Annotated in this window: 37 protein-coding genes and 1 tRNA gene (2 of these 38 only partly in view); 22 read left to right on the plus strand and 16 right to left on the minus strand. The window is 64.6% G+C overall.

The genetic code is table 11. The annotated features are described in order from the left end of the window. On the minus strand, positions 1–1,056 hold the 5' portion of the coding sequence (locus AB8841_RS26475; RefSeq protein ID WP_370438723.1) for a bifunctional UDP-sugar hydrolase/5'-nucleotidase. Its footprint begins 459 nt before the window's first position; 1,056 of the gene's 1,515 nt are visible here — the first part of the coding sequence; it begins with the start codon at positions 1,054–1,056; the stop codon falls past the left edge of the window. Positions 1,057–1,249: 193 nt separating this feature from the next. On the opposite strand from AB8841_RS26475, the gene ung reads away from it, so the two are divergent. Continuing rightward, positions 1,250–1,957: a uracil-DNA glycosylase gene (gene ung, locus AB8841_RS26480; RefSeq protein ID WP_370438724.1), complete on the plus strand. Its 708-nt coding sequence runs from the start codon at positions 1,250–1,252 to the stop codon at positions 1,955–1,957. Positions 1,958–2,049: 92 nt separating this feature from the next. Next, the gene (locus tag AB8841_RS26485) at positions 2,050–3,249 is read left to right on the plus strand and encodes an aromatic amino acid transaminase (protein ID WP_370438725.1); all 1,200 of its coding nucleotides are present in this window, start codon (positions 2,050–2,052) and stop codon (positions 3,247–3,249) included. A gap of 151 nt (positions 3,250–3,400) precedes the next feature. Here AB8841_RS26485 and AB8841_RS26490 read toward each other — a convergent pair whose 3' ends face one another. Next, positions 3,401–6,904, minus strand: a complete 3,504-nt coding sequence (locus tag AB8841_RS26490) for an indolepyruvate ferredoxin oxidoreductase family protein (protein ID WP_370438726.1) — start codon at positions 6,902–6,904, stop codon at positions 3,401–3,403. A gap of 227 nt (positions 6,905–7,131) precedes the next feature. Between AB8841_RS26490 and AB8841_RS26495 the strand changes: the two genes are divergently transcribed. Then, positions 7,132–7,782, plus strand: a complete 651-nt coding sequence (locus AB8841_RS26495; protein WP_370438727.1) for a DUF1007 family protein — start codon at positions 7,132–7,134, stop codon at positions 7,780–7,782. Further along, positions 7,773–8,786: a nickel/cobalt transporter gene (locus AB8841_RS26500; RefSeq protein WP_370438728.1), complete on the plus strand. Its 1,014-nt coding sequence runs from the start codon at positions 7,773–7,775 to the stop codon at positions 8,784–8,786. The genes AB8841_RS26495 and AB8841_RS26500 overlap by 10 nt, the downstream gene beginning before the upstream one ends. A 119-nt stretch (positions 8,787–8,905) precedes the next feature. On the opposite strand, the gene AB8841_RS26505 is transcribed toward AB8841_RS26500, so the two are convergent. Further along, the gene (locus AB8841_RS26505; RefSeq protein WP_370438729.1) at positions 8,906–10,501 is read right to left on the minus strand and encodes a gamma-glutamyltransferase family protein; all 1,596 of its coding nucleotides are present in this window, start codon (positions 10,499–10,501) and stop codon (positions 8,906–8,908) included. A 95-nt stretch (positions 10,502–10,596) separates the two neighbouring features. Between AB8841_RS26505 and AB8841_RS26510 the strand changes: the two genes are divergently transcribed. Then, entirely contained in the window at positions 10,597–10,833 is a 237-nt protein-coding gene (locus AB8841_RS26510) for a hypothetical protein (protein ID WP_370438730.1), read from the plus strand. On the opposite strand, the gene AB8841_RS26515 is transcribed toward AB8841_RS26510, so the two are convergent. The 3 genes from AB8841_RS26515 to AB8841_RS26525 all read right to left on the minus strand — a co-directional run bounded on the left by AB8841_RS26515 (position 10,834) and on the right by AB8841_RS26525 (position 14,557). Further along, on the minus strand, positions 10,834–11,205 hold the full coding sequence (locus AB8841_RS26515) for a DUF1850 domain-containing protein (RefSeq protein ID WP_370438731.1): 372 nt from the start codon (positions 11,203–11,205) through the stop codon (positions 10,834–10,836). Continuing rightward, a complete protein-coding gene (locus tag AB8841_RS26520) occupies positions 11,202–13,487 on the minus strand; it encodes a TRAP transporter permease (protein WP_370438732.1) in 2,286 nt (761 codons plus the stop codon). The genes AB8841_RS26515 and AB8841_RS26520 overlap by 4 nt, the downstream gene beginning before the upstream one ends. Positions 13,488–13,591: 104 nt before the next feature. After that, on the minus strand, positions 13,592–14,557 hold the full coding sequence (locus AB8841_RS26525; protein WP_370438733.1) for a TAXI family TRAP transporter solute-binding subunit: 966 nt from the start codon (positions 14,555–14,557) through the stop codon (positions 13,592–13,594). A 154-nt stretch (positions 14,558–14,711) separates the two neighbouring features. On the opposite strand from AB8841_RS26525, the gene AB8841_RS26530 reads away from it, so the two are divergent. From AB8841_RS26530 to AB8841_RS26555, 6 genes are all read left to right on the plus strand, one after another. Beyond that, entirely contained in the window at positions 14,712–16,289 is a 1,578-nt protein-coding gene (locus AB8841_RS26530; RefSeq protein ID WP_370438734.1) for a glucan biosynthesis protein, read from the plus strand. A gap of 144 nt (positions 16,290–16,433) precedes the next feature. Further along, positions 16,434–16,598, plus strand: a complete 165-nt coding sequence (locus AB8841_RS26535; RefSeq protein WP_370438735.1) for a hypothetical protein — start codon at positions 16,434–16,436, stop codon at positions 16,596–16,598. 5 nt (positions 16,599–16,603) lie between these two features. Further along, on the plus strand, positions 16,604–17,353 hold the full coding sequence (aztA, locus tag AB8841_RS26540) for a zinc ABC transporter ATP-binding protein AztA (protein WP_370438736.1): 750 nt from the start codon (positions 16,604–16,606) through the stop codon (positions 17,351–17,353). Continuing rightward, positions 17,332–18,231, plus strand: coding sequence for a metal ABC transporter permease (locus AB8841_RS26545; RefSeq protein ID WP_370438737.1), 900 nt, complete (start codon positions 17,332–17,334; stop codon positions 18,229–18,231). Before aztA ends, AB8841_RS26545 begins: the two co-directional genes overlap by 22 nt. Positions 18,232–18,262: 31 nt before the next feature. Next, on the plus strand, positions 18,263–19,207 hold the full coding sequence (locus tag AB8841_RS26550; RefSeq protein ID WP_370438738.1) for a metal ABC transporter substrate-binding protein: 945 nt from the start codon (positions 18,263–18,265) through the stop codon (positions 19,205–19,207). 59 nt (positions 19,208–19,266) lie between these two features. Next, a complete protein-coding gene (locus tag AB8841_RS26555; protein WP_370438739.1) occupies positions 19,267–20,229 on the plus strand; it encodes a GTP-binding protein in 963 nt (320 codons plus the stop codon). A gap of 154 nt (positions 20,230–20,383) precedes the next feature. Here the strand turns inward: AB8841_RS26555 and AB8841_RS26560 are convergent, their stop codons facing one another. Further along, complete coding sequence (locus tag AB8841_RS26560; RefSeq protein WP_370438740.1) at positions 20,384–20,644, minus strand: hypothetical protein; 261 nt, start codon at positions 20,642–20,644, stop codon at positions 20,384–20,386. Between the two features lie 192 nt (positions 20,645–20,836). Between AB8841_RS26560 and AB8841_RS26565 the strand changes: the two genes are divergently transcribed. The 3 genes from AB8841_RS26565 to AB8841_RS26575 are packed head-to-tail and all read left to right on the plus strand — an operon-like array spanning position 20,837 to position 22,662. Beyond that, a complete protein-coding gene (locus AB8841_RS26565) occupies positions 20,837–21,841 on the plus strand; it encodes a WD40 repeat domain-containing protein (protein WP_370438741.1) in 1,005 nt (334 codons plus the stop codon). After that, entirely contained in the window at positions 21,838–22,122 is a 285-nt protein-coding gene (locus AB8841_RS26570) for a hypothetical protein (protein ID WP_370438742.1), read from the plus strand. Before AB8841_RS26565 ends, AB8841_RS26570 begins: the two co-directional genes overlap by 4 nt. An 18-nt stretch (positions 22,123–22,140) precedes the next feature. Next, on the plus strand, positions 22,141–22,662 hold the full coding sequence (locus AB8841_RS26575) for a DUF2937 family protein (RefSeq protein WP_370438743.1): 522 nt from the start codon (positions 22,141–22,143) through the stop codon (positions 22,660–22,662). Positions 22,663–23,033: 371 nt separating this feature from the next. On the opposite strand, the gene AB8841_RS26580 is transcribed toward AB8841_RS26575, so the two are convergent. After that, a complete protein-coding gene (locus tag AB8841_RS26580) occupies positions 23,034–23,372 on the minus strand; it encodes a hypothetical protein (protein ID WP_370439380.1) in 339 nt (112 codons plus the stop codon). Between the two features lie 230 nt (positions 23,373–23,602). After that, positions 23,603–25,033 (minus strand): homospermidine synthase, encoded by a 1,431-nt coding sequence (locus AB8841_RS26585; RefSeq protein WP_370438744.1) that lies wholly within the window; start codon positions 25,031–25,033, stop codon positions 23,603–23,605. Positions 25,034–25,287: 254 nt separating this feature from the next. Between AB8841_RS26585 and AB8841_RS26590 the strand changes: the two genes are divergently transcribed. Next, the gene (locus AB8841_RS26590; protein ID WP_370438745.1) at positions 25,288–26,496 is read left to right on the plus strand and encodes a nitrate/nitrite transporter; all 1,209 of its coding nucleotides are present in this window, start codon (positions 25,288–25,290) and stop codon (positions 26,494–26,496) included. 129 nt (positions 26,497–26,625) lie between these two features. On the opposite strand, the gene AB8841_RS26595 is transcribed toward AB8841_RS26590, so the two are convergent. Together AB8841_RS26595 and AB8841_RS26600 are read right to left on the minus strand one after the other, a co-directional pair. Continuing rightward, the gene (locus tag AB8841_RS26595; protein ID WP_370438746.1) at positions 26,626–27,198 is read right to left on the minus strand and encodes a GNAT family N-acetyltransferase; all 573 of its coding nucleotides are present in this window, start codon (positions 27,196–27,198) and stop codon (positions 26,626–26,628) included. Positions 27,199–27,325: 127 nt separating this feature from the next. Then, positions 27,326–28,480: a type III PLP-dependent enzyme gene (locus AB8841_RS26600; protein ID WP_370438747.1), complete on the minus strand. Its 1,155-nt coding sequence runs from the start codon at positions 28,478–28,480 to the stop codon at positions 27,326–27,328. A gap of 633 nt (positions 28,481–29,113) precedes the next feature. Between AB8841_RS26600 and AB8841_RS26605 the strand changes: the two genes are divergently transcribed. The 7 genes from AB8841_RS26605 (at position 29,114) to AB8841_RS26635 (ending at position 35,534) form a co-directional block, all read left to right on the plus strand. Beyond that, positions 29,114–30,688, plus strand: a complete 1,575-nt coding sequence (locus tag AB8841_RS26605; RefSeq protein ID WP_370438748.1) for a glucan biosynthesis protein — start codon at positions 29,114–29,116, stop codon at positions 30,686–30,688. A gap of 98 nt (positions 30,689–30,786) precedes the next feature. Next, entirely contained in the window at positions 30,787–31,800 is a 1,014-nt protein-coding gene (locus tag AB8841_RS26610; RefSeq protein ID WP_370438749.1) for an ABC transporter substrate-binding protein, read from the plus strand. A 34-nt stretch (positions 31,801–31,834) separates the two neighbouring features. Beyond that, a complete protein-coding gene (locus tag AB8841_RS26615; RefSeq protein WP_370438750.1) occupies positions 31,835–32,611 on the plus strand; it encodes an ABC transporter ATP-binding protein in 777 nt (258 codons plus the stop codon). After that, positions 32,608–33,423, plus strand: coding sequence for an ABC transporter permease (locus AB8841_RS26620; protein ID WP_370438751.1), 816 nt, complete (start codon positions 32,608–32,610; stop codon positions 33,421–33,423). Before AB8841_RS26615 ends, AB8841_RS26620 begins: the two co-directional genes overlap by 4 nt. A 184-nt stretch (positions 33,424–33,607) precedes the next feature. Beyond that, on the plus strand, positions 33,608–34,135 hold the full coding sequence (locus AB8841_RS26625) for a MarR family winged helix-turn-helix transcriptional regulator (RefSeq protein WP_370438752.1): 528 nt from the start codon (positions 33,608–33,610) through the stop codon (positions 34,133–34,135). 104 nt (positions 34,136–34,239) lie between these two features. Further along, positions 34,240–34,545, plus strand: coding sequence for a TfoX/Sxy family protein (locus AB8841_RS26630; RefSeq protein ID WP_370438753.1), 306 nt, complete (start codon positions 34,240–34,242; stop codon positions 34,543–34,545). 17 nt (positions 34,546–34,562) lie between these two features. After that, positions 34,563–35,534 carry a 2-hydroxyacid dehydrogenase gene (locus AB8841_RS26635; RefSeq protein WP_370438754.1) on the plus strand — a complete coding sequence of 324 codons (972 nt, stop codon included), beginning with the start codon at positions 34,563–34,565 and terminating at the stop codon, positions 35,532–35,534. Positions 35,535–35,645: 111 nt separating this feature from the next. Here the strand turns inward: AB8841_RS26635 and AB8841_RS26640 are convergent, their stop codons facing one another. The 5 genes from AB8841_RS26640 to AB8841_RS26660 all read right to left on the minus strand — a co-directional run. Then, complete coding sequence (locus AB8841_RS26640) at positions 35,646–36,395, minus strand: SDR family oxidoreductase (protein ID WP_370438755.1); 750 nt, start codon at positions 36,393–36,395, stop codon at positions 35,646–35,648. 27 nt (positions 36,396–36,422) lie between these two features. Continuing rightward, a complete protein-coding gene (locus tag AB8841_RS26645) occupies positions 36,423–38,231 on the minus strand; it encodes an IlvD/Edd family dehydratase (RefSeq protein WP_370438756.1) in 1,809 nt (602 codons plus the stop codon). Between the two features lie 303 nt (positions 38,232–38,534). Next, a complete protein-coding gene (locus AB8841_RS26650; RefSeq protein ID WP_370438757.1) occupies positions 38,535–39,374 on the minus strand; it encodes a tellurite resistance TerB family protein in 840 nt (279 codons plus the stop codon). 61 nt (positions 39,375–39,435) lie between these two features. Then, positions 39,436–40,080, minus strand: a complete 645-nt coding sequence (gene eda / locus AB8841_RS26655; protein WP_370438758.1) for a bifunctional 4-hydroxy-2-oxoglutarate aldolase/2-dehydro-3-deoxy-phosphogluconate aldolase — start codon at positions 40,078–40,080, stop codon at positions 39,436–39,438. A 353-nt stretch (positions 40,081–40,433) separates the two neighbouring features. Further along, positions 40,434–40,478, minus strand: a tRNA-Met gene (locus AB8841_RS26660); it runs 32 nt beyond the window's last position.

Here is a 40,478-nt window from a genome sequence, read left to right on the forward strand (position 1 = left end):
GCCATTGGTGATGGCCACGTCTGCGCCGACGGAGGCCCTGAGCGCATCGGCGATCAGGTTGCCCATGGCCGCCTCGCCGCCGCGGACGGTCGCGCGGCGGCTGTCGAGAGGCGTCTCGGTCATGCCGACCTCCACGTCCAGCTCCTTGGAGAGCTTGTCCTCATAGCCCTTCACCACCGCCTCGATCTCCGGATCGGGCTTCACGTCGGCGCTATCGACGATGCGGAATTTGGGCGTCCAGGCGACGCTGGTCTTGCCGTCCTTCGTCGCCTTGGTGACGGCGAGCTCGATCACGTTGATGTAATTGCCCTGCGATTCGGATTCCGAGAGAACCACCTTGCCGTCATAGAAGGCCAGAAGGTGCTCGTCGTGGCCGCTGATGATCACGTCGACGCCAGCGGAGCGGGCGACGATCATGTCCACTTCCAGAGGCGTGTGGGCGACGGCGACGATGATGTCGGCACCCTTCTCGCGCAGCTCCTTGGCCTTGGCGCGCGCCGTGTCGATGGTGGACGCGAACTTGATGTCGCCGGGGCTCGAGGCGATGGGCGTCTCCTCGGTGGTAAGGCCGAAGAAGCCGACCTTGATCCCCTGGACATCGACCATCTTGTCGGGCTTGGTGTTGGCCGGCAGGCCATTGCCGTCGATGATGTTCGTCGCCAGGACGTCGAACTTGGCCTCTGCCATGCGGGCCCGGAAAGCCTCCGGGCCGAGGTCGAATTCATGGTTGCCCGGCACCATCGCGTCCACGCCCATGTGGTTGAGGATATCGATGATGTGCGCGCCCTTGTCGAAGCCCGACAGAAGCGACGGCGAAAGGGTATCGCCCGCGTGGACGAAGAAGGCATTGCCCTTCGCCTTCTCCTCCTTGATCACCGTTGCCAGCTTGGCGAAGCCGCCACGTCCCTTTTCTGCGCTCATGCGGTCGATGTCGTTGGTCTGGACAAAACGGAGTGTCACGGCTTCCTGCGCCAGGGCGGTGCCGGAGAGCAGCAGGGACAATCCCAGGAAACCGGCGCGCAGCGCAGCGGAGGGGTGGCTCGTCAACATCATCATGGGTCCTCATGTCGGGCGGCGCCCGGGGCAAGCGGCCGGGAGCCTAGACAGGAAACGTGTCACAGAAGTAACACTCTGTCGATGTCCCCACGCCCAGGAGGCCGGCACGGGGTGCTGCCATTTTCGGCAGGGTCGGCTAGAGATCCCTCCAGATAAAGCGAGATCGCTCTCCCCCCTCCAGGCAAGGTTTTCCATGACCGGTCCCATCAGCAATGCCCTTGCGGAATTCTGTCGCAACAAGCAGGTCGCATCCTGGCTTACACTCCCCTTCTTCCGAGACGGCGCCGCCGACCGGGTGGCTGCGAAGGTGGATACGGTGATCGCCGATGGAGGCCATGTGCTTCCGCCGCCCGAGGCTGTCTTCACGAGCCTGACGCTGACTCCGCTCGACTCGGTCAAGGTCGTGATCCTCGGCCAGGACCCCTATCCTACCCCGGGCGACTCCCATGGCCTCGCCTTCTCCTATCGCGGGGCACGGCGCCTGCCTGCATCCCTGCGCACGATCCTTGCCGAAATGGCCGCGGATCTCGACGTGCCTGCCCCAAAATCGGGCGACCTGACGAAATGGGCGAAGCAGGGTGTGCTGCTCATCAACACGGCGCTCACGGTGGAGGCCGGGAAATCCGGGGCTCATATGAAATTCGGCTGGTCGGACCTGGTCGATCAGGCCATCGTGGCCATCTCGGCGCGGCAGCCTGCGGTCGTCTTCCTGCTCTGGGGCGGGCCGGCCCGCAAGCGGGCGGCCCTCGTCGACCGCGCCCGGCATCTCGTGGTCGAGGCTGGGCACCCCTCACCCCTCAACCGCCTCAACGACTTCAAAGGCACGCGCCCCTTCAGCCGCGCCAATGCCTGGCTGGCCGAGAAGGGCCTCACCCCCATCGACTGGCGGCTCGACCCCTGAGCCTCGATGAAGAATCTCGGAAGAAACTTGTCGAGGGCCGTGCCGGGGAGTACGTCTCTCGCGCAAAGCGACCGCGATATCTGGAGATCAGCATGACGCAATCCCTGTTTGGACATGTCGAGCCCTTTGCGGGCGATCCGATCCTGTCCCTCAACGACAGCTTCAAGGCTGATCCCCGCAACGAGAAGGTCAATCTCAGCATCGGTGTCTATACGGACGAGAAGGGCCGCATTCCCGTCCTCGGCTCCGTCAGATCGGCCTATGAGCGCATTGGCTTCGCCGAGCGTCCCTACCTTCCCATGGACGGTCATCCCGGGTACCGCGACGGCGTGCAGAAGCTGGTCTTCGGCGCCGCCCATCCGGCGCTCAAGGACAAGCGCGTCGCGACGATCCAGACCATCGGCGGCACCGGTGCGGTCGGCATCGCGGCCGACTTCCTCGCGAAGCATACGCCGGACCGCACCGTTCTCGTCAGCGATCCGACCTGGGAGAACCATCATGGCCTGTTCCAGCGGGCCGGCTTCAAGACCACGACCTATCCCTATTGGGATCGCGCCCGCCGGTCCGTCGATTTCGACGGCATGATCAAGGCGCTGGAAGGCGCCGATTCCGGCTCCATCGTGGTGCTCCAGCCCGTCTGCCACAACCCGACCGGCGTCGACCTGAGCGAAGAGCAGCAGGCCGCCGTGACCGACGTGCTCGTCGCCAAGGGGCATATTGCGGTGTTCGACATGGCCTATCAGGGCTTCGGCACCAGCGTCGAGGCGGATGCCGGTTTCGTGCGCCGCTATGCCGAGCGCGCGAGCTGCCTCGTGGCGAATTCCTTCTCGAAGAACTTCTCGCTCTATGGGGAGCGCTGCGGCGGCCTGAGCATCGTGTGCCGCGATGCGGACGAGGCCGAGCGCGTCCTGGGACAGCTCAAACTCGCGGTGCGCCGCAGCTATTCGAGCCCGCCGATGACGGGCGGCCTGCTCGTAGCCACCGTGCTCGGCAGCGATGAGCTGCGCACGCAATGGATCGGCGAAGTCGACGAGATGCGCACTCGCATGGATTCCATGCGAAAGCTCCTCGCCGGGCAGATCCGCGCGCTGTCGAACGAGGTGGACGTGAGTTTCCTGCTGAACCAGCGGGGCATGTTCAGCTTCACCGGCCTGAGCGAGCAGCAGGTTCGCGCCATGCGCGAGAAGGACGGCGTCTATCTCGTCGGATCGGGTCGCATGTGCGTGGCGGGCCTCAACGAGGAAAACGTGCCGAAGGTCGCGCAAAGCTTCGTGGACGTCAGCCAGGGCTGATCAGGACGCCGTCATCGCGGCGAAGGCGCGGATCCGTAAACGCCGACAAGGCTGGGAGAGACGCACCCGCCTCTCCCAGCCTTGGTCTGAGCTGTTAGCGGTTATGATTAAAGGCTCCGCTGCGCGACCCCGGGGTGACGCGTGCAGGGTCTCATTCCGCCGCCACCGGCATGGGCTGTCGCGGCTCGGCTCGGAACTTCGCCAGGAGGTCGGCTTCTTCCGCCTTGGCGGTTTTGAGGTTCCGCTCCTTGACGTGCCCGAAGCCGCGGATCTTCTGCGGAACGGCGGCAAGCCCGACCGCGATGGCGTGGTTCTGTGGGTTGAGCCTTGATGCGATCTCGTCGATCCGCCCGATGAATTCCCGGATCAGCTCACGCTCGGTGCGCCGCTCGTGCGTGTAGCCGAACAGGTCGAGCGGCGTGCCGCGAAAGTGCTTGAACTTCGCCAGAACACGCATGGCCTTCATCATCCAGGGACCGAAGCTCATCTTCTTCGGAACGCCGGTCGCGGGATCCCTCCGGGCGACGAACGGTGGGGCCATGTGGAACTCGTAAACCATGTCCTCGCCCTCGAAGGTGGAGGCCACCTGCCGCTCGAAATGACCGTCCGTGTAGAGGCGCGCTACTTCGTATTCGTCCTTGTAGGCCATGAGCTTGAAGAGTGAGCGCGCCACCGTGTCGGTCAGCGCGGTCGAACCCGGCACGGCCCTGGCTTCGGCCTCGCGCACGCGCTCGACCTGCATGCGATAACGTCTGGCGTAACGTTTGCTCTGATACGCGGTCAGGAATGCGGCGCGCCGGTCGATCACCTCGTCGAGCGTGTCGGACATCGTCAGCTCGTCGCCAGGGGCCTTCAGCTCGCTCATCATGGTCGCGATGAGCTCCGGCTCCGCGGCCGCGCGGCGACCCCAGGTGAAGGCGGAGAGATTCATCGTCACCGCTTCGCCGTTGAGTTCGATTGCCTTCTCGATCGCTTCGGCATGGAGCGGCACCCGCCCGGCCTGATAGGCGTAGCCCAGCATGAACATGTTGGCCGCGATCGAATTCCCCAGAAGAGCGGTGGCGATCGCCGTCGCATCCACCAGGGCGACGCCGTCGTCTCCCGCTGCACCCTTGATGGCGCGCTTCAGGCGCTCGGTCGGGAGGGAAAAGTCGGCATTGCGCGTGAACTCGCCCGGCATCACCTCGGCGGTATTCACCACGAGCGCGGTCCGTCCCTGCTTCACGGAAGCGAGCACCTTCTTCGTTCCCGTCACCACGAGATCGCAGCCGAGAACGAGATCGGCCGATTCCGCGCTCACGCGGATCGCATGGATGTCGTCCTGGCGGTTGGCGAGGCGCACGTGGCTGTAGACCGCGCCGCCCTTCTGCGCGAGGCCCGCCATGTCGATCATGCCGAGTCCCTTGCCTTCGAGATGCGCCGCCATGCCGAGGATCGCCCCGATGGTGACGACGCCAGTCCCGCCCACGCCCGTCACGATGACGTTGAAGGTGCGGTCGATGGCAGGAAGCACCGGATCCGGCAGCGGACGGAAAGTCCTTCCCTCCGTGGCGACGGTCTCCGGCACGGCCTTCTTCACCTTGGCGCCGTGCACCGTCACGAAGGACGGGCAGAAGCCCTTCACGCAGGAAAAATCCTTGTTGCAGTTCGACTGATCGATCTGGCGCTTGCGGCCGAACTCGGTTTCCACCGGCTGCACGGCGACGCAGTTCGACTGCACGGAGCAATCGCCGCAAGCCTCGCAGACAAGGTCGTTGATGATCACGCGCTTGTCCGGATCCGGGAACTCGCCGCGCTTGCGGCGCCGCCGCTTCTCGGAAGCGCAGGTCTGATCGTAGATCATCACGCTGACGCCGGAAACCTGCGCCAGCTCGCGCTGCACGGCATCGAGCTCGTCGCGATGATGGATCGTCATCCGGTCAGGCCAGCGGATCGATTTCGGATATTTGTGCGGCTCGTCGGTGACGAGGGCGATGCGCTCCACGCCCTCTTCCCGTACTTGGCGGGCGATCATGTCGACGGTGAGCCCGCCCTCGTGCTTCTGGCCGCCCGTCATCGCGACGGCATCGTTGAAGAGGATCTTGTAGGTAACGGTGGTCCCGGTATGGATCGACCAGCGCAGGGCGAGGATGCCGGAATGGTTGTAGGTGCCGTCGCCGAGGTTCTGGAACACGTGTCCGCGGTTGGAGAACGGCGCCTCGCCGATCCAGTTCGCGCCCTCGCCGCCCATCTGGGTGAAGCCGTCGGTCGAACGGTCCATCCACTGCACCATGTAGTGGCAGCCGATGCCCGCATAGGCCCGCATGCCCTCGGGCACCTTGGTCGAGGTGTTGTGCGGGCAGCCTGAGCAGAAATGCGGCACGCGGGTCGCCACGTCGCTCGTGACCTTCAGCACTTCCTGCGCATGGCGAAGCCGCGCCACGCGGCCGCGCAGATCGTCGTTGTTGTGATAGGCGAGCAGCCGCTCGCCGATGACGATGGCGATGTCGTGCGGATCGAGCGCGCCCTTGACCGGGAAGAGCCAGTTGCCCGCCTCGTCCTTCTTGCCGATGCAGAGCGGCTGGTTGGCGGTGCCGTAGAGTTCCTCGCGCAGCTGCACCTCGATGAGCGAGCGCTTCTCCTCGACCACGATGACCTTGTCGAGGCCCCGTGCGAATTCCAGGAGCTCGGCTTGAGAGAGCGGCCAGGGGCAGGCCACCTTGTAGAGGCGAAGCCCCATGTCGTTCGCCTTCACCTCGTCGAGGCCGAGTTCGTCCAGCGCCTGGCGCACGTCCAGATAGGACTTGCCGACGGTGATCACGCCGATCTTCGGCTGACGGCCGCCGGAGAGAACGATGCGGTTGAGGTTGTTGGCGCGCACGAAGGCCAGCATGGCATCGCGCTTGAAATCCTGGAGGCGCGCCTCCTGGTCGAGCACGCCGTCCCGGGCGCGGATGTTGAGCCCGCCGGGCGGCATGGTGAAATCGTCGGGCAGGACGATCTTCACGCGGTCGAGCGAGCCGTCCACGGAGGCGGTCGACTCGATGTTGTCCTTCACGCATTTGAAGGCCACCCAGGTGCCGCAAAAGCGGCTCATGGCGTAGCCGTAGAGGCCGTAATCGAGAATCTCCTGAACGCCTGCCGGGTTCAGGATCGGGACCATCACGTCGACGAAATGGAACTCGGATTGGTGCGCGACGGTGGAGGATTCCGCCGTGTGGTCGTCGCCCATCAGGGCAAGGACGCCGCCGTGCCTTGACGAGCCTGCCATGTTGGCGTGGCGGAACACGTCGCCGGAGCGGTCGACGCCGGGGCCTTTGCCGTACCAGAGGCCGAAGACGCCATCGTATTTGCCGTCGCCTCGAATCTCGGCCTGTTGGGAGCCCCAGATAGCGGTGGCCGCGAGCTCCTCGTTGAGGCCGGGCTGAAAGACGATATTGGAGGCTTCGAGCCATTTCCTGGCCCGCCAGAGGTTCTGGTCCAGGCCGCCGATGGGCGAGCCGCGATAACCGGAGACGAAGCCGGCCGTGTCGAGACCCGCGAGCCTGTCCCGCTCGCGCTGCATCAGCAGCATGCGGATGACGGCCTGCGTGCCCGTGATGAACACGTGATCCTTGGTGAGATCGTACTTGTCGTCCAGCGCAACGCTACGAAGCGCCACATGACCTTCGGCCATGCCGTACCTCCTTGGAGCCCTCTGCCCCGCACGCCGGTTCGCCCGGTTCTTCTTGGTTTTATGATTTACGTCAGCAATGCTGACATAACTGCCGAAGTCCGTCAATCGAGCAGCTCCCGCGAGCAGGTCCCGCCCGAAGCCTTCGTTTCGCCTCCATTAACCTTAAAGCGTCTAGATCCCGGTTTCGCCTCCAGAAGTCCTGGAAGCGTCGCACTGGAAGGCAACGCATGAGAATCCGCCTTGGTCCCGTCCTCTGCCTCGCTCTCCTGTCGACGGGGCTCAGCATGCCGGCCTTCGCACACCCTCATGTGTGGATCACCGCAAGGGCCCAGGTGGTGTTCGCCCCCGACGGCAAGGTGACGGGCATCCGCCATCGATGGACCTTCGACGAGGCCTATACCGCCTATGTCACCCAAGGGCTCGACAGGGACGGCGACGGCAAGCTGACATCGGAGGAACTGCAGGACCTGGCGGACGAAAACGCAGGCGGCCTCTCGGAATTCGATTACTTCACCACCCTCAAGGTGCATGGAAAACCGCAGGCCTTCGGCGATCCGCAGGAGGCCCGGATGACCATGGACGGCCAGCAGGTCACCATGGACTTCCTGCTGCCCCTGAAGGCTCCGACCGCCGTGACCGGCGCCCTGGCCATGGAGATCGACGACCCGACCTTCTTCGTCTATTTCAGCCTCGCCGATCAAACTTCCGTGACCCTGGCCAATGCGCCGCAGGGCTGCGTGACGAATATCGCCAAGGCCAAGCCGCTCGACGCCGCCATGCTGAAGATCCTCCAGGACGAGGGCGCGGTCCAGGCGGCGCCACCGGGCGCGAATTTCGGCGTGGAATATTCGAACAAGGCGATCATCGCATGTCCGTGACGTCCGCTCCGCTCGACTCCTCCTCCGCCGGCCCGGCGCCATTCTGGCAGAGGCTTGTCCTGGCGGTCGCGGCGGTTGCCGTCGTGGCGGCCGGCATGGGGCTGCTCGCGCTCTGGATCGGCCCCGTCGGCGCTCCACCTCCCCGCAGTCCCTTCGGCATGGGCATTCGGGAGGCAGCCCCCTCGGGCCATCTCGGGGCCTGGCTCCTGTCCGTCCAATCCGGTTTCTATGCCAGCCTCCAGGCGAGCGTGCGCGCCATGAAGGAGAGCGGCGCGGCGCTCGGGTCGCTGCTTGCCGTCGGCTTCGCCTATGGGGTCTTCCATGCGGCGGGGCCGGGGCACGGAAAGAGCGTGATCTCGGCCTATCTGGTGGCCGACGAAAAGGCGCTCCGCAAAGGCTTCGCCTTGAGCTTCGCGGCCGCCTTCGTGCAGGCCACGGTCGCCATTCTCATCGTGGGAACGGTGAATCTCGTTCTGCACGCCACGGCCGCCACCATGAACCGGCTCGCCATGAACGTAGAGCTTTTGAGCTTCATCGCGGTCGCCCTGCTGGGCCTCGCGGTCACCTGGCGCAAGAGCGGCAAGCTCCTGGGCGTCATGGCGCTCGCGCGCAATCCTCTCGCCTCGGCGCAGGAGGATTGCTGCGATCATGTCCACATGCCGCCGCCCGAGGAGCTCAGCCGCCTCACCCGCTGGCGCGACATGGCGGGCGTGGCGCTTGCCGCCGGCATCCGTCCCTGCGCGGGAGCGCTGATCGTGCTCGTCTTCTCCCTGGCGCAGGGCCTTTTCGCCGCGGGCATTGCCGCCACCTTCGCGATGGCTCTCGGGACCGCGCTGACCACCAGCGCCATCGCGGCCATGGCCGTCTTCGCCAAGGCCCTGGCCTTGAGAATGGCGGGTGGACGGGGAGCCGGGGGCGCCGTCGCTGTCGCCGGCCTCGAGCTCATCGCCGCCGCCTTCGTCCTTGTCCTGGGTGCGAGCCTGCTGGCGGGCCTCCTGGGCTGATTCGGGACCTGGAGCATCGAACGCAAAAGTGGGAACCGGTCTTGCGTGAAAAGATGCTCAAGACCATTAACTTGCTGGACCGGATGTAGATTCGATTTCACATCCGATGATGGAGCCGATCAAAGCCCCAGTGCACCGCCATCCGCACGCGGATCGTGCACGGCCTCGACGCGCCCGTTGCGGGGATGCCTCACGAGCATGCCCGCATGCCCCATGGCGTCCGCATAGGATCGGCCCAGCTCCTCAACCGGATGGCCGTAGCTCGAGAGCGCGCGCAGGAGGCTCGGATCGAACCGGTCCTCCACTTTGAGGGTCGAGGACGGCGCCTGCCAGGTCTTGCCGAGGAGCCAGCGCGGCGCGTCGACGGCATCGGCGAGACCCATGCCGAAATCGGCATAGCGCGTGAAGATCTGCCCCAGGATCTGCGGCTGCCCCTCGCCCCCCATCGTTCCGTAGGACAGGACGCGCCCGTCATTGAACACCGCCAGCCCCGGGCTGAGCGTGTGGAAGGGCTTTCTCCCCGGCTCCATGGGGTTCCGGCTGTTTGGATCGAGCGAGAAGCCCAAGCCCCGGTTATGCCAGTGAATGCCGGTCGACGGCAGCACGCAGCCGGAGCCGAAGGCCCAGTAGACGGACTGGATATAGGACACCGCTAATCCGTCCTTGTCGATACAGCCCATCCACACCGTGTCGCCCTCCGCCGGGCGCACCGGCGTGGGAGCAGCGCGACGCGCCTCGATCAGCGCCGCCTCCTTCTCGAACGAGGCGGACGTGAGGAAGGAGGCAGGATCGAGGGTGAGTTCGCGCGGGTCGGTGACGACCCTGTCGCGGATGGCGAAGGCGCGCTTGGCCGCCTCGATCAGGCCGTGGTGATGCTCCGGCGTTTCGCCGTGCTTCACGGCGAGCCGGGAGAACAGGCCGAGCATGAGAAGCGCAGCGATCCCTTGGCTCGGCGGCGGCATGTTGTAGACGGTCGAATGCTCCAGCGCGACCGAGAGCGGCTTCACCACCCGGGCCTGATAGGCCTCCATGTCCTTGCGAATAATCGGGCTGCCGATGCGCTCCAGGTCCGCCGCGATCTCCCGCCCTACGTCGCCGCGATAGAAATCGGCCAGGCCCGCATGGGCGAGCTGTTCGAGCGTATCGGCGAGCCTCGGAGAGCGCCGGATCGCGCCCGCGGGCGGCAGCTTGCCGTCCTCGAGAAAGGCCTCGGCAAAGCCGGGCGCCGAGAAGAGCGCTGCCTCCTCCAACATGCGATTGCGCCCCTCGGCGACGGCGATCCCATAGCCCTCGCGGGCGAGGCGGACGGCATCGGCGAGAAGCATGTCGCGCGGCAATTGCCCGCCGAGCGCCTTCGCGAGCTCCAGCGCGAGGCCCCAGCCGCTGACGGCGCCCGCTACCGTGAGTGCCGCATCGGGCCCGCGCGGCGGGACGCGGTCGTAGCCCTTGTCCCGGTAGCGCTTGATGGTGGCGAGCGACCCGGCCGGTCCCGAGGCGTCGAGGGCATGGACCCGCCCTTTCGGCTCCCGCACCAGCCAGAAGCCGTCGCCCCCCAAGCCGTTCATGTGTGGATAGACGACCGCGATGGTCGCGGCCATGGCCACCATGGCCTCCACGGCGTTGCCGCCGGCGGCCAGGATCGTCTGGCCGGTCTCGGCGGCGAGCTGATGGGGAGCGGCGACGGCGGCGGTTGAGAAAACAGGGGTCTCGGGCATGAAGGATAAGGCGCTCAGATGGAATGTCAGGCGAACCTTGCACCGGAGGGGGCGTTTAGGGTAGTCCCTTCCGAGAGAGAATGGAGACTGGAACCGTGGCTCAGGCGAAAAGCACCAACTGGCGCAACCTCATCACCATCACCAGCATCATGGTCCTGGTCGGTGCGGAGGTCTTCGGCGTGGCCATCTCGGCCGGCTGGGCCATCGCGGGCCTGTTCGAGCTCGGCCATATCGTGGGCTATGTGCTGATGGGCCTCTTCAGCCTGCTCGCCGTCTATTTCCTGGTCAATCTCTGGCAGCGCTGCGTCGCGGTCGAACCCCTGGCCGAGTGATCAGGGACGGCCGTCACAGACCCTCATCGCGACGGGGTCGGCCTCCGGCGGCACATAGGCTTCCATCGGGCGGCATTGCCCCTCGATGCAGATCCTCCAATCCGCCGTGGCGCCCGAGCGGCGCATGATCACCTCGCGCTGAGGCGGCACGTCCGGCTTCCAGACCCAGGCGCCATTGACGAGCCGCGCCTCCGGCGGCGGCTCCATTCCGGCGCCTGAGCCCCTGATCCGCGCTTCCACGAGTTCGAGCCCCGCGGGGGTTGCGCGCCAATCCTCCTCCCAGACGATCTTCTCGACCGAATGCGTCCAGGCAAGGGTCATCGCGCCCGCCATCAGGGGCGCGACGACCTTGCCTGCGACGAGGCAGATCATGAACGGGCGACCGCGGCCGCAGGCGTCCGGCGCGCGCGCCAGAAATGGAAGCCAAGCACCAGCGCGGCGAGCATGAAGCCGACCTCATCCGTGACGGGCAACGCCAGCACCAGGAAGGCTGCCGCGATGGCCGCAGCAAGACGCTCCCACCAGGGCATCCTCGCATTGAGATAACCCACGGAAGCCGCGCCCCAGAGCAGGACGGCGACCGCCGTCTTCACGACCATGTAGGCGACGCTGGCCCAGAACGCAGCGCCGGAGAGGCCTTCCACCGGCTGCATCATGAGAGTCGGGTCATAGACCGCCATGTAAGGGATGATGAACCCGGGAAGCGCGATCCGCAGAGCCTGGAAACCGATCTTGAAGCCCGAGGCTTTCGCGATGGGAGCGGCCGCGAAGGCCGCCAGCGCCACCGGCGGCGTCAGGTCCGCCATGATGCCGAAATAGAAGACGAACATGTGCGAGACGATGAGCGGCACGCCGAGCGTCAGCAGGGCGGGCGCGGCCAGCGACGAGGTGATGATGTAGTTCGGGATCGTCGGAATGCCCATCCCGAGGATGAGGCTCACGATCATCGTCAACACCAGCGAGAGGATCAGCGAGTCGCGTCCGATGGACACCACCCAGTTGCCGAAGATCGTGCCGACGCCGGTGAGCGTCATCGTGCCGATCACGATGCCCACCACCGCACAGGCCAGGCCGACAGGCAGAGCCTGTCGGGCGCCGTCCGCCAGCGCATCGCGGCACGCCGCCAGCGTCTCGGGCCCGCCGCGCACGAAGAGGCTCACGAGAACCAGAATGCCGACGAGCAGAAGAACGAGCGTCACGCCGGCCCAGAGGAAGGCCGCAGCGATCAGGCCGAGGCCGATCCAGAACACAAGGCGCACCGTCTCGTTGACGAGCCCCAGCGCAAGCGCGCCCGCGAGGATCAGCACCACCGTGAGCGCAAGGCCGATCGAGCCCGCGAACAGCGGCGTGTAGCCGGAGAAGAGAAGGTAGACGAGCACCGCGAGCGGCAGGATGAGGTGCCATTTCTCCTTGAGCGCCCGGCCGGCGCTCGGCAACTCCGATCTTGCGATCCCGAGCAGGCCGGCCCGGCCGGCCTCGAGATGAACGGCGAGGAATGCGGAGGCGTAGTAGAGAAGGGCCGGAATGATCGCAGCCTTCACGATCTCGACGTAAGGCACGTCGATGGTCTCGGCCATGATGAAGGCCACCGCGCCCATGACCGGGGGCATGATCTGGCCGCCCATGGATGCGGTTGCCTCCACGCCGCCCGCGAATTCGGGCCGATAGCCGAAGCGCTTCATGAGCGGGATGGTGAACTGCCCCGTGGACACCACGTTGGCCACGCCCGAGCCTGAGATCGTGCCCATGAGGGCGGAGGAGAACACGGCCACCTTCGCGGGCCCGCCCCTGGCGCTGCCGAACAGCCCCATCGCCACGTCGGTGAAGAGCTGGATCATGCCGGCGCGTTCGAGGAAGGCGCCGAACAGGATGAAAAGGAAGATGTAGGTCGCCGAGACCAAGGTCGGGGTCGCATAAAGTCCCTCCGTGCCGAAGGACATGTGCTCGATCACCTGTTCAAGCGAGTAACCACGGTGGTCGAAGGGAGCCGGCAGGTAGTTGCCGAGCAGACAATACGCGAGAAAGATGCCGGCCACGATGGGAAGCGCCGGCCCCATGACGCGCCAGACGAGATAGAACAGAATAGCGATGGCCGCGATGCCGACGACGAGGTCGGCCTGCGTGAGCTCTCCGGCGCGCACGACGAGCTGTTCATAAAGCGCCCAGTGATAGACGCCGATGCCAAAGCCGATGAGCCCGACGATCCAGCCGAGAGCCCGCGTGGCCGGGCTGCGCGCCTTGTGGTTTGCCAGCATTGCGCCCGCAACGAGGCAAAGAAAGCCCACGTGCAGGGCGCGCACCACCTGGCTTGGCAGGCTGCCGGGAAACTTGAAGATGAGCGCGTAGGCGACGGCTAGCGCGATGAGCGCCAGCGCCCCGTCGATCACGCTGCGGCCGTTCAGGCGCTGGAAGATGAGCCAGCCAGCCCAGACGACGAAAGCCGCGCCGATGAGATAGAGAGGCGTGATGCTTGCGACGATCGGATGATCGAGAGGGATGCCGAAGGCCGTGACGACCTGAAAGGCCGAGAACGCCACCGCAATCCAGAAAAGGAATTTACCCGGAATGCCCTCGCCGAAATTCTCCGGCAGGCCATGCTCGGGATTGGCAGGCGCGGACGGCTGCTCCAGTGTCGCCACTTCGGACGCATTCATGCCTTGGCTCATTAAAGCCCTCTCTTCGAAAGACTGGTCTTCTTCTCATACGAAAGCCGGGGCAGGTGCGCCGCCCCGGCTCGAATGTAAATCCGTCGAAAGAACTAGGGCGCCTTCTTTACGCCCTTCTCGTCGAAGTAGCGCTGTGCGCCCGGATGAACGGGGACCGGCATGCCCGAGAGAGCGTTTTCGAGCTTGATGTCCTTGGCGGCCGCGTGAGCGGCGGCGAGTTCGGGCAGGCTCTCGTAGATCGCCTTGGTCATCTGGTAGACGGTCTCGTCCTTCACGCCGGAATGGGTGACGAGGTAGTTCACGACGGCCGCCGTCTCCACGGGCGCGGTCTGGCCCTCATAGGTGTTCGCCGGGATCGTGGTCTTGATGTAGGGCGATCCGACCTTGGTCACGATGTCGGCCGGAATCTCCACGACAACGATCGGCACGGAGGTGGCGAGATCGCGGATCGAGGACACGCCGAGACCCGCCGATTGCAGGGTGGCGTCGAGCTGGCGGTTCTTCATGAGTTCGACGGATTCGCCGAAGGGCAGATACTCGACCTTGCCGAGATCCTGGTAGGACAGGCCGGCGCCGTGGAGAATTGCGCGGGCGTTGAGCTCGGTGCCGGATTTCGGAGCGCCGACCGAGAGACGCTTGCCCTTCAGATCCGCCAGCGACTTGATGCCGGAATCCTTGGTGGCGACGATCTGGATATAGTTCGGGTAGATGGCCGTAATGCCGCGCAGCTTGTCGAGCTTGCTCTTGAAGCCCGCCTCCTCGTTGCCCTCCCAGCCCATGGCCAGGCTATCGCCGAGCGTGAAGCCGATCTCGCCCTTGCCCTGCTGCAGGAGCGTGAGATTTTCCACCGAAGCCTTGGTGGCCTGGACGGAGGGCCGCGAACCCGGGACCTTTTCCGTGAAGACCTTCGAGAGAGCCACGCCCATCGGGTAATAAACGCCCGAGGTGCCGCCCGTCAGGATATTGATGAAATCCTGGGCCTGGGCCGGAATGCTCGCTCCGGCGAGAGCCAGGGCGGTGGCCGCGCCCACGAGGCGGCGCATAACGTTTCGATGCATTACGTACTCCCTATCTGCGGCACCTGCCGTAGCGGTGCCTGTGTGCGCGCGTAGTTTGGCTACTGACGAAGTTTTCTCAAGGGGCTAAGAGTGACTTAATCCTGCCACCTTGGTCGGTAGGTGTCCGTCTCTCCACAACCAAATGCGTCGATCCATGCTCAACCGCCGCCAGTTTCTCCAGACCGCCACCGCCACGGCCGCCTTGGCCGCCCAGGGTTTCTCAGGTTCTGCCTTGGCGCAGCAGGGTCTGAAGATGGGAGCTCCGGCTTCCTTTACGTTCGAAGAGTTGAAGAAGCAGGCCGAAGCGATGGCCCGCTCGGCCTATACGGCTCCGCCGAGCCCCTCGCCCGAAATCCTTCACCAGATCGACTACGACGCCCACGGCAAGATCAGGTTCAAGACCGATCTCGCCCTTTGGGCCAACGGCCCCAGCAAGTTCCCGGTCACCTTCTTCCATATGGGCCGCTTCTTCCAGAAGCCCGTGCGCATGCATGTCGTGGAAAACGGCCAGGCCCGCGAGATCATCTACGACACCGCGTATTTCGACATGCCGGCGGATTCGCCGGCCCGCAAGCTCCCGGACAACACGGGCTTCGCCGGCTTCCGGTTCCAGGAGGCCCGCGACGGCAAACTCGACTGGAGGAAGAACGACTGGGTGGCGTTCCTCGGAGCGTCCTATTTCCGCGCCATCGGCGAGCTTTACCAGTACGGCCTCTCGGCGCGCGGCCTCGCCGTCGACGTGGCGGTGCACGACAAGCCCGAGGAATTCCCCGACTTCACCCATATCTATTTCGAGACCCCGCAACCGGGCTCGGACACGGTCACCGTCTATGCCCTCCTGGACGGCCCGAGCGTGGCGGGAGCCTATCGCTTCGTGATGACCCGCGCGGCCGCCGTCGTCATGGATCTCGACACTGCGCTCTTCCTTCGCCAGGATATCGCGCGGATCGGGATCGCGTCCCTCACCTCCATGTACTGGTACTCGGAGAAGGCCAAGACTACGGCCATCGACTGGCGCCCGGAGATTCACGATTCCGACGGACTCGCCATGTGGACCGGTGCCGGCGAGCGCATCTGGCGCCCCCTCAACAACCCGCCGCGCATCATCACCTCGGCCTTCTCGGACGAGAATCCAAGGGGCTTCGGCCTGCTTCAGCGCGACCGGAACTTCGATCACTATCTCGACGGCGTGTACTACGACCGCCGCCCGTCGCTCTGGATCGAGCCTCTGAGCACATGGGGTCAGGGAACCATCCAGCTCGTGGAAATCCCGACCGACGACGAGATCCACGACAATATCGTGGCCATGTGGGTCCCGGCCGAGCCCGCCAAGGCGGGCCAATCCCTGGAATTCCGCTATCGCATGCACTGGGCGGCGGACGAGCCCTACCCGACCCCGCTCGCCCGCGTCGTCGCGACCCGATTCGGCAACGGCGGGCAGGCCGGCACCGTGCGTCCCAAGGGCGTGCGCAAGTTCATGGTGGAGTTCCTCGGCGAGCCCCTGACCAAACTGCCCAGCGGCGTCATTCCGAAACCCGTGCTCACGGCCTCCCGCGGGGAGTTCGCGAACCTCATCACCGAAGCGGTGCCCGACAACGTGCCCGGCCATTGGCGGACCCAGTTCGACCTGACGGTCACCGGCACCGAGCCCGTGGAAATGCGCTGCTACCTGCGCAACGGGGACGAAGTCTTGAGCGAAACCTGGCTCTATCAGTACCATCCTACGTTCTAGAGGATCGGACAGACTCCAAAGAGGGCCAATCCGCCGTTCGCGTCGAATGTCGGGATTGTTCTTCCAAACCACGATGTTAACAGGGGCGTATAAAATACTATACGCCCCTGGAAACGGCGCCCGATCCGGTTTATGTGTGGAGACATGTCGCACGGTCACCACCACAATCATCACCATTCTCACGCGCCCCGGGCCGTCGCCGCGGCTCCGACCTTCTCGTTGCTGCGGCTCTCGATCTGGCAGCGGCTGGTGGGTGCTGCCGCAGCCTTGGCGGTCTTGTGGCTGCTGGTCCTCCAGGTGACCATGTAGGAGCCATGGCCATGCCCTCCACCGCCATCCGCTTCGAGGAAGTGACCCTGGGCTACGGCCGCAGACCCGCCGTGCATCACCTCGACGGGGAGATCCCCTCCGGGAGCCTGATGGCCGTGGTCGGCCCCAACGGGGCAGGCAAATCGACCCTGCTCAAGGGGGTCGTCGGCACTCTGAAGCCGCTCGAGGGCCAGATCCGCCTCGGCGGCTCCTCCGCCGGGATCGCCTATCTGCCGCAGGCGGCCGAGATCGACCGCTCCTTCCCGCTCTCCGTCTACGATCTGGTGGCCATGGGGCTATGGTCCCGGTCGGGGCTCTTCGGAGGCGTTTCGGCCAAGGACCGCACGGCCATCGAGGCCGCGCTGGCGTCCGTAGGCCTCATCGGCTTCGAGCGCCGCCCCATCTCGACCCTCTCCGGCGGCCAGATGCAGCGCGCCCTCTTCGCACGCCTGCTTCTGCAGGATGCGCCGGTGATCCTGCTCGACGAGCCGTTTACCGCCATCGACGCCAAGACCACGGCCGATCTGCTCGATCTCGTGCGCCGCTGGCACGACGAAGCGCGCACCGTGGTTGCGGTGCTGCACGATCTCGACATGGTCCGGCGCGTCTTTCCGAAAACGCTGCTCATCGCCCGCGAGCCCGTCGCGTGGGGGGAGACCCCCGACGTGCTGAGCGCGGACAATCTCCTCAAGGCCCGCCGCATGGTCGAGGCATACGATCCGCATGCGGATATATGCCAGCGCGGCGCAGCATAGAGAACCCAGCCGTGCTCACCTTCGCTTTCACTCCCTTTTCCGAATTCGAGTTCATGCAGCGCGCGCTCGTTGGCGTGATCGCCATCGCGCTCGGCGGCGGCCCGATCGGCGTGTTCCTGATGCTGCGCCGCATGAGCCTGACGGGCGATGCCATGGCGCATGCCATCCTGCCCGGCGCGGCGGTCGGCTATCTTCTCGCCGGCCTGTCACTCCCCGCCATGACCATCGGCGGATTGGCGGCAGGCGTCATCGTCGCCGTGGCGGCGGGCCTCGTCTCGCGCCTGACGTCGCTGAAGGAGGACGCCTCCCTCGCAGCCTTCTATCTGCTGTCGCTGGCGCTCGGCGTCACCATCGTGTCGCTCAGGGGATCGAACGTCGATCTCCTTCACGTGCTCTTCGGCACGGTGCTGGCGCTCGACGACAACACCCTGCTGCTGCTGGCCTCCATCTCGACCCTGACGGTGCTGGCTCTCGCCGTGCTGTATCGCCCGCTTGTGCTCGAATGCGTGGACCCGGTCTTCCTGCGCTCGGTCAGCCGCGCCGGAACGCCCACGCATCTCATCTTTCTCGGTCTCGTGGTGATGAACCTCGTCGGCGGCTTTCACGCGCTCGGCACCCTGCTTGCCGTCGGCATGATGATGCTGCCTGCCGCGGCCGCCCGCTTCTGGACCAACGACATCACCCTGATGATGATCGTGTCCATCCTGGTCGGCATCGCATCGGGGATCGCAGGTCTTCTGCTCTCCTTCCATGCGGAGCTGCCTGCGGGACCTGCGATCATTCTCTCGGCCGGCGCCATCTACGTGGCCTCCCTGCTCCTGGGGCGGGAGGGCGGCGTGCTCTGGCTCGCCTGGCCGGGCAAGCACCTGGAAGCCTGAAACCTCCTGAACCCGACGGAAGGATATCGTCATGCCGACGAGAAGAACCGCCCTGTCCCTGCTCGCGGGATCGCTCGCCTGGTTGGGCTGCGCCTCCCTGCCCGCCGTCGCGCAGCCAGCCCAGCCTCTCAAGGTCGTGGCGACCTTCTCGATCCTCGGCGATCTCGTGCGCAATGTGGGGGGCGCGAGGGTCGACGTGACGACCTTCGTGGGCCCGAACGGAGACGCCCATGTCTACTCGCCCACGCCCGCCGACGGACGGCGCCTGACGGAGGCCCGGATCGTCTTCACGAACGGCCTCAAATTCGAGGGCTGGATCGACCGCCTCGTCAAGTCCTCCGGCACGAAGGCCGCGCGGGTCGAAGCATCGAAGGGCGCGAAGCTCCTGGAGGGAGAGGACGATCACGGCCACGATCATGGCCACGACAGCGACCATGGTCATGGCCATGGCGTCGATCCCCATGCCTGGCAGAATATCGGCAACGCGAAGGTCTACGTGGCCAATATCCGCGACGCCCTGATCGCGGCGGACCCTGACGGCAAGTCCGATTACGAGACCAATGCCGCGGCCTATCTGGCCAGGCTCGACGCCCTGGAGACGCAGGTGAAGGAGCTGGTCGCGCAAATCCCGGCCGAACGGCGCAAGATCATCACGTCTCACGACGCCTTCCGCTATTTCGGAGATGCCTATGGGATCGTCTTCGTCGCTCCGCAGGGCGTATCGACGGACGCGGAAGCCTCCGCAAAGGACGTGGCCCGGATCATCCAGCAGATCAAGCGCGAGACAATTTCCGCCATCTTCGTGGAGAACGTCTCCGACGCCCGCCTGATGGAAAGGATCGCCGCGGAAACCGGGGCGAAGATCGGCGAGCGGGTCTATTCCGACGCCCTTTCCGAGCCAAGCGGTCCCGCCGGCACTTACATTGACATGATGAGACACAATATAAGAGCCTTCAGCGCGGCCCTGTCGAGCTGAACCCCGCTGCCCCTGCCCGTTCAGAGACAGCCCTCCATTGAGCTTCCTGGAACCATCCGATGACCGACAAGATCCCCGTTACCGTCCTCACAGGCTATCTCGGCGCCGGTAAGACCACCCTCCTCAACCGCATCCTCACCGAGCCCCACGGCAAGAAATATGCCGTTATCGTCAATGAGTTCGGTGAGATCGGCATCGACAATGAGCTCGTCGTCGGCGCCGACGAAGAAGTGTTCGAAATGAACAACGGATGCATCTGCTGCACCGTGCGCGGAGACCTGATCCGCATTCTCGACGGCCTGATGAAGCGAAAGGGCAAGTTCGACGCCATCATCGTCGAGACCACCGGCCTCGCCGACCCGGCCCCCGTCGCCCAGACCTTCTTCATGGATCAGGACGTGTCCGATGCGGCCCGTCTCGACGCAGTGGTGACGGTGGCCGACGCCAAGTGGTTGTCCGACCGCCTGAAGGACGCGCCCGAGGCCAAGAACCAGATCGCCTTCGCCGACGTGATCATCCTCAACAAGATCGATCTCGTGACGCCTGAGCAGCTCGACGAGGTCGAGGCGCGCATCCGCGCCATCAATCCCTACGCCAAGGTCCACCGCACGCAGAACTGCGCCCTTCCGATCTCGGACGTGCTCGACCGCAAGGCCTTCGATCTCGACCGCATCATCGAGATCGAGCCCGACTTCCTGGAGGAGGGCCACCATCATCATCACGACGAAGAGATGCAGTCCGTCTCCGCGTCGATCGACGGCGAGGTGAACCCCGAGAAGTTCATGCCCTGGATCTCGAACCTGACCCAGGTCGAGGGCCCGAACATTCTGCGCTGCAAGGGGATCGTGGCCTTTCCGGACGAGCCGAAGCGCTTCGTCTTTCAGGGCGTGCACATGATCCTCGACGGCGACGTGCAGGGCGAGTGGAAGCCCGGCCAGAAGCGCACCTCCAAGGTGGTCTTCATCGGACGGGACTTGAACGAAAAGGCGATTCGCGAGGGATTCCTGGCCTGCGCGGCCTAGAGCATCGGACCCAAAGGTGGATTTGCACTTTTGGGATTGAATCCGATGCTCCCTCCTAGAGGAGCGCATCGTTCGAGCGGCTCCGAAGGGCCGCACGATGCGCTAAGGCCTCCGTCCGGGAGCAGGACTCCTGCTCCCGACAAACGGCAGCTCCTCAGGAGGCAAAGCCGGCCTTCACCAGACAATCATGGACATAGGCCCTGCGGGTCGCCTTCACCTGCTGCTGCCATTCGGTGGAAACGTTTCTGCCCTGCCGGTAGATGAGCCTGGCATCCCTCTCGCAGGCGGCCTTGTGCGTGGCCCGCTGATTTACGGCGACGCCTTCTTGAGACGGGAACCCGCTCATGGTCTGTGCGGAAGCCCCCATCGAACCGAGCGCCGTCATGACGAAAGCAATGATGCCCGAGATCCTCATGCCGCAGCTCCCAAATATCAAAATCCCCAAAAGACCTATGATGGGATCGCCCTGGCATCGCGGCCATGGCCCAGAAGGCTTAACCCCGATGTCCGATGGAAGCCCGACCGCCGATGATCTCGGCCTGAACCTCGCCTTGCCTGTCCACCCCGCAAGCATGCTATGGGAAACCCACCTGAAGGGGATCGCCTGATGAGTAATGGTACTGCTCCGTCCTTGACACAAAGCGTCGCGACCGTGGCGGCGGACGCCCACGTCACCGCCCTCGGCTGGCTCAAGGGCACTGCCGCCTTCGGCCTCGGAGACGGCGGCGTCCTGCTGGTCAAGGATGGCGAGACCCACCGCGTGGCCGCCCATCCCGACGCGGGCGTCCTCGTCGGCGCAAGCGACGGCGAGCGATTCGTGACCGGCGGGGACGATGGCCGCGTGGCCGTCACCGGACCCGACGGTGCCACCGCGACTTTGGCGGAGGCCAAGGGGGCCTGGATCGACTCGCTGGCCCTCAACGCCAATGGTGCCTTCGCCTATGCGGTGGGCAAGCGCGTGTTCGTCCGCGACGAGAAAGGCCGCGAGAAGACGCTGGAGGTCCCCTCCACCGCGCGAGGCCTGGCCTTCGCGCCCAAGGGCTATCGCCTCGCGATCGCGCATTACAACGGCGCGACCCTGTGGTTCCCGAATGTGGAGGCGAAGCCCGAGCCGCTCGACTGGAAGGGCTCGCATCTCGACGTGACCTGGTCGCCCGATGCCCGGTTCGTGGTGACCTCGATGCAGGAGAATGCGCTCCACGGCTGGCGTCTCATTCCCGATAAGGGCCACATGCGCATGAGCGGCTATCCGTCGAAGACCCGCTCGCTCTCCTGGTCGCATGACGGCAAGTGGCTCGCCACCTCGGGTGCTGAAGCCGCCATCGTCTGGCCTTTCGAATCCAAGGAAGGCCCCATGGGCAAGGCGCCCCGCGAATGCGGCGTGCGGCCCGCGAAAGTCAGCCGCGTGGCGTTCCATCCCAATTCCCTTGTGCTGGCCGTGGGCTACGAGGACGGCTGTATCCTGCTCATTCGCCTGAACGATGCCTCCGAGCTTCTCGTGCGCGCCGCGGTGCAGGGCAGCGGAGTCACGGCCATGGCCTGGGACAAGGCCGGCCGGCGCCTCGCCTTCGGCTGCGAGGACGGTCAGGGCGGTATCATGACCCTGCCATGAGATCGCCCGTGGCGCTGTTCGGGGCATTCCTGAGAGGCACCTTCGGCCTTCCGAAAACCGACCGGGAGGCGATCGAGCGCGTGAAGGAGATAGCCCGCACGGTCCTTCGGGCCTCTCCCGAAACGGCCTTCGCCGTCAACGAGATCGCCTGCACCGACCCGGGCTGCCCCGGGATCGAGACGGTGATCCTGGTAATGGAACCAGGACAGAAGACCCGGGCCGTGAAGGTGCAAAAACCCCTCGATGAAGTGACGGAACAAGATATCCTCGCGGCGATTTGATCCTCCGGGAGGTCACGCTTGTCACGGATCGTTCGCATCATCGCCTTCGGCCTCGGGATCCTCGGAGGTGTCACGGCTTCGCAGCTGCCGGAATATTCCCAGCAGTACCGCCAGCGCCTCGGCGGCGCGATCGACGAACTCAACCGGGTGATTGCGCAATTCGATGCCGGGGCGGCCGCGAACGGCGAAACCCAGGAAAGCGCCATCGCGCGGCTGCGCTCCAATCCGGACGATTTCGTGAGCCGCCAGGGCGTCGCGATGGAAGGCAACGTGGATCGCCTCCGCCGACTGCAAGGCCATCGCGAAGTCATGATGCAGGCGGGGCCCTTCGCGCGCATTGCATTCATGGTGCGCGACGGCGACCGGGACGTGATGGAGGCCGCCTATCGCGACTTCGAGCCCGCCATGCCGGTGACGGAAGAAGGCCTTCTCGCCACGGCGGCTGGCTTCATCGCCGTCTGGGGCAGCCTTCTGCTGCTGGCGGGTTTCGTGCGCAGCCTGCGGCGGCGCTCCCGTGCGCGATCCACCGCCCGGGCCTAAAGGAGAGGACGTGGGTTCGAACCCACATCCGATGCTGTCAGTCTATGGTCTCGAACATCTCTTCACGCAAAACCGGTTCCCACTTCCCGCGTTCGATGCGATCCTCTGGGAGGGAGCATCGGGTTCAACCCCCAAGAGGGCAAATCGACTTTAGGGTCCGAGGCTCTAGAGCAAATTGCATTCTAACGGGATCAGAATGCTTGCTCTTTCTCTTTGGCGAAGCATCGTTTTTCGCGAAGAACCGGTTCCCACTTCTTCGCACGATGCTCTAGAGCCTTTTCCATGAACTTCGGTTCACGGAAAAGGCATTTGTTGTTTGAGAAAGACGCCTTTTCTTCGCAAAACCGGCATCCACTTTTGCGGAAAAGGCTCTAGGCTCCGCGTTCCGGCTTGCCTGCCAGCACCACGTAGAACCCCAATCCATCATTGGCCGGCAGGGTCTGCAGACGTTCGATCCAGCCGCGTTTCTTGGCCTCCAGCAGGACCTTGCCGATGGGCTGGAACAGCGTTTCTCCACCACCCTCTGGCGGCGGGTCGAGGCGCACGGCGACGGACTTCGCCTGTGCGAAGCGGCTGCGCTCCAGCATGTCCCGGAGCGAGGCGGAGGCCTTCTCACGGGATGCGCCGCGCAGATCGAGAACGGCCTCGGCATCGACGATGCCCAGGCCCCCGCGCAGCTTGTTGGCGTAGAATTCCTCGAAATGAGGCATGGCGATCTCTCCACCCTGCGTCATGGCCGGCACGAATCCGGCCATGACGCCTATGGCTTAGCGCATCGTGCGGAAAAGAGGACCCGGTTTCCCGCAAGAACGATGCGCTCCTCTAGAAGGGAGCATCGGATTCAATCCCAAAAGTGCAAATCCACTTTTGGGTCCGATGCTCTAGAAGGGAGCATCGGATGGAATCCCAAAAGTGCAAATCCACTTTTGGGTCCGATGTTCTAGCGCACCAGAATGTTCCGGAACTGCCATGGATCCGAGGTGTCGATGTCCTCGGGGAAGAAGCCGGGACGATCGTCCAGAGGCGTCCAGTCCGTGTAGTAGCCTTTCACAGGCCCGAGATACGGCATCTGCACCTCGAGGCAACGGCGGAAATCGATGTCGTCGGCTTCCACGATGCCCGCATTCGGGTTCTCGAGCGCCCATACCATGCCGGCGAGGACCGCGGAGGTCACCTGGAGGCCGGTCGCGTTCTGGTAGGGCGCGAGCTTGCGGGTCTCCTCGATGGAGAGCTGCGAACCGAACCAATAGGCGTTCTTGGCATGGCCGTAGAGCAGCACGCCGAGTTCGTCGATGCCGTCGACGATCTCGTCCTCGGTGAGGATGTGCTGCTTCCCCTGGAACTTGCCGGCATTGCCGAACATCTCGTGCATCGACAGCACGGCGTCGTTCGCTGGATGATAGGCGTAGTGGCAGGTCGGACGATAGGCGACCTTGTCGCCTTCGCGCACCGTGAAGTAGTCCGCGATCGAGATCGCCTCGTTGTGCGTGACCAGGAAGCCGTATTGCGGACCGGGCGTGGGGCACCAGGTGCGCACGCGCGTATTCGCGCCCGGCTGAAGCAGGTAGATCCCGGCGCCGCAGCCCTTGTCGTGCGTGCACGCGTTCTCGGGCATCCACGTCTCGTGAGTGCCCCATCCGAGTTCCGCGGGTTGCAGGCCCTCGGACACGAAACCTTCCACCGACCAGGTGTTCACGAACACGCCCATGGGCTTCGGCTTGTCCGCGCGCTGGGTGTCACGCTCGGCGATGTGGATGCCCTTCACGCCCACGCGCTGCATCAGGCCGGCCCATTCCTCGCGGGTCTTCGGCACCTCGACATCGAGGCCGATATCCTTGGCGACGTTGAGCAGCGCCTGCTTCACCAACCAGGAGACCATGCCGGGATTGGCGCCGCAGCAGTTCACTGCCGTCGGGCCGCCGGGCGCCTGACGGCGCGCGTCGAGAATGTTCTCGCGCAGCATGTAGTTGGTGCGCTTCGCGGGATCTGCGCTCTTGTCGAAGTAGAAGCCCGCCCAGGGCTCGGCCACGGTGTCGACGTAAAGAGCGCCGAGCTCACGGCAGAGTTCCAGGATCGCACGGGAGGAGGTGTCGACCGAAACGTTGACGCAGAAGCCCTGCCCGCCGCCTTCCGTCAGAAGAGGCGTCAGGATCTCGCGATAGTTCTCGGGGGTGAGGGCCTTGTTGACGAGTGTGATGCCGCGCACGTCGAGCATGCTGCGGTCGGTGTCGACCGGGTCGATGACCGTGAAGCGGTTCTTGTCGAACTCGAAATGCCGCTCGATCAGGGGCAGCATGCCTTTTCCGATCGAGCCGAAGCCGATCATGACGATCGGACCGGTGATGCGGCCATGAACGGGCCAAGTGGTCATCGATAATTCTCCTTGCAAAAGCGTGAGATGGAAGAGGTTTGTCTCCGGGTAGAGCGATTCCGGGCGCATCTAGGATTGAGGGGCCCCCTGGGTCAATGCCTTGGCGGCGCTATCTGCTCCGGATCGTGATTTCCCTGCGGATCGAGGGTGCAAGGAGCGGCAGGAAACGCTCCCATCGCAGTTTCGGGCCTCGACATCGGCGAACAAGGCCTCATGATCAGGAATCGCCATTCTCCATTCCCGGCTCCAGCCCGATGACATTTCACGAACTCCTCATGCGCCACGGGCGCGTGATCGGCCTCGGCTTCGCCCTGACCTTTCTGTCCTCCTTCGGTCAGACCTTCTTCATCTCCCTCTCCGGGCCCGATATCCGTGAGACCTTCGGACTCACGAACGGTGCCTTCGGGCTGATCTATTCCGCCGCGACCCTCTGTTCGGGCCTGCTGATGATCTGGGCCGGCGCCGTGATCGACCGCATCGACATACGGCTCTATGCCACGATCGCCCTTGTCGGCCTGGCGGCCGCCGCACTCGGGCTTTCGCTGGCTTCCGACGCCGTGATGCTGGGCCTGAGCCTTTTCGCCTTGCGCCTGTTCGGCCAGGGCATGTCGAGCCATGCGGGCGTGATGAGCACGGCCCGGCTTTCGGCGGGCATTCGCGGCCGGGCGACGAGCGTGGCCGCGCTCGGCTTCCCGGCGGGCGAAGCCCTTCTGCCCACGATCGTCATCGCCGGGATCGCGATCCTCGGCTGGACCGGCATGTGGCGCATCGCGGCGCTCGCCATCGCCTTCTGCCTCGGCCTCGGCTGGGCCTTGAGCGCTTTCCTTGCCCGGCAGGGGCCCGAATCGGACGAGCCTGCTCACACGAGCGGCCTGACGGAAGCGGGGCCGCGCTGGATCGATATACTCCGCGACCGGCGGTTCCTCGCCCTCGTTCCGACCATGATCGGCTATCCGGCCATCGTCACGGCCTATTTTTTCCATCAGCGGCTCATCGCCGAGATCGAAGGCTGGCCCCTGGAATTGCTGGCGAGCAGCATCACCGTCTATGCGCTCGTCTCCGTCACCGTGGCGATGCTGACGGGGAGCCTTGTCGATCGCTTCGGGGCGATACGCCTGAGCCATTTCTATCTTCTGGGTCTCATTCTCGCATCCGTGGCCCTGGCGCTTCTCAGCGGCCCCGCCCTGGCGCCGATCTTCTTTGCCCTGATCGGCCTCTCGGCAGGCGCGACCAACGTCATCATCGCGGCGGTCCTGGCCGAGCTCTTCGGCACGAAGCATCTGGGAAAGATCCGTGCGCTGGCCGGCGCGCTCATGGTGCTCGCCTCCGCGGCAACGCCCGGCTTCATCGGCCTGCTGTTCGACTCCGGCGTCGGCCTCGCGTCGATTGCCTTAGGGTTTGCCGCTTATCTGCTGGTCGCGGCGGGCGTCACCTTCGCGCTTCCCGATTCGAGGGCCGCTTAGAGCATCGGACGTGAAAAGTGGGAACCGGTTTTGCGTGAAAAGATGCTCAAACCAAAGTGTTGCAGCATCGGACATGGATTCGATTTCACGTCCGATGCTCCGGACCGCCCTCGGATCAGGCTCGACGGTTCAGGCCGCAGGGCGCAAACCCGGCAGCCGTCCCTGCGCGGCGGCCGCGACGAGCGCCGGGAGATCGGGCTTGTCCTGGAGGGCGCCCGTCGCGGATACGAGGCCGCGTGCGCCGTCGAGGTAGCCGGCTTCCAGCTCCAGCGCGAGGAAGCGGTTGCGCTCGTAAGGTCCCGGCAACCAGAGGGATCCTGTTTTCTCCCGCGAGAAGCCGAAGCGCTCGTAATACGGCGCATCGCCGACCAGCAGCACCGCCTTGTGGCCGAGAGCGGCAGAGCGGCCCAACGCCTCGCGCATGAGCTTGCCGCCAAGGCCGAGGCTCTGGAGCGCGGGATCGATCGCGATCGGCCCGAGCATGAGCGCGGGCCGGTTCGGACCTGCCGAGACGTGCCACAGACGCACGGTGCCGACGAGTTCGCCGTCTCGCTCGACGGTCAGCGAGAGACCATCGGCGGCCATTCGCCCCTCGCGCAGGCGCTCGCAGGTCTTCTGGAACCGCGCAGGACCGAAGCAGGCATCGAGCAGCGCTTCCCGCGCTTGCGCATCGTGAAAGGATTCTTCGCGAATCGTGATCATGGCCGTGGCCTCCCAGACATGGGGTGAGCGACAGCCCTCGCACCCGGGTGCATCGCATCCAGGCCGTCCGGGACAACACTTTAGGGGTTGGTGCCTGCCTCGTTCACCGAGGCAGGCGGGACGTGAATCAGATCACGTAGGACTTGAGCGGCGGGAAGCCGTTGAAGGCGACCGCCGAGTAGGTGGTCGTGTAGGCGCCCGTGCCCTCGATCAGCACCTTGTCGCCGATCTCCAGCGAGACGGGGAGCAGATAGGGCTCCTTCTCGTAGAGAACGTCGGCCGAGTCGCAGGTAGGACCGGCCAGCACGCACGGCACCTTGTGGTCGCCGTCGCGCTCGCTGCGGATCGGGTAGCGGATCGACTCGTCCATCGTCTCGGCGAGACCGCCAAACTTGCCGATGTCGAGATAGACCCAGCGCACCTCGTCCTCATCGCGGCTCTTCTTCGACACGAGGACGACCTCGGCCTCGATGATGCCCGCATTGCCGACCATGCCGCGGCCCGGCTCGATGATTGTTTCCGGAATGCGGTTGCCGAAATGCTTCGACAGCGCCCGGAAGATCGACTCGCCGTAAGCCTCGACCTGCGGAACCGTCTTCAGGTACTTCGTCGGGAATCCGCCGCCGAGATTGACCATCGACAGGTGGATGCCGCGGATGGCGCACTCGCGGAAGATCGCGGAAGCAGAGCCGAGAGCCTGATCCCAGGCTTCCGTGTTGCCCTGCTGCGAACCCACGTGGAACGACACGCCGTAGGCTTCCAGGCCCTGACGAACCGCATGCTCGAGCACGTCCACCGCCATTTCCGGCACGCAGCCGAACTTGCGGGAGAGCGGCCACTCGGCGCCGGCGCCGTCGCACAGGATGCGGCAGAACACCTTCACGTCGGACGCGGCCACGCCAGCCGTCGCGGCGGCACGGGCGATCTTCTCGACCTCGGCCTCGCAGTCGACCGCATAGAGGCGAACGCCGATCTCGAGCGAGCGCGCGATATCGCGCTCCTTCTTGATCGTGTTGCCGAAGGAGATGCGGTCGGGGGTCGCGCCGGCGGCGAGCGCAAGCTCGATCTCGACGACCGAGGCCGTGTCGAAGCACGAGCCCATGTCGGCAAGAACCTTCAGCACTTCCGGAGCCGGGTTCGCCTTCACGGCGTAGAAAACGCGCGTGTCGGGGAGTGCACGGGCAAATTTGGAGTAGTTGTCACGCACCACGTCGAGATCGACGACGACGCACGGGCCGTCCTCACGTCGGTTGCGCAGGAATTCACGAATGCGCTCAGTCATGGCGCTCTCCCCACCAAAGGTTCAATGGAGGTCTTCAAGCCTCCGGATTGAAATCTGAACGGTCAGAGTCTTCTGCCGTCCGGCGTCAGCGAGGGAAGATGCATCCCGCTTCGTGCGATGGAGACACGAGGAGCGTGAGATGGGCTCTTCACCCGACGATGCTGCCTTGGATTGGATGGGGATGTCCCGTCCGCACGCCTGGCAATGAGAAACAAGCCTCTTCGGTGTTGACCTTTGGAGGGCCAACGAGACCAAAAAAGCCCGTTCGTCGTTGCTTTAAGTCACGTCCCCCGTTGAGAACGGGGTGCGCCGGTTTCGCCTCCGGCTGCCGGTTAGGGGTAGTCGAGAACTAGGTCGTCCTCGGGCGGCTGTCCGGCCTCTTGTCCGGATGCCCACCAACCGGCACGCGACCACAGGCACGTGCGAATTTGGGCAGGAGTGAAATAAGACCTTTTGGCCCCGATCACAAGAGCCTTTCGGGCCTCCTGCGCAATTTTTTAACCCTGCTTCCGGAGGGGAATGGCGGCACCTCCATTCAGCCCCTATTAAGCGGGCCAAGCTCACCCATTTATGGATTGCGGCTTTTAAAATGCCGCCTCCTCCCGAAGACTCAGGACGAACAGTCTCTCAGCCATGCTCGATTTCTCCCGCCGCGCCCTTCTGCAAAGCCTGCTCGCCGCGACCGCGCTCTCCGCCTGGGGTGGGCCAGCCTCAGCGCAAGCTCCGCAGAACGGCGTGCCGACGCCGGAACCGTTCCGATTCGAGGACGTGGTGCGCCGGGCCCGGGAGCTGGCGAGCGCCCCCTTCGAGGCGCCCCCCATGCAGCTGCCGGAGCCGCTCAACCGGCTGAGCTTCGACGATTACCGCGATATCCGCTTCCGGACGGACAAGGCCCTGCTCGCCACCAGCAACAGCCCGTTCCGGCTGCAATTGTTCCACCTCGGCTTCCTTTATCAGAGGCCGGTGACGGTCAACATCATCCGCGAGGGCGTGCCGACTCCGGTTCCCTACCAGCGCGAGCTGTTCGATTATGGCCGCAACAAGATCGACAAGCCCCTGCCGGTGAATCTCGGCTTCGCGGGGTTCCGGCTGCATTATCCGCTCAACAACCCGAAGGTGTTCGACGAGTTGATCGCCTTCCTGGGCGCAAGCTATTTCCGGTTCCTCGGGCGGGATCAGAAATACGGCCTCTCGGCGCGCGGGCTCGCCATCAACGTGGAAGGTGGAGAGCAGGAGGAGTTTCCGTCTTTCCGCGAGTTCTGGATCGAGACGCCCAAGCCGGATAGCACGCGGGCGACGGTCTATGCGCTCCTCGACAGCCCGTCGATCGCCGGCGCCTACCGGTTCGAGATCTACCCCTCCAGGGAAACGACCCTCGACATCACGGCCACGCTCTTCCCGCGCCAGCGCATCGAGAATGTGGGCCTGGCCCCGCTCACCTCGATGTTCTTCGAAGGCGAGAACGACCGGAAGCCCACGGACGATTTCCGGCTGGAGCTTCACGATTCGGACGGACTGCTCATGCAGTCTGGCGCAGGCGAGTGGATCTGGCGTCCTTTGCGCAACCCGAACGGCAAGACGATCTCCTCGTTCTCCGACAACAACCCGCGCGGTTTCGGCCTGATGCAGCGCGACCGGGTATTCGAGAACTACCAGGATCTGGAGGCCTATTACCACCAGCGCCCCGGCTACTGGGTGGAGCCGGTGGGCGATTGGGGCGAAGGCTGGGTCGAGCTCGTCGAGCTGCCGACGCCCGACGAGACCCACGACAACATCGTGGCCTATTGGCAGCCCAACAAGCCCTACGAAGCCGGTCAGGAGGTCACCTTCTCCTACCGCCTGCGGGCGGCCGCCGCCATCGGCACCATGCATTCGGGCGGAAAGGTGATCAACACCTTCCAGACCCCGCCCCGCGCCAGCGGCTCGAATGCGCCGAGCGATCGCACGCATCGCCGCTTCATCATCGACTTCGCCGGCGGCGACCTCGCCTACTACGCCGGAGCTCCCGACCTGGTGCAGCTGGTGCCCTCCACGTCCGTGGGTCAGATCACCAGCACGTTCCTCATGCCCAACGGCCATATCAACGGCTTCCGGGCCGCCATCGACGTGAAGCTGGAACCGGGCCAGTCCACCGATCTGCGCGCCTTCCTGCGCGCGGGGAACCGGGCGCTCACGGAAACCTGGACCTATCCCTGGGCCGTAGAGTAGCCGACCACTCTTGCCCACTGCTCTTGCCAACCGCCATGGAACCGCGCAGAACCGGCTCTGACGCAGGAACCGTCTGCGGCACGACAGGGGCACGCGCGATGAAGCGGAATGCTTGGGCAGCAGGGCTGTTGATGATGGTCTCCGGCTGGAATGCGGCCCCTGCCGACGCGCAGCCCGCACCGCGGGAGATCACCTTCGGGACCAACTGGCTCGCCCAGGCCGAGCATGGGGGCTATTATCAGGCGCTCGCGGACGGCACTTACGAGAAGTACGGCCTGAAGGTCACCATCGTGCCGGGCGGCCCGCGCGCCAACAACCGCATGCTCATGAGCGTCGGCAAGCTCGACTTCTACATGGGCGGCAGCCTGGTCCAGGCGTTTTCGGCGGTCGAGAAGGATATCCCGACCGTCGTGGTCGCGGCCCATTTCCAGAAGGATCCGCAGATCCTGATGAGCCACCCGGGTCAGGGCCTCGATACGTTCGATGCTCTCAGGGCCTCGAACGACATCCTGCTCTCGAAGGACGGCATGGCCACCTTCTTTCAATGGATGAAGGCCGAATACGGCTTCAAGGACGAGCAGGTGAAGCCCTATGGCTTCAGCCCCGCGCCCTTCATGGCCAACAGCCGGGCGGTGCAGCAGGGCTATGTGACCTCCGATCCGCTGGTGATCGCGAAGGCGGCGGGCTTCGAGCCCACCGTGTTCCTGCTCGCCGATCACGGCTTCAGCACCTATTCGACCACCATCGAGACGCGGCGCGACATGGTCGAGACGAACGCAGAACTCGTGCAGCGTTTCGTCGATGCGTCCACGATCGGCTGGTATCATTACCTTTATGGCGACAACCGGCCGGCGAACGCGCTCATCAAACGCGACAATCCCGAGATGACGGACGAGGTTCTGGCCTATGCCGTCGCGAAGATGAAGGAATACGGCATCGTCGATTCAGGCGATGCGCAAAAGCACGGCATCGGCGCCATGACCGAGGCGCGCATGAAGGACTTCTTCGACAAGATGGTGAAGGCAGGCCTCTTCAAGGCCGATCTCGACTACAGGAAGGCCTACACGCTGCAGTTCGTGAACAAGGATGTCGGTCTCGAGCTCAAGAAGTAGCTCGCTTCCGCCCGCACCCCGTCTTGCGAATCCAATGAACATCCCTCCTCTCGTTTCGCTCGAACAGGTCGGAAAAGCCTTCGCCAACGGCGTGACGGCTCTCGACCGGTTCAGTCTCGACATCCGCGAGGGCGAGTTCCTGTCCCTGCTTGGTCCGTCGGGCTGCGGAAAGTCGACGGTCCTGCGTTTGATCGCCGGCCTCGCCGGGCCCTCGACAGGACGCATCGCCTGGCCCGGCTCCTTCGATGCAGACCATCGCGGCCGGATCGGCTTCGTGTTTCAGGAGCCGACGCTGATGCCCTGGGCTCCTGTGGCGGACAATGTCTGGCTGCCGCTGCGCCTGCGCGGCGTTTCACGGAAGGCGGCGCAGGATCGCATCACTCAAAGCCTCGCGCTCGTGGGCCTGCAGGATTTCGCGAAGGCCTATCCGCGCGAACTCTCCGGCGGCATGAAGATGCGCGTTTCGATCGCCCGCGCACTCAGCATGGAGCCGCGTCTTCTCCTGATGGACGAGCCCTTTGCCGCCCTCGACGAGATCACCCGCTTCAAGCTGAACGACGACCTTCTCGACGTGCAGAAGGAACTGAGCTGCACCGTGGTCTTCGTGACCCATTCGGTTTACGAGAGCGCCTATCTGTCGAACCGCATCGCCGTTCTGTCCCCGCGCCCCGGACGCGTCGTTGCCGAGATCGCGGGCGCCTCCTCCCGCGAGCGCGACGGCGACTTCCGGACGAGCCTCGCCTATGCGGATCTGTGCCGGAAGGTTTCGCAGGCCCTGACGGGCAGCATGCGGGACGAGAGGCTGCCATGATCCGCAATCCCCTCAAGCTGATCCTGCCGCTCGCGGTCTTCGTCGCGTTCATAGCCGCATGGGAGACATCCGTGCGTGTCGCCACGGTTCCGCCCTATATCCTGCCGGCCCCGAGCCTGATCGCATCGACCCTGAAAGCCGATTGGCCTCTGCTCTGGGCCTCGCTGCTGGTGACGCTGAAGACCACGCTCGCGGCCCTAGTCCTCGCGGTCGTCGGCGGCGTGGCGCTGGCCGTGGCGTTGAGCCTCTCGCGCATCGTCGAGTATTCGCTCTATCCCTTCGCGGTCGTGCTGCAGGTGACCCCTGTCATCGCCATCGCGCCCCTGCTGCTGATCTACATGCCGCAGGATCTGGCGGTGCTGGTCTGCGCTTGGCTCGTCGCCTTCTTCCCCGTTCTTTCGAATACCATGCTCGGGCTTCAATCCGTCGACAGAAACCTCCTGGAGCTGTTCCAGCTCTATGGCGTTCCATCGCGGCCGAGCCGGCCCGCGCGCATCCGCTCCCGGTTAAAGGCCCTCTGGTATCTGCGCCGCCCCGCAGCCCTCCCGGCTTTCCTCGCGGGCCTGCGCATCGCAGGTGGCTTGTCCCTCATCGGCGCGGTCGTCGCCGAGATGGCGGCCGGGTCGGCGGGAGCCGGGTCCGGATTGGCCTATCGGATCATCGAGAGCCAGTATCGGCTCAATATTCCCCGCCTGTTTGCCGCCCTCGTTCTCCTAGCGGCACTCGGGGTCGCCCTGTTCCTTGCCTTGAGTGTGCTCAGCAGGTTTCTGCTGCGGCACTGGCACGAAAGCGCCCTGCCCCCGGGGGGCTAAAGCATCGGACGCGGGAAGTGGATTTGCACTTTTGGCTCCGATGCTCCCACCATAGAAGAGCGCGTCGTGCGAATTTTGGATCCGATGCTCCCATGCGGGATCTGTTGACCGTTACAGATCTGTCATCGAAACGTCATGACTTCCTGCTCATGATGCTGTCATCGTTGCACCAGAGAGGCATTGCATGGACAAGGACATCATTCATCCCGGCGTGAAAAGCGTCGGCTGGTCCCTGGTCCAAGCGGCGCGGCTTCACCGCAGCCGCACGGGCGACAAGCTCTCCGAACTCGGCCTCTTCGCGGGCCAGGAACAGGTTCTCCAGGCTCTTGCCAGCTCCGGCCCCATGACCATGGGCGATCTGGCGGCCATTCTCCGGGTGCGCCCGCCCACAGCCTCCAAGACCGTATCGCGCCTCTCCTCCCTCAAGCTGGTCGAGCGGCACACGGAGCCGGGCGACGCGCGCGTCGTGCGCGTGAAGCTGACCAAGGAAGGAAAGCGCAAAGCCGCCGCCATCGATGCTCTCTGGGACGAAGTGGAGGCGGAACTGCTCGCCGGCTTCGACAACAAGGACCGCAAGCGCCTCCGCAAGCTGCTGCGCAAGGCCGCCAAGAACCTGGCGGGTATCACGGGCGCCGATCAGACCGGCTTCGAAGCCGAGGACGATATCGAGGAACTGGGTGCCGAAGAGCCGGAACTCACCGCAACCGCCTGAGCCATCCCAAGCTCATTCTTCCTGACAGGGTGTCCCTCCATCGCGTCCGGCTGAAACTTGTTCTATCGTGCGTGCACGAAGCAGCAGGAGCCGAACCCGTTCTCATGAGCGATGCACCCATCGACAGCCTGCCCGGCATCGGACCGGTCACGCGGGACCGTTTGCAGGAGGCCGGGATCCGCACCGTGTCGGATCTGAAGGCCATCGGCTCGGTCGAGGCCTATCGCCGCCTCAAATTCATGCTGCCCCGACATGTGAACCTCAATGCCCTCTATGGGCTCGAAGCCGCCCTGCGCGGTTGCCATTGGCTCGACCTGCCCCAGGATGTGAGGACAGCCCTTCAGAAGGAGGCTCGCCTCGTCGAAGAAGCCTTCCGCCGGGGTCCCGCATCGCGCTGCACGATCGCCTGAAGACCAGAGACATCACCATGAGCAAAGCCGACATCCTCATGACCGCCCCGATGATGCCAGTTGTCATCGACGCACTCGACAGGGCATTCAATCTTCATCGCCTCTGGGAGCATGAGAATCGGGAAAATTACCTGAGCGAGATCGGCCCGCGCATTCGCGGCGTTGCCACGAGCACCCTTTACGGCCGCATGGACGCCACCCTGTTCGAGCGTCTCCCGAACCTCGAAATCGTCGCGAGCTTCGGCGTCGGCTACGACAACGTGGATGTCGCGGAAGCCGCCCGACGCGAGGTCATCGTCACCAACACGCCGGACGTGCTCAACGATGAAGTGGCGGATCTCACATTGGGCCTGCTTCTCGCAGCCCTGCGCAAGATCCCTCAAGCGGACCGGTATTTGCGCGATGGACGCTGGCTGACGGCGCCGTTTCCGTTGTCGAACACCCTGCGCGAGCGCAAGGTCGGAATCGTCGGCCTTGGCCGCATCGGGAAAGCCATCGCAAAACGCCTCGAGGGCTTCGGCGTCAGCATCGCCTATCATGGTCGCACACGCCAGGAGGATGTCGCCTACGCCTATCATCCGACGCTTCTCGGCATGGCGGAGGCGTGCGACGTCCTGATCGTGATCACCCCGGGCGGCACTGCCACGAAGCATCTCATCAATGCGGATGTCCTGAAGGCTCTTGGCTCCCATGGCGTTCTCATCAACGTGGCGCGTGGCAGCGTGGTGGACGAGCAGGCACTCATCGAGGCTCTGAAATCCGGGACGATCCTGACGGCAGGCCTCGACGTCTACGACGACGAGCCACGCGTTCCGCAGGAGCTGATCGACATGGAGCATGTGGTGCTTCTGCCTCATATCGCGTCCGGCTCCGTTCACACGCGCAACGCCATGGGCCAGCTCGTCGCCGACAATCTCATCTCCTGGTTCGACGGCAAGGGGCCACTGACGCCCGTTTCGGAAACGCCTTATCCCGGCAACAGGGCCTAGAACATCGGACGTGAAAAGTGGAATCCACTTTTGGGATTCTCTCCGATGCTCCCTCCTGGTGGAGCGCATCGTTCTTGCGCAAAACCGGTTCTCGCTTCTGCGTCCGATGCGCTAAAGCGCGAATCCGCCATCCACCAAATGGATGTGGCCCGTGGTGTAGCTCGCTTCATCGGAAGCGAGATAGACGGCCAGCGCCGCAACCTCCTCGGCCGTGCCCAGGCGCCCCATGGGCTGACGGTCGATGAAGGCCTGGCGCACCGTCTCGATGTCTTGGCCGGAACTCGCCGCCAGGGCCGCGATGCGCTCATCGAGCGACGGCGACTGCACGGTACCGGGGCATATGGCGTTGGCGCGAATCCCGCGCCTGATGAAATCGGCAGCCACCGCCTTGGTGAGACCGATCACCGCCGCCTTGGTGGCGCCGTATACGTATCGGTTCGGGATGCCGCGCACGGAGGATGCGCCCGAGGCGATATTGACGATGGAGCCGCCACCCTTTTCCAGCATGCCCGGGAGAACGGCCCTGATGGTGCGATGCATGGATTTCACGTTCAGATCGAACGAGAAATCCCAGTCCTCGTCCGAGCATTCGAGCACTGTACCGTGATGCACGAACCCGGCCGCGTTCACGAGAATATCGAAGGGCCCGTTCTCTGAGACGAGCCTATCGACCGCATCACCCGAGCGGACATCGAGCACACGCCGCGTCGCTGCTCTTTCAAGGCCTTCGAGCTTCGCCTCGTCGAGATCCGTCGCGCACACGTGCGCACCTTCGCGGAGAAAGGCCTCCGCGACGGCGCGGCCGATCCCCTGTCCCGCCGCGGTGACGAGAGCCGTCTTGCTGTTCAGCCGCCCCGCCATGACGCCCCCAAGCGCTTCGTGCCTGCCTCAGTGGTTGTCGCGCGGCACGCCATAGGTCTGCGCCACCTTCTGATATTTCACGGCGGGCTTGAGCGTCATGCCCTCCGAAAGCTGATCCACCATGGAGCGCTGGATTTCCTGCCAGGGTGTCTGGCTCGCCGGATAGGCATAGCCGCCGCGCGCCTCGAGATCGGCGCGTCGCTTCTCCAGTTCTTCCCTGGACAGCAGGATATCCGCCGTGCGCTTGTTGAGATCGATGCGGACACGGTCGCCCGTCTGCAGCAGCGCCAGGCCGCCGCCGGCTGCCGCCTCGGGAGAGGCGTTGAGGATGGACGGCGTGCCCGACGTGCCGGACTGGCGCCCGTCGCCGATGCACGGCAGCGAAAGCACGCCGCGTCTGATGAGCGCGCCTGGCGGCTGCATGTTCACCACCTCGGCGGCGCCCGGATATCCGATCGGACCGGCGCCGCGCATGATGAGAATCGTATGCTCGTCGATATGAAGCGACGGATCGTCGATGCGGTTGTGGTAATCCTCGGGTCCATCGAAGACCACGACGGGGCCCTCGAACGCATTCGGATCGTTCGGATTGTTAAGGTAGCGCTCCTGGAACTCGGGGCTGATCACGCTCGTCTTCATGATCGCCGAGTCGAAGAGCGTTCCCTTCAGGTTCAGGAAGCCCGCCTTTTCCTTCATGGGCCTGTCGTAGGAGCGGATTACATCGCGATCCCAGGTATGTTTGCCGCGGCAGTTCTCGCCGATCGTGGTGCCCGTGCAGGTCAGCGCATTCTCATGGATCTTGCCGGCACCGATCAGCTCAGCGATCACGGCCGGGAGACCGCCCGCGCGGAAATACTCTTCACCGAGGTATTCGCCTGCGGGCTGTACGTTCACGAGCAGCGGAATTTCAAAACCGATGCGCTCCCAATCGTCGTTGTCGAGCGGTACGCCGATATGTTTCGCAATGGCATTGATATGAATCGGCGCGTTCGTGGAGCCGCCGATGGCGGCATTGGCCACGATGACGTTTTCGAAGGCCTCGCGCGTCATGATGTCGGAGGGCTTGAGGTCCTCCCACACCATCTCGACGATGCGCTTGCCCGTCTCGTAGGCCATCTGCCCGCGCTCGCGATAGGGAGCTGGAATGGCGGCCGAACCTGGCAGGGACATACCAAGGGCCTCGGCCAAGGCGTTCATGGTCGAAGCGGTGCCCATGGTGTTGCAATGACCGACCGACGGCGCCGAGGAGCCGACGATATCCATGAACTGCTGATAATCGATGTCGCCAGCGGCATGACGCTCGCGGGCCTTCCACACGACGGTGCCGGAGCCCGTGCGCTCGCCATGGTGCCAGCCATTGAGCATGGGACCGACATTAAGCGAGATCGCCGGAATGTTCACCGTAGCCGCCGCCATCAGACAGGCGGGCGTGGTCTTGTCGCAACCGGTAAGCAGAACCACGCCGTCGAGGGGATAGCCGTAAAGAACCTCGACCAGAGAGAGATAGGCCAGGTTGCGGTCCAGGCAGGCGGTGGGACGCTTGCCGGTTTCCTGGATCGGATGGCACGGAAATTCGAAGGCTACGCCGCCGGCCGCCGTGATGCCGTCGCGCACGCGCTTGGCGAGCTCGAGATGGTGGCGGTTGCAGGGAGAGAGGTCGGAACCCGTCTGGGCGATGCCGATGATCGGCTTCTTGCCTTGTAGTTCCTTGCCCGTCAGACCGTAGTTCAGATAGCGCTCGAGATAGAGCGCGGTCATGCCTGGATTGTCGGGGTTGTCGAACCAGAGCCGAGAGCGAAGCTGATCGGGAGAGCGGCGGTGGGGCCTGTCAGCCATTCTTGTATCCTCTCAAATGATGCGCGCGCTGCAGCCTTATGTGGAGCAGGGCGGAACCCGGGTCCAACCGGTGAGGCGAAAAACCGGCCTCCCATGTTGATTCCTGAGCGAGCACTCGAAAGCGAAATGCTTCCCAATGCAAGGCGACTTTCGCATAAATCATACAAATGACGCTACGACGCAAGCGAACTCCTGTTCCACCTCTTCATCGTGTTCGTTGCCGATCGGTCGACCCACAACCATGTAGGCAGCCGGGAGGCCTGCACGCGCTTCTCCCATAGGCCGCTTGGTGTCCGCTGTCGCTCAGCCCAAGGCGCTTACGGTTTCATCGATCTGCGCCCGCGTCGCGGGATCGAGATCGAGGGCCAGAGCAAGCTGATGGAGGAATTCGCGCTCCTGAATGGTATCGGGGTCGATCGCGATCCGGGCGGCCGCATAAACCTGCGCCGCCTTGTCGGGATCGTTGACGTTGGCGGCCAGTTCCTCCACATCCGCGGGCGAGGCCATCTCATTTTCCAACCAATGGCTGGCCTGCGGATCGATGCCTGCCTCCACCAGCCCCTTCACAATCCGGGCACGCTCGGCCTCGTCGATCCGCCCATCGGATGCTGCGGCCGCCACCATGGTTCTCAGGAAGAGCAAAGCATCGTCCTCCGTCTGGGAGACGGGATGGAAGCGCGAGGTCTCGGGAAGAGCGAGCGCCACCTGAGCCACCTCGTGATCGGCCGGCAGGGCGCCCTCCCCGGCTCTCTCCTCCGGAGTCTGCGAGGGGACGGTTCCTCCACCCTGCCGTTTCTGGTAAGCGCGATAGGTAAGGCCACCGATGACCGCCAAGCCTCCGAGCTTCACGAGGTTGCCCGTGAGCTTTCCCTTCTTGCGGCCCCCGAACATGAGCCCGGCGAGGCCGACGAGCGCGGCCTGTGCCAGTCCCGGATGCTGGACTGCCAGATCCTTTGCTTTCTGCAGGAGCTGATCGGGCGAATGACCGGCAAGCTGAGTCACGCCCTTCTCGAATGACGACGCGAGCCCCTGTGAGGGCTGGCCCGCATTGTTGCCCCCCGGCGATCGTGGCTGATCCTGATGCGGCTCGGCGCGTCCGATCGCTCCTATGAACGCGTCCAACAACTTCCTGTAGTCGACCATCGGGTTCCTCCTGCCGGTTCGTTGCGAAAGCAAGAACACAACGGAGGCGCAGGACAATGGTTCAGGTTTGGGCACGCAACGAAGCGGCGTCGGACGCAAGACGACCGATCTCGGAGAGATCTCCCCGTCTCATCGCGTCTGCTGGCGTGACCCAGGTGCCGCCGACGCAGGACACGTTGGACAGAGAGAGGTAGGAGCCGGCGCTGGCCCGGTCGATGCCGCCTGTGGGACAGAAGGACAGGTGCGGCAGAGGGCCACCGACCGCTTTGAGCCAGGCAGGTCCGCCGGACACGGCAGCCGGGAAGAACTTCAGCGCGTTGAAGCCCAGCTCGGCCAAAGTCATGGCTTCTGAGGCCGTGGCACAGCCGGGCATGACGGGAATGGTGGCTTCGCGCAGACTCTCTGCAAGCTGTAACGGCGTCCCGGGCGTCACGATGAACTTCGCCCCGGCATCGACCACTTCTCGAATTTGGCTGGGGGTCAGCACCGTGCCGGCTGCAACGACCGCCTCCGGAACGGCTTTGGCAATCGCGCTGATCGCGTCCAATGCGGCGGGCGTTCTGAGCGTCACCTCGATGACGGGAAGCCCTGCCTTGACGAGGGTGTGAGCCAGATCAATGCTGAAGCGCGCATCCTCGATGGTGACGACCGGAATCACGGGCGCCAGGCGCAAGTATTCGCGAAGAAGGCTTCCCTCGGATCCCATGGCGCGCTCCTCATCGGTTTCCTGGTTCGTCGGCTTGTGAGGGTTGTAGAACGCTGGCGGATCCCTGCCAAGATGTCCGTTGTATGGATTATGTGCGGGGCCGTGCCGGTTATTGGGCGCGCCCTCGTGTCGTTCGCCGATCGTGAAAGAGATCAAGACTGAAGCGAATTACAGACACGCGATTGCCCCCTCCCCCGCCCCGGGAGGTGACGTGCGCGGGTCGGCCTGTTGCGCCGAGGAGTGCGTGTTTTGTGGGGTGGTTTCGAAAGCGTCCTGGTCGATGGGTCAGCAAGTGCCAGAACAGCAAAAAGCCCGCGAGGTGTTGGCTCGCGGGCTTTTTGGTGTTCTGGATTTGGTTGCGGGGACAGGATTTGAACCTGTGACCTTCAGGTTATGAG

Source organism: Microvirga sp. TS319 (assembly GCF_041276405.1).
GTDB lineage: Bacteria > Pseudomonadota > Alphaproteobacteria > Rhizobiales > Beijerinckiaceae > Microvirga.

What these genes read in the sequence shown, in the direction of transcription:
- AB8841_RS26585 (WP_370438744.1), bottom strand. Translation starts at nt 25,033, where the DNA reads ATGACCACTTGGCCCGTTCATGGCCGCATCACCGGTCCGATCGTCATG.
- eda (WP_370438758.1), bottom strand. Translation starts at nt 40,080, where the DNA reads ATGGGATCCGAGGGAAGCCTTCTTCGCGAATACTTGCGCCTGGCGCCC.
- AB8841_RS26600 (WP_370438747.1), bottom strand. Translation starts at nt 28,480, where the DNA reads ATGACTGAGCGCATTCGTGAATTCCTGCGCAACCGACGTGAGGACGGC.
- AB8841_RS26610 (WP_370438749.1), top strand. Translation starts at nt 30,787, where the DNA reads ATGAAGCGGAATGCTTGGGCAGCAGGGCTGTTGATGATGGTCTCCGGC.
- AB8841_RS26530 (WP_370438734.1), top strand. Translation starts at nt 14,712, where the DNA reads ATGCTCAACCGCCGCCAGTTTCTCCAGACCGCCACCGCCACGGCCGCC.
- ung (WP_370438724.1), top strand. Translation starts at nt 1,250, where the DNA reads ATGACCGGTCCCATCAGCAATGCCCTTGCGGAATTCTGTCGCAACAAG.
- AB8841_RS26505 (WP_370438729.1), bottom strand. Translation starts at nt 10,501, where the DNA reads ATGCCCGAGACCCCTGTTTTCTCAACCGCCGCCGTCGCCGCTCCCCAT.
- AB8841_RS26520 (WP_370438732.1), bottom strand. Translation starts at nt 13,487, where the DNA reads ATGAATGCGTCCGAAGTGGCGACACTGGAGCAGCCGTCCGCGCCTGCC.
- AB8841_RS26595 (WP_370438746.1), bottom strand. Translation starts at nt 27,198, where the DNA reads ATGATCACGATTCGCGAAGAATCCTTTCACGATGCGCAAGCGCGGGAA.
- AB8841_RS26550 (WP_370438738.1), top strand. Translation starts at nt 18,263, where the DNA reads ATGCCGACGAGAAGAACCGCCCTGTCCCTGCTCGCGGGATCGCTCGCC.
- AB8841_RS26580 (WP_370439380.1), bottom strand. Translation starts at nt 23,372, where the DNA reads ATGCCTCATTTCGAGGAATTCTACGCCAACAAGCTGCGCGGGGGCCTG.
- AB8841_RS26650 (WP_370438757.1), bottom strand. Translation starts at nt 39,374, where the DNA reads ATGGTCGACTACAGGAAGTTGTTGGACGCGTTCATAGGAGCGATCGGA.
- AB8841_RS26515 (WP_370438731.1), bottom strand. Translation starts at nt 11,205, where the DNA reads ATGATCTGCCTCGTCGCAGGCAAGGTCGTCGCGCCCCTGATGGCGGGC.
- AB8841_RS26570 (WP_370438742.1), top strand. Translation starts at nt 21,838, where the DNA reads ATGAGATCGCCCGTGGCGCTGTTCGGGGCATTCCTGAGAGGCACCTTC.
- AB8841_RS26565 (WP_370438741.1), top strand. Translation starts at nt 20,837, where the DNA reads ATGAGTAATGGTACTGCTCCGTCCTTGACACAAAGCGTCGCGACCGTG.
- AB8841_RS26490 (WP_370438726.1), bottom strand. Translation starts at nt 6,904, where the DNA reads ATGGCCGAAGGTCATGTGGCGCTTCGTAGCGTTGCGCTGGACGACAAG.
- AB8841_RS26635 (WP_370438754.1), top strand. Translation starts at nt 34,563, where the DNA reads ATGAGCAAAGCCGACATCCTCATGACCGCCCCGATGATGCCAGTTGTC.
- AB8841_RS26485 (WP_370438725.1), top strand. Translation starts at nt 2,050, where the DNA reads ATGACGCAATCCCTGTTTGGACATGTCGAGCCCTTTGCGGGCGATCCG.
- AB8841_RS26535 (WP_370438735.1), top strand. Translation starts at nt 16,434, where the DNA reads ATGTCGCACGGTCACCACCACAATCATCACCATTCTCACGCGCCCCGG.
- AB8841_RS26495 (WP_370438727.1), top strand. Translation starts at nt 7,132, where the DNA reads ATGAGAATCCGCCTTGGTCCCGTCCTCTGCCTCGCTCTCCTGTCGACG.
- aztA (WP_370438736.1), top strand. Translation starts at nt 16,604, where the DNA reads ATGGCCATGCCCTCCACCGCCATCCGCTTCGAGGAAGTGACCCTGGGC.
- AB8841_RS26645 (WP_370438756.1), bottom strand. Translation starts at nt 38,231, where the DNA reads ATGGCTGACAGGCCCCACCGCCGCTCTCCCGATCAGCTTCGCTCTCGG.
- AB8841_RS26545 (WP_370438737.1), top strand. Translation starts at nt 17,332, where the DNA reads ATGCCAGCGCGGCGCAGCATAGAGAACCCAGCCGTGCTCACCTTCGCT.
- AB8841_RS26625 (WP_370438752.1), top strand. Translation starts at nt 33,608, where the DNA reads ATGGACAAGGACATCATTCATCCCGGCGTGAAAAGCGTCGGCTGGTCC.
- AB8841_RS26640 (WP_370438755.1), bottom strand. Translation starts at nt 36,395, where the DNA reads ATGGCGGGGCGGCTGAACAGCAAGACGGCTCTCGTCACCGCGGCGGGA.
- AB8841_RS26620 (WP_370438751.1), top strand. Translation starts at nt 32,608, where the DNA reads ATGATCCGCAATCCCCTCAAGCTGATCCTGCCGCTCGCGGTCTTCGTC.
- AB8841_RS26630 (WP_370438753.1), top strand. Translation starts at nt 34,240, where the DNA reads ATGAGCGATGCACCCATCGACAGCCTGCCCGGCATCGGACCGGTCACG.
- AB8841_RS26525 (WP_370438733.1), bottom strand. Translation starts at nt 14,557, where the DNA reads ATGCATCGAAACGTTATGCGCCGCCTCGTGGGCGCGGCCACCGCCCTG.
- AB8841_RS26615 (WP_370438750.1), top strand. Translation starts at nt 31,835, where the DNA reads ATGAACATCCCTCCTCTCGTTTCGCTCGAACAGGTCGGAAAAGCCTTC.
- AB8841_RS26500 (WP_370438728.1), top strand. Translation starts at nt 7,773, where the DNA reads ATGTCCGTGACGTCCGCTCCGCTCGACTCCTCCTCCGCCGGCCCGGCG.
- AB8841_RS26605 (WP_370438748.1), top strand. Translation starts at nt 29,114, where the DNA reads ATGCTCGATTTCTCCCGCCGCGCCCTTCTGCAAAGCCTGCTCGCCGCG.
- AB8841_RS26560 (WP_370438740.1), bottom strand. Translation starts at nt 20,644, where the DNA reads ATGAGGATCTCGGGCATCATTGCTTTCGTCATGACGGCGCTCGGTTCG.
- AB8841_RS26555 (WP_370438739.1), top strand. Translation starts at nt 19,267, where the DNA reads ATGACCGACAAGATCCCCGTTACCGTCCTCACAGGCTATCTCGGCGCC.
- AB8841_RS26590 (WP_370438745.1), top strand. Translation starts at nt 25,288, where the DNA reads ATGACATTTCACGAACTCCTCATGCGCCACGGGCGCGTGATCGGCCTC.